The organism is Pseudobutyrivibrio sp. ACV-2 (assembly GCF_900107545.1).
Taxonomy (GTDB): domain Bacteria; phylum Bacillota; class Clostridia; order Lachnospirales; family Lachnospiraceae; genus Pseudobutyrivibrio.
The window spans coordinates 1-57,671 of record NZ_FNQZ01000010.1; the positions used below are offsets into that span (position 1 = coordinate 1).

The window sequence follows — 57,671 nt, forward strand, 5'->3', positions numbered from 1 at the left end:
TGGGCCGTTACCTCACCAACTAGCTAATCAGACGCGGGTCCATCTTGTACCGATAAATCTTTTCACACTTTGTCATGCGACATCGTGCGCTTATGCGGTATTAGCAGTCGTTTCCAACTGTTGTCCCCCTGTACAAGGCAGGTTACCCACGCGTTACTCACCCGTCCGCCACTCAGTCAGTAAATCGTCACCCCGAAGGGATCGTAATAAACTGCTTCGTTCGACTTGCATGTGTTAAGCACGCCGCCAGCGTTCATCCTGAGCCAGGATCAAACTCTCATGTTAAAAAGTTTAATTCCGAATCAGTATAAAACTGACTTGTTTACTAATAAAGGTTTGTATTGTTTCGTCTAGAAACTAAATGAATTTCAAGGATACATGTTTTAAAAACTTGTATTAATTCAAGGTTTGTTTCACTGTTCAGTTATCAATCTTCTTATTTGTTGCTTTCAGCAGCAACTCGTTTATATTACCACGATGCTAGCTGTTTGTCAACAATTTTATTTAACTTCTTTTGAAATCATTCTGCCAACCTAGAAGAGTTAGCTTGTAAATAGTATCATTTGCCCAACTTTTTGTCAAGCGCTTTTTCTATTTTGTGCGTTTGTCATGAGATAACATAAACTTCACTTAAAGGCTTTAATCTCTCGCGACAGCTTGTTTATAATAGCATCCAGCTGATATCGTGTCAACAAGTTTTTTAGATATTTTAAACATTTTTCACAGTATAGCCATAAGAGCCTCAACTGAATCGTCAGATGTAGCCCAGCTAGTAGCAATTCTGACTACAGTATGACTTTCATCGTACTTCTCCCAGAACCCATATACAACTTTCTGACCAAATTCTTTGAGGGATTCATTATCCATCACTACAAATATTTGATTGGTTGGATTTTCCATGAACAGAGTATACCCTTTAGTTTTGAGACATTCTCTAATTTTATTAGCTTGTTCTATGGCATGACTTCCCATTTCCATATACAGGTCATCAGTAAACATTTCCGCAAACTGAACTCCAAGAAGTCGGCCTTTCGCTAATAGCGCACCGTGCTGTTTTATTTGAGTAATCATGTGTTTTGGTGTGTTTCCTTTAGTGAATACCACCGCTTCTCCGAATAACGCACCTACTTTTGTTCCGCCAATATAGAACACATCTGCATACGATGCTATATCAGCCATTGAAAGATCATCCTGTGCAGCAAGACCATAAGCAAGGCGCGCACCATCTATAAACAGTGGGATGTTATACTGTGCACATACAGATGATACAGCCTCTAACTCTGTTCGTGAATAGAGTGTTCCGTATTCAGTAGGATATGAAATGTAAACCATGCCAGGATTTACCATGTGCTCAGAACTGTCATCAGCGTAATGGTCTACAAGCATTTGTTTAAGTTCATCTGCGTCAAGCTTGCCCTGGTGAGCTGGTAATGTGATGACCTTATGGCCACTGTATTCTATAGCTCCTGCCTCATGAACAGCTACGTGTCCAGTGGCTGCAGCAACTACACCGTCATAATTAGATAACATTGAATCTATGACAACCTGATTAGTCTGTGTTCCACCTACGAGAAAATAAATATCGGCATTAGGACAATTAATATATTCTTTTATTTTAGTTTTCGCTGCTCTGCAAAAATCATCCTCGCCGTAACCTGGTGTTGAAATCATATTTGAATCACTTAAAGCCTTCAAAACTCTAGAGTGACATCCCTCTGCATAATCACATGAAAAGTATAACATCGCGGCAATCTCCATACATCTAAAGCTGTGCATTTCTATATACGTCTAAAACAAAAGGCAACCGCTTTCGCGATTGCCTATACTTAACGGAGAGGGTGGGATTCGAACCCACGCGCCCTTGCGGACAAACGGTTTTCAAGACCGCCTCGTTATGACCACTTCGATACCTCTCCATGTGTTTTTGATTGTGTATCTCTCGAACACGATTAGAATGATATCATCCGTTCAACCATATGTCAACATAATTTGAGAAGTTTTTTATTAAAATTTAAAATTCAGAAAATTACGACATTTTATGTCTTTTCTTGTCTTTTGAAGCTTAAAATAGCCTCTCCGAACGCCACATCTTCAGGTGTTGTAACTTTGATATTTGTGTAGGAGCCTTCTATCATGTGTACATCATGATTAGTTGCTTTTTCCACTATCATAGCATCATCAGTAATAGATGTATCTGCGTCAGCTATTACCTTATCGTAGGCAGATTTTATCAGCGTATACTCAAAACATTGGGGCGTTTGCACAATCCATACATTTTTTCTCTCTGGGGTATCCAGTACTTTACGGCTGTCATCCGTGAGTTTTACTGTATCTTTTGTAGGCATTCCTACCACACATGATTCATATAGAGTTACTGCAGACATACATCTGTGGATAATATCTGTAGTTACAAATGCTCTGGCACAATCGTGAATCAGAACATAACCATCATCTATAGCCTGAAGTCCTGAGTAAACAGAATTATATCGCTCTTCTCCTCCTTCAACTATAGCTATGCATTTATCAATGTGATATTTTTCAATTATTTCTGTACGACATTTTTCGATATCACCAGGAGCTACTACGAGAACAATCTGGGTACATTTGCTCTGCTGAAAGGTACGAAGACAGTGAACCATTAATGGAACACCGCCTAGTTTCATATATTGTTTTGGAATGTCCTGTTCCATGCGTTTGCCACTTCCGGCCGCAAGAACTATGGCTGTAAATTTGTTCATTTTATACCTCTTGAGTTACATACGGCGACATCCCGTCTATAAGTAAAGTCTAACGCTCCCCTAATTTAAGATTAGGGATAGCATTTAAATCCCAACCATCACGACGTCCTGCTAAAAACTCATAGTAAGCTGCTGCGCCAATCATAGCTGCATTATCTGTGCACAGTATAGGTGAAGGATGATAAAATTCAACACCTTTTTCTTTGCACATCTGTACCATTGCTGCGCGAAGTGTTTGATTTGAGGCAACACCGCCTGCTATGGCGAATTTGGTCATACCAAATTCATCGATAGCTAAAGCTGCATGCTCACAAAGAGTGTCAATTACCGTCTGTTGGAATGATGCTGCGACGTCCGCTTCGTTGATGGTCTCTCCCTTCATTTGGGCTCCGTTTATATAATTTAGAACCTGAGATTTAAGACCACTAAAGGAGAAATCGTAAACTCCATCAGTAACTTTTGGTCGTGTAAACTGAATGGCAAAAGGATCTCCCTCATGGGCCGCCTTTTCGATTTTAGGCCCGCCTGGGTACCCCAAGCCTATGGCACGAGCCACTTTGTCAAAAGCTTCTCCAGCCGCATCATCTCTGGTGCGACCTAATATTTCGTATTTACCATAGTCTGCAACCCTGACAAGATGGGTGTGACCACCTGAGACAACAAGGCACAGAAATGGTGGCTTTAATTCTTTATTTTCGATATAGTTTGCACTGATGTGGCCTTCGATGTGGTGAACACCAATAAGAGGCTTACCTGTTGCAAATGCAATAGCCTTTGCTTCAGCTACGCCTACAAGAAGAGCTCCAACAAGGCCCGGTCCATAGGTGACTGCTATGGCATCCATGTCATCAAGCCCCATATCAGCATCATCGAGCGCTTGCTCGATAACTTGATTAATTCGTTCAATATGTTTGCGGGAAGCGATTTCAGGAACAACTCCTCCGTATAGTGTATGAAGTGGTATCTGTGTGGATATCACATTACTTTTAACATCTCGTCCGTTGATAACTACCGCCGCCGCTGTTTCATCGCAGGAGCTTTCTATAGCGAGTATTTTTATTTCTTTAGTATCCATTTATTTCATCCTCTGTAGACAGTCTCCAGGTGAGAATCTTCCAGCGTCCTTTTGAATCTTTTCTTAGGCAGAAATCCTCATAGGTTCTGTCATAGGAACTGCCCTCTCTAATAAAATAATAGGCATGAACAAATGCGCACTCATATCCGTTGATAGTTTTGAATTGAACTTCCTTTGAATCACTGACAGTGGAAGATACTATCGTTCTGGATCTATTATGATAATCCTCAATCTCCAGATTCAGAGATGCCACATAGGTATCCCTTGGATTGTATTGAAGAAGTTCATCATCCATAAGAGTACGAGCCTGGTCTACCATTTGTTCTAGCTGATTTTGATTGAATTCTTCACCGTAGTAGGCTGTAATTATTCGATTGTACCATTTGACAACTGCTCTAGGAGTGGCAGGATAATCCGTACTAAAGTTTTTGGAAATAATAGCTTGAACCTCGGAAAGTTCAACGTTTTCATCAGCACGGGCTGTATCATTTCGATGTGACAGATAGGCATAGTAACCCACTATCAAAGAAACCATACAGATAACCGCTATTCCTATTCGCAGTACCTTTTTCATGCTTATTCCTCCGCAAAATCGAGCTCTAGAAACTTACCGTCCTCCCCAAGTTTTGCCTGTGGGAAAATATCACAAACCGCTTTCATGTATCTTTTATGACCTGTCATGGATGGCGAGAAGTGGGTGAGCCAAAGTTCGTTGACACCTGCCTCCTTTGCCACTTGGGCCGCTTCATAGAAAGTCATATGTTTATTCTGCTTTGCTTTTGCAAGCTTGTCCTCTTCGGCATACATACCTTCACATATCAAAAGATCTGAAGAGTCTGCTGCTTCTACTAAAGATTTTGTAGGTCTTGTATCAGTACAATATGTAACTTTGATTCCCTTTCTGGCCTGACCCATCACCATGTCTGGGGTGTAGGTTTTACCTTCAAATTCTACGGAACTGCCTTTTTGAAGTGGGTTCCATAGAGTAACAGGCAAGCCTAGAGATCTGGCTGCTTCTACGTCAAAACGGCCTTTTCTAGGGATATCTATAGTGTAGCCGTAACACAGCACATTGTGGTTGACTTTAAAAGCATGTATGTGATAGCCAAGAATTTCAATACGTTCGTCTGGCTGTGTCAACTCGTGAAAATTAATTTCAAATGGTAATTCAGGTGCGATAACTCTAAGAGAATTTACCACACGCTCAAGCCCTTTAGGGCCAATGATTGTAATGGGCTCTGTTCTGTCTGAGTTGCCCATGGAAAGCAATAGGCCTGGTAAACCGCTGACATGGTCAGCATGATAATGAGTAAGGCATATTACTGAAATGGGGTTTGGGGAGAAGCCTGCCTCACGCAGGGCAACTTGAGTACCCTCGCCGCAATCTATAAGAAGGCCTTCGCCGTTGAATCTGAATAAGCATGAGGTAAGCCACCTGTTTGGGAGAGGCATCATGCCGGCGGTGCCTAGTAAGCATATGTCTAGCATTTTTTGTAGGGTCCTTTCTAAAAAGGGTGTTGGATGATTGGTAAAGATGGAAGTTTGTTTAAGGCGGTAGGTACTCCCTCATCCGTCAGCTGGCGCTGACACCTTCCCCCAGAGGGGGAAGGCTTTCCACCTCATCCGGCCCTGGCGGGCCACCTTCCCCTCTGAGGGGAAGGCTTTAATATTTCTATATGTCTATGCGCATGCATAGGGCGTCTTCGGTTGGGTTGGAATAGAAGTATTTGCGGGTGCCGATGGATTCAAAGCCTAGGTGCTCGTAGAGTGCTCGGGCTGGGGCGTTTGAAACTCTTACCTCCAGGAAAATAGTTTCGATGGATTTTGCACGAAGTTCCTCAAAGCAATGGGTAAGCAGCATCCTGCCAAGGCCCTGGCCTCTGTATTCCTGTGAAACTACGATATCGGGAAGTTCTGACTCTGGTGGAGTCAAGTAAAAAACTGCAAAGCCCGCTATTTTCCCACCCTGCTCTGCCACCATGACAAAGGCATGGTCTGAACCTACAGCTTCCTGATAGGCATCTGCTTTCCATGGATTGCTCATGGAGGCAAGCTCTATAGCTGCAATACTTTCTATGTCATCTATCGTGGCATATCTAAAATCAAAAGCCATTAAGCTTTTCCTTCCTTTTCCATGCGTTCGCGCTCAGCCTGAGATAATCTAAGGTATTCAGGTCTATGGTCTGCTGCTGGTTCGCAGTCACCATTTTCGTAGTAAAGCTTTCCAAGAGTTGCTACAGAAGAAGCATGCTGACGATTAAGGTGAGCTGGTGCAAATCTGTAAGGAACTGTGATAAGTTCTGATATTTTATCTGTGAAAACTGACACACCATCCCCAAGGAATGTGACTGGCTGCCCGGTTTTATTAATTTGGTCTGCTATTTCAGCGAAGTCCACTGCGCACTGTGGTTTAACAACTGTAAACTGGCCATCTGCCTCAAAACTGTATAGACCGGTGTAAACTTGTCCTCGTCTGGCATCCATGATTGGGCAAATCAAAGTGTCACTGCCCCAAAGATTAAACGCTATGGCATCCACTGTGGGAACTGATACAATAGGGCATCCTAGTGAAAGACCTAATCCCTTGGCTGTGGCTGAAGCGATTCTAAGACCTGTAAATGAGCCTGGGCCTGCTGCAACAGCAATGGCATCAAGAGTGTTCAAATCAAGTTCTACCATCTTTGAAAGCTCATCCAGCATAGGAAGCAGCGTCTGAGAGTGAGTCTTTTTGTATCCTGTAGTGTACTCACCGATTAAATTGTCATCTTCTACAATGGCTACTGAGGCAACAAGGCCTGAGCCATCTATTCCTAATATTTTCATTGTTCTATATATGCTCTATCGTGATTTTACGATAGTCGAATCCTTTTTCTAGATTTTTCTCTATTGTGATCTGGATGTAGTGCTCTGGAAGGATTTCCTGGATGAGGTTTGCCCATTCAATAAGACATACTCCATCTCCATAAACATAATCCTCGTAGCCGATTTCATCCATCTCCTCTACGTCACCGATGCGGTAAACATCGAAGTGATAGAAAGGAAGCCTGCCTGTGTCGTATTCCTGCACTATAGTGAAGGTTGGACTGCAAATGGCTTCATCGATATTGAGGCCTGTTGCAAAGCCTTGGGTGAATACTGTTTTACCAACGCCAAGGTCACCTATAAGGGTGAAAACCTGACCAGGAGTTGATTCTTCCGCAAGCTTACGGCCTACCTCTTCTGTTTCTTCTGGTGTATTTGTTTCAAAAACTTCTATCATTTTATCTGTAGTTTATAATCCTCTACGTGTTTTTTGATGTAATCGATTGTCGGGCTATACACATCCTTTATATCTTCCTTTGGGATGATGTATGCATTGACACGATTGCTGTAAATAAGCAGGTATTCTTTCCAGGTGGAAATCTTGTAGATGTATTCCCATGGAAGCTCTGCAGGATCCTCTGAAGCTGGTGAAGAAACCATAATGCCTGATTCTGTCAGCTCATAAGTAAGGGGATGCTTGAACACCTCCTGAGTCATTTGATTTTTAACCCTGAGCTTTAGACTGCCAGGGATGTAGACAAGAAATATGATGGCTACCAGAGGATAAAACAGGCGATATATTGGAGAAAGCATTGAAAAACGCATAATCCAAACTGCTATTAAAAGAACAAATAGCACCACCGAAAGAATCCCTTGAGTGGAGGTATATGTGTGAAATAAATTAAATCTGTATAAATCCTGCTCATTAATCCTAACGCTAAACTTGATGTTGTTCATAATCAGAATCTCCCTATTTTTTATTAGTTTACCATAAATGCCGTTAAAAAAATAGCAACCACAAAAAAGTTGCCATTTGTCCAAATTTTATACACAAAAAAAGTGAGCCGAAACCCCTAACGACTCACTCAAACCATATCTCCTAAAAAGCACACTCACTGTTACTTTTCTATATTGAAAAGTATAGGTATTATGTCTAATAATGTCAACAGAAGCGGCCTTTTAGGGTATTATTTTGTAAAATTATAACAATTTTCAAACCAGAAAACTGTGTATGATTACAAGACTTAAACCTTTAAGTTTTCTTAGTTCTTCTTTTCTTTATTAAGCTTCATAGTCAGCGCTATACGTCCTTTTTTCTCATCAACTGACAAAACTTCTACATCTACAATGTCACCAACTGAAACAACCTCTAGTGGGTGCTTGATATAGCGGTCTGTCATCTGCGAAATGTGCACAAGACCATCCTGGTGTACACCGATGTCTATGAATGCACCAAAGTCGATTACATTTCTAACTGTACCTTTAAGCTGCATTCCAGGCTTAAGATCCTTCATTTCAAGGACGTCACTTTTTAGGATTGGCTTTGGCATGTCCTCACGTGGATCACGTCCCGGTTTTTCAAGTTCTTTAACGATATCCTCTAAAGTCATCTCACCAACACCAAGTTCTGTGGATAAAGCCTTGATATCAGAGATACTTTTGTGGATATCCTTAAGTGTACCTGCAGCTATATCTTTGGTGTTAAAGCCTAATTTTTCAAGAAGGGCTTTTGCAGCATCGTAGCTCTCTGGGTGTACCGCTGTGGCATCAAGAGGATTCTTTCCACCGATGATGCGCATAAAGCCTGCGCACTGTTCGAAGGCTTTGGGTCCAAGCTTTGGTACCTTTTTAAGCTCCGCTCTTGAATTGAAACGGCCATTAGCTTCACGGTACTCTACGATATTTTTCGCAATGGTCTTATTGATACCAGACACATATTCTAAGAGAGATGCAGATGCTGTGTTAAGATCCACACCAACTGCGTTAACGCAATCCTCAACTACACCTGCTAATGTTTCGTCCAATTTCTTTTGATTCATGTCGTGCTGATATTGTCCTACACCAACTGACTTTGGATCGATTTTAACAAGCTCTGCAAGTGGGTCCTGAAGACGGCGTGCCATTGATGTGGCACTACGCTGTCCTACATCGAAATTAGGAAATTCCTCCGTAGCAAGCTTGCTGGCTGAATATACAGATGCACCGGCTTCGTTAACGATGATATATTCTACCTTTTCAGGTATCTCTTTTAACATGTCTACAATAATCTGCTCTGACTCACGGCTGGCCGTTCCATTCCCCAGAGAAATAAGGGATACATTGTATTTTTTAATAAGGGCTTTGATAACTTTTTTAGTTTCTTCCACCTTATTCTGAGGAGCTGCTGGGTAAACAACAGTGGTATCCAACACCTTTCCTGTAGCATCGACTACTGCAATCTTGCAACCTGTTCTGAAGGCTGGATCCCAACCCAGTACATTTCGTCCTGCGATTGGAGGCTGCATAAGAAGCTGTGTAAGGTTTTTACCGAATACCTTGATAGCTCCATCCTCTGCAACCTCTGTAAGATTGTTTCTGATTTCATTTTCTATTGATGGCGCAATAAGTCTTGTGTAGGCATCTTCGATAGTAGTGATAAGAGCCTGATTCGTATTTACGTTATCCTTTGTGATAATCTTTTTTTCTAAATATCTAAGTATATCCTCTACTGGGGCTTCTATAGATACCTTTAGAATCTTTTCCTTTTCACCACGATTGAGAGCAAGGATACGATGTCCAGGAAGCTTTGCAATAGCTTCATCATAATCGTAGTAATTTTCGTAAACGGATTCTGCCTCTGCATCCTTTGCTTTAGATACGATGCGACCATTTTTAAAAGTCTTTTCGCGAATCCATGTACGATAATCTGCGTCATCTGAAATGCTTTCAGCAATGATGTCGCATGCTCCTGCGATAGCATCCTCTGCAGTGGTCACCTCTTTTTCCGGATTAATGAAGGCTTTAGCTTCTTCCTCAAGTGATTTATTTGTCATCTGGAGAATGATGATATTGGCAAGTGGCTCTAAGCCCTTTTCCTTTGCGATGGTTGCGCGGGTACGACGCTTTGGTCTGTATGGACGATATAAATCGTCAACTGCAACCTGAGTAGTTGCCTCTAAGATAGCTTTTTTAAGCTCCTCTGTGAGAAGTCCCTGTTCCTCAATTGAAGCAAGACAAGTAGCCTTTTTATCTTCAAGATTACGTAAATACGTAAGACGTTCTGAAAGGGCACGAAGTTGCTCGTCGTTTAAGCCCCCTGTTACTTCCTTACGATATCTTGAAATAAAAGGGACTGTGTTTCCTTCGTCCAAAAGCTGTACTGCTGCATCTACCTGAGCCTGTCTTACCTGAAGCTCGGATGCTATTTGTTTAGTAATATCCATACTTTAACTCTCTTTTCTATTAATTATTTGTTAAACGCGTTTTTCTTTATCCAATTGGATGTACGCATTACTATTTCTGCTGCAAGGGTGCTAAGTATAACGAAAAGCATAAACAGCACCACAAAGTCTTTATTACCATAGTCTGTCACGTCACGATAATAGAAGAATAATATCATGATTGCATGATGTGTAAGTATAACATACCAGCTGATTTTGGATATGTATGCTATCACTTTATAGAATGTTTTTTCTGGGGAAACATCAACATCCCTCAAGAGTACAAACAGTGTGATAGCCATGGCTGCATAGAATATTTCTTTGATTTCCAACGAAAAATCAACAGGCATCATTTGTGGCATATAGCCTGCAATCATAAAATAAACAAGTGCTGCTATGAATATAATCAGGCTGATAGTCCTGGCTGGAGGCGAGAATGTTTTGTCGCCAAAATATTTGTACAGGAACATGCCAAGATAAAAATATACCACTACAAAAAGCGGATTTTTAAATACCTCAAGTGGGAATGGATTTCGTACGTAAAGGACAAATGCCGACCAGATAACTAACGCTGCCAAAGTGATTTTATCAAACCTGTGAAGCAGTCTGGACAAAAGAGGGAACAGCAAATAGCATATGACAATGCAGGACATAAACCACTCTCCTATCATGTAGAAATTGGAATGGAGCTGGTTCATAACACCATCAATACCCAGAATAGTATCTATAAATGTATAGGTTCTGGAATAGTAGCCAGGGGTCTTGTTATTCACAAAGAAATATAAGAAAAACATCATGAAATATGCTACATAAAAAGGTATGTAAATACCCTTGAAGCGCCTGATAAAATAATCCTTTAGAGGGATGTTTTCCTCATGGTTGTGCATCAGGGCGTAGCCTGAAATCAGAAACAGAGAAATGCTGGCCGGTCTGGCCATGATATTGAAAAAATAATTCATGTCGGCCATGATTTTCTCCTGGCCGCCTGCTGTAAGCAGATAGCTTATGGTGTAGTGATAGGCAAAAATAAACAATACCCCTATTACTCTAAGTATATCTAAACCGAATATTCGCTTCTTCATTAGGAAAGCTCCTTTAAAAAATTTCTTTAATAAGTATAGTAAAACAGGGCATAAAAAAGCAAGCAGAAACCAATACAGATGGTTTCTACTTGCTTTTAATTGCATGATTCATCCGTCACCTAAAAGGCGACACTTTTCACTTATCGCTGAAGGCTAAATGGCTAGATGGTTTCTACGTTTCGTGTAGCTACTACATCTACCCCTGTTCCGCAGACATCTTTTACTACCACGTCTCCAATATGAATTGGAGCCTTCATAACTGCTGCATCAATCTCTTTCATTACATCAGCTATTTTGTCCTTTGGAATGTTGGACTTTGTTTTGACTGATACACGAGGCTTGTCGCCGCCTAGGATAACAGCTGTAGATGTAACTGTTCTCTCTGGATGAGTTACCTCGTTTTTAGCGTAATTCTCTCCACTTTTGCAGGTGTTACCTGTTACAGATGTAACCTCACCATTTTCTAATTCTACTGTAATCGCACAACCCATTGGGCAGCCGATACATGTTAACTCTCTTTTTTCCATTTTATCTTCTGCCTCCTACTTACTCTGCTTCGATTTTAACTGTAATTTTCTTAAGCTCTGGTTTTGCTGAAAGCTTATCTTTAAGAAGAATAACCTGTTCCATTTCACCTGGAGCCATAATACGTTTTTTGTTGTGCATTACACGCTCATCATCAAAGTAAACGCTGACATATGAATCCTTGTATACTGCACCAACTCTGAAACGAACTGTGAGCTTGTCGTCCATTCTGTCTACATTGATTGTAGATGGAACTGTATATCTGGCGCCATCTGTGGCAACGATTTCGATGTCTGCCGCGCCATCTGAGAGCTCACCTTTTACAAATTTTGCTGCGTTTTGGCCAGCTCTATCTGCTTCCTCGGAAACATAGTCAACAAGATCATGTACATGAAGGACATTTCCGCAGGCGAATACGCCAGGGATGTTGGTCTCAAGTGACTCATTTACGATAGGGCCGCTTGTGATAGGACTCATCTCTACACCAGCAGTTCTTGAAAGCTCATTTTCTGGAATAAGTCCGCAAGAAAGAAGCAGTGTATCACAGGTATATCTTTCCTCTGTGCCAGGAATTGGCTTGCCCTTATTATCAACTGCTGCAATTGTAACGGCTGTAAGGTGTTCCTTGCCTTCGATATCTACAACTGTGTGTGAAAGCTTAAGAGGAATACCAAAATCATCAAGACACTGAACTATATTTCTTTTTAAGCCGCCTGAATATGGCATAAGCTCAGCAACCACTTTAACCTTGGCGCCTTCGAGTGTCATACGACGAGCCATGATAAGTCCGATATCGCCTGAACCAAGGATTACTACCTCACGGCCTGGCATATATCCCTCAATATTCACAAGGCGCTGAGCTGTACCTGCAGAGAAAATACCTGCCGGTCTGTAGCCTGGAATATTTAAAGCTCCTCTTGGACGCTCTCTACATCCCATGGCAAGGATAACTGCACCAGCCTTAATCTGATACATTCCATCCTCACGGCTCATGGCAGTAACAACTCTGTCGCTTGAGATATCCATAACCATGGTGTTGAGCTTGTACTCAATTTTTGCATCGAGAACCTTTTCAATAAAACGGTATGCATATTCAGGGCCTGTGAGCTCCTCTTTAAAAGTATGAAGTCCAAAACCATTGTGGATGCACTGGTTAAGGATTCCACCCAACTCTTTATCACGTTCTAATATAAGAATTTTATCTACACCAGCGTTTCTGGCTGCAACAGCTGCTGCAAGTCCTGCTGGGCCACCGCCAACAATAACAATATCATAATTCAACATTATTGCTCGCCTCCCTTCTGATTCTTGGTGCGCTCAATTACGATGTTTGAACGTCCACCGCTCTTTGTGATTTCTTCGTAGTTAAGGCCGAGCTCTCTATGAAGAATTTCCATTGTTTTAGGAGAACAGAAACCTGCCTGGCATCTTCCCATTCCAGCACGTGTTCTTCTCTTAACTCCGTCTAATGAACGAGCGCCAAGTGGTCTGTGGATTGCATCAAGGATTTCTCCCTCAGATATAGATTCGCAACGACAAATAATATTGCCATATGCTGGATTTTTCTTGATTAATTCGTTTCTTTCTTCAATTGTTAATTCTGATGGGTTCATGACATCTTTTCTGGTGCTAATCCAGTTTGCCTTTGGTGTAAGTCCCATCATATCCTTTAACATATTTCCTACCATCTCGCCTATAGCTGGGCTTGATGTAAGACCTGGGGATTCAATTGCAGCTACATCGATAAAGTGTGGTGCACCATCTACTTCGCCTATGATAAACTCGTGGCGTGCCTCGTGGGCACGAAGACCAGCAAAGGATGTGATAACCTTTCTCATTGGAAGGTTCTTTACATGGTCATTTGCCTTTGCAATAAGATCATTGATACCAGCTGCTGTAGTATTTGTTCCCTCTTTATCCTCGATATCGATGGCAGTAGGGCCAACGATAAGATTTCCATGAACAGTAGGTGAAACCAAAACACCTTTACCAAGATTGGTAGGCTGTGGGAAGATAGTATGAGAAACATGTGTACCTACTTCCTTGTCTAATAGACAATAGTCACCACGTCTTGGGATGATTTCGATTTTATCATCTGGTTTACTTACCATGTTGTGGATTACACCAGAATGAACACCTGCTGCATTTACAACATATTTTGAAACATACTCACCGTTGTTGGTGCGAATGTGCCATAGTCCATCTTCATCTTTTTTAATATCTTCTACCTTTGTATTAAATCTAAAGTCTACTCCATTTACATTTGCATTTTCTGCCATTGCAATACATAGCTTGAATGGGCAGATAATACCGCCAGTTGGTGCATATAATGCTCCTTCTACATTGTCAGAAAGGTTTGGCTCCATCTCAAGGGCTTCCTCACGGGTGAGAATTTTAAGGCCCTTAACCCCATTTTTAACGCCCCTATCATAGAGGTCCTGTAGGCCTGGAAGAGCCTCCTTGTGGATACAAACAACCATAGAACCGTTTCTTTTGAACGGAATGTCCAAATCACGGCAGAGGTCGTCCATCATCTCATTTCCGCGTACGTTTAATTTTGCCATCAGTGAACCGGCTGCAGCATCAAAGCCTGCGTGCACAATTGCAGAATTTGCTTTCGATGTACCCTCACAAACATCTTCACACTTTTCAAGAACACAGACGCCCACTTCAAAACGTGAGAGTTCTCTTGCAATTGCGCTACCAGAAACGCCTGCGCCTATGATTATGACATCATACAACATATTATCTTCTCCTATTTTCTAATTTTTTTGAAAAAAGGAGTCGGTGATTAAACGCACGTACAAATGCGTTCAATACCGACTCCAATCCTCAGCGTATCAATAATTTAGTTATAAATGGCTTCAGTATTGACTACTGAAATTCTTATATGTTTATTCTAGCCGAACATCTGGGCAGCTGCAAGTACATTATAAAGAAGAGATGCAACAACACCACCACAGATAGGAGCTACTAGAGGAATCCAACCATATCCCCAGTTAGCGTTCTTCTTGCCAAAGCTTGGAGCAAGGAGCTGATAAGCTAAACGAGGAGCTGAATCTCTTGCTGCATTCATAGCGTATCCTGTAAGGCCACCAAATGAAGCACCACAAGCAACGATTACACCGTATACAAGTACCCAAACAACACGGTCAGCGCCTGCTGGAATAAGAGCAAGTGTGAATACAAGTACGAATGTAGCTACAAACTCTGAAAGGAAATTAAGTACTGTGTTTGGTATAGAAGGTCCAGTACAGAAGCATCCTCTAACTACATCATCATTAGCTGTTGCTCTGATGTGATCACCATAGAGGCAAATAAGGATAGCTGCGCCAACGAAACCACCAAGCATCTGTGCAACAATCTGTCCTGGAACTGTGCTCCAGTCACCGCTTCTGATAGCGATGCCGATTGTAACTGCAGGGTTGAATGCTGATGGACATCCTGTAAAGTTGCTCATTGCAAATGCAGGAACCATAACTGCCATTCCCCAACCGATGAGGATGTGAACTACTCCGCCACCCTTGAAGCCTGATTTCTCAAGTGATGTGTTACAGCAAACACCATCGCCTAGTAAAACCAGCAAGATAGTACCAATAAACTCACCTACGTAAACTGACATAATAATTTCCCCCTTTATTTAATTTTTATTCCTTAGCCCAACCACGTGTTGCTGCTACAGCCTTTGACCAGCCCTTGATAGCCGCTGTTCTGTCAGCATTTGTCATCTCTGGCTTGAACTCGCGGTCAACAGACCAGTTCTTGATAACATCTTCCTTGCTCTTCCAGTAACCAACCGCAAGACCTGCAAGGTAAGCTGCACCCATAGCTGTTGTCTCAACACAGCTTGGACGAAGTACATCAGTGTTGATGATATCAGACTGGAACTGCATCAAGAAGTTGTTGTTTGATGCACCACCATCGACCTTTAATGCTGTAAGGTGCTTGCCTGAATCAAGCTCCATAGCATGTAAAACATCGTATGTCTGATATGCTAATGACTCAAGTGTTGCTCTGATGAGGTGATATTTGTTAACACCACGTGTAAGGCCTGTGATAGCTCCACGTGCGTATGGATCCCAGTATGGTGCACCAAGTCCTGTAAATGCAGGTACAACATAGCAACCATTTGTATCCTTTACGCGAGTAGCGAAGTACTCTGAATCTGGTGAAGAATCAACAATCTTTAATTCATCACGGAGCCACTGGATAGCAGCACCAGCTACATATACAGAACCTTCAAGAGCATATGTAACCTTGCCATCAAGTCCCCAAGCGATAGTAGTAAGAAGGTCATTCTTAGAGAAGATTGGCTTTTCACCTGTGTTCATAAGCATGAAGCAACCTGTACCATAGGTGTTCTTTGCTTCACCTTCTTTGTAGCAGGTCTGTCCAAAAAGAGCTGCCTGCTGGTCACCTGCAGCACCTGCGATACGAATAGGGCCGCCAAAGAATTCTGGATCTGTCTCACCATAGATAAAGCTTGAAGGCTTAGCCTCTGGAAGCATACTCTTTGGAATCTCAAGAATCTGGCAAAGCTCGTCATCCCACTCAAGTGTATTGATATTGAATAACAATGTACGAGATGCATTTGAGTAATCTGTAACGTGTACTTTGCCCTTTGTAAGCTTGTAGATTAACCAAGAATCTACAGTACCAAAGGCAAGCTCGCCCTTTTCTGCTCTTTCACGAGCACCTTCAACATTGTCAAGAATCCAACGGATTTTTGTACCAGAGAAATAAGGGTCAAATTTAAGACCTGTCTTCTGCTGGAATTTTTCAACGATACCAGGAATTTTGCCCTTCATCTGCTCTGCAAAATCTGCAGTACGACGGCACTGCCATACGATAGCGTGTGTGATAGGCTGTCCTGTTGCTCTATCCCAAACGATAACGGTTTCACGCTGGTTTGTGATACCGATAGCTGCAATATCTTCTGATTTTGCTCCAACTTTTCTCATAGCTTCACGTGCTACTGAAAGCTGTGTCTGCCAGATTTCGTTTGCGTCGTGTTCAACCCAACCTGGCTGTGGAAAATACTGTGTAAATTCCTTTTGTGCAACAGAACACATCTCACCTTTTTCATTGAAAAGAATACATCTGTTGCTAGTTGTTCCTGCGTCGAGAGCCATTACATATTTTGCCATTATTACTCCTCCTTTTTCCTCGCCTTTTGGCATTGGCCTAAAAATTTCGGAGCGGCTATCAAATACACTTAAAGCTTCCATACCTCTTGGTTTGTGGTTGATACGGCAAGCACCCCATTATTAAGTGCATTCATTACGTCATCTCGGTCGCTAATAAGTCCCCCTGCTAGAACTGGGACTCTGCTGACATCCTTTACTCTTTTAATAATCTTAGGTAAGACTATACCTGGGAGTATTTCGATGACATCTGGCTGAGATATTCCGTGGCGGTCCTGCTTTTCGATATTAACAAGAGCCATGCTGTCGATTACGAAATATCTGAGCACTGTATATAAGCCCAACTCCTTTGCCCTTCCGATAAGGTTACCCTTTGTGGTGATAATTCCATCTGCCTGGGTATTATTTTTGATAAAGTCGACTGAGATTTCTTTGGTGTTATTAAGACCTGTTATCAGGTCTAGATGCACCATAGCAATTTTGCCTGCAGACTTAACACGATTTACGATTTGCGGTATCGTGCAGACATCTCCATATAAAATGAAAATGATTTCGCATTCAGTCTCAAGGGCTTCGGTTAAACCTGAGTCGTCTTTTATGGCTGCTATAACTGGATTTGCTTCCAATTTTTGAATGAACTCTCTATGCATTATTTACACTCCATACTACCCTCATGCATTTAGGCACAAAAAAAGAACATGCCTAATGATGCAAGAGCTCATCTCTTGAAACAGCCACATTCTCATCTCTCACGGGCATTTATTAACTTTTATAAGTTAATGATACACGACAGCAGGGTAAAATTCAACATAATTTTTTCACGATTTCTACATTAATTGTACATAATTGATAAATATTGCTATTGTATACAGTGATTTAAGAAGTAAATATAGATAATTAGAAGATTATATTGTCTGTTTTCATTAGAGATATTAGCTATTATATGTACAATTGGTACATTTAAGGGCAAAACAAAAGCAAGTTTTGATAACAAAACTTGCTTTTAAATCCTTTTAGTTTTGTGCCTTTACTATGGCATCATATAAATCATCGTACTCTTCAAATGCTGGATATTGCGGATAATCCTTTTTAATAGCATCTGTGGTACGGAATAAAAAGCCTGCTTTTGATGTTTCAATCATGGCAAGATCATTGAAGCTATCACCACTGGCAATGGTCTCAAAACCACATGACTGTAATGCTCTTACAGTAGTAAGCTTACTCTTATCGCAGCGCATCTTGTAGCCTGTAATTTCACCATTATCTGCAACAATAAGTTCATTACAGAAAATAGTAGGCATACCAAGTTTTTCCATAAGAGGCCCTGCAAACTGTGAAAATGTATCACTGATAATAATAACCTGTCCCTGTGCTCTGAGCTTGTCTAAGAATTCTTTGGCACCTGGTAGTGGATCGATAGTTGCAATGGTTTCCTGGATTTCTTTTAAACCAAGGCTATGCTCCTTTAGGATTGCAATTCTGTAATTCATAAGCTTGTCGTAGTCTGGCTCGTCGCGAGTAGTTTTCTTAAGCTCTGGGATACCTGATGCTTCTGCAAATGCAATCCAAATTTCTGGGACTAAAACACCTTCTAAATCTAAACATGTAACGTACATAGCATATTCTCCTAATGTGGTAAGATTCTAAATAAGAAGATTACATTCAATAATTTACACACTGACACCTCATCCGCCCCTCGCCGGGGTGGCAGATAATGCTAAAGCATTATCTCTTCCCTTCGGGCACCTTCCCACTCGCCGTGGTGGCAGATAACGCTAAAGCATTATCTCTTCCCTCAAGGGGAAGGCATATTAATACAAACGAATTACCGAAATAATTCCACCTAATGCTGCTTTGCGCTCTGCAAATTCAGCCTCGGTCATTTCTGCTGTGACGAAGCCTACTTCTTCGTCTAAATCTAATGTAGAGTACTCTACCTCTTCGAATTCGTTTTCAATATTTGACTGAAGTGCAGATGTTCTGACAAAGAATCTATGCTTTTCTTCGTTTGTATTTGCAAGAGAAAGCTTTTCATCTGTCCAGCCGATTTTAACGTGCTTATCTGTATTTCTGGCAAGGAATACCATATCTCCAACTACTGCTGATGCTGTAGGAAGCGCGCCTGCTCCTGCACCATAGTACATTGACTCGCCAAGCATATTTCCTTTTACTGATACAGCATTCATAACTCCTGCCACATGGTGAAGCATGTTATCAGGTTTTACCAAAAATGGAGCAACACGGCAGCAATATGTATTTCCCACCTTTTCACTGTGAGCGATAAGCTTGATGCTTCTTCCCATAGCCTTAGCGTATTTGAAATCTGTTGATGAGATTTTGCTGATACCTTCTGTTGGGATATCGTTGAAATCAACATTTTTGCCTGAAATCAAAGATGTCAAAATAGCTATCTTGCGACAGCTGTCATATCCTTCAACGTCTGCTGTTGGATCCTTTTCTGCATAACCAAGGCGCTGTGCTTCAGCAAGGATTTCAGCGTAGTCGCTTCCAAACTGCTCCATGTTGGTGAGCATGTAGTTAGTAGTTCCGTTGCAGATAGCAGATATTTCCTCAATCACATCACCTGTAAGGCATGCAGTAAGAGTACGGATAATAGGAATACCGCCACCTACTGCTGCTTCGAAAACAAAGTTTGTATTGTTCTCTTCAGCGATTTTCATGAGCTCTGCACCCTTGTCTGCTACAAGGGCTTTATTTGAAGTCGCAACAGACTTTCCTGACTCAAGCATTGCCTTAACAAATGTGAAGGCTGGCTCAACTCCACCCATGGTCTCGACAACGATTTTTACCTCTTTATCTTTTGCGATTTCCTTGTAATCCTTTACAAAACAATCTGCATGAGGATCATCCGGAAACTCTCTGAGATCAAGAATGTATTTAAGCTCGATAGACTCGCCCAGGCGCTTTTCTATCACGTCTTTATTAGTGTCTAAAACTTTTGCTACTCCGGAACCTATTGTTCCGTAACCCATAATTGCTGCTTTCATCTTGTCTGTCACTCCCTTGCTAATATTTTTACATAGTGAACTCCGCTAACGTTTTCAATAGCACTGACAAGATCTGAAAAATCTCCAGAATCCTCCAGCACGTCCACCGAGATGGTAAGTGTAGCGAAGCCGTTGACTGGAATACTTTGATGGATGGTTAATATGTTTACGTGGAAATGAGCTATTTCTTCCAAAACACTGGATAGAATTCCAGGCTCATCCTCAAGTTGGATAACCATATTTATCGTCTTTCCTTTTGTATCCTCATGAAATGGGAAAATATCGTCTTTGTATTTGTAGAAAGAACTGCGGCTGATTCCGACCTGCTCTGTAGCTTCCTGAACAGAATCGCATTTGCCTGTATCAATGAGCTTTTTAGCGGCAACAACTTTAAGTAATACCTCTGGCACCGCTTTTTCCTTTAAAACAAAATAGGTAGTCTTCTCTGCCATATCTCCTCCATGAGTGTCTTTTGTACAAAAACATTTGTACACGCTCAGAAGATAATAACATTAAATACTACCTAAAATCAAGCACTTTATCGTAATAAAGTAAATTGTCTATGTTAAATTTTTGTGTTTCTGATTTTTATGACTTTTTTTGATATTATTTATCAATTATCAGCCTTATGAAGCTTGATGAGAACGCACTCTCTAGGATTATTCCATCTAGGTATTCTAGCGTCTCCAAGACCAGAGCTTGCAATCATAGTGGAGTTCTTTTCATGAAATTCTCCATAGTCGTATTTAGGAAATAGAGAATAATCAGTTCCAATGAGACCACCTAAAAAAGGAAGTCTTATCAATCCACCATGACCATGTCCACTAAGCACCAGGTCATATCCATATTCAGATAAAAATTCAAATTTGGATGAATCGTGATATAGAAGAAGGTTGAAATAGCTGGCATCTGCATAGCCCACTTTATCCTTCATATTGTATGTGGATGACACAAAATCTAATCCAGAAATAAGAATTTTCTCACCATCTTTTTTTATTTCTGTCGTCTCGTTAACCAGCTGCTCAACTCCATATTTATCACAATAGTATCTAAAATCCTGATATGGAGCACCCTCTACAAATTCATGATTGCCAGTAACGTAATATACTGGAGCGATTTTAGTCAGTCCCTCCAAAAGATAAACCGCATTGTCTATGGGATGTTTCTCATCAACAATATCACCAGTGAGAACTATGATATCAGGCTTTGCCTTTTTTACCATATTGATAAGGGGTTCTTCCTGATAACCAAATTCTTTGCAATGAAAATCTGTAATCTGTAATATTTTATAACCGTCAAAAGCTTCAGGTAAATTACTGTATGTTAAATTGTATTTCACCATTCTAAGAGGACTAGCAAAAGCAATTAAGATAAATGCTATAATTAAAAGAAGCACCTTTGCAATTAGCCTCCTCTTGTTTATTTTCATAGATATAACCTTTTCTAAGCACTCTTTGTATATTTCTTGCCCAAGAATTTTGCTTCAAGGAACCAAAAGCCCTTCTTGAACCAGTTGATTTTTTCAGAGTACGCTGCTGTTACTTCCGTAACCTTAACACCTTCAGATTGGATTTTAAGGAGCCAAACGTTCATGAGTATTTCACTTACACGCCCAAAAAGTCGGGCCTGGAAGTCGGAAAGCCCTGACACATCAACCCTTTCTTCAACTCCAGCAAGTAAAGTGAATAGCCACTCGCTGTATTTATCGAATAGTTCCTTTTTCATGATGCACATGTTGTACATACTTCCATTGGTTCTGGAATAAATGGCATCCATGTATTTGAGGTCTTCAGGATAAGCTTCAGCCATAACCTCACGAGCCACATCTAAATGCATTCCATCCATAGTATGGGAATAGTGGCTATAAAGGGTTTCGATAAAATACTTGTTTCGTTTTGGAACTACTACATCCGAATTCAACATTATATTTTGGATTTCGTCTTCGGTCAATACATTCTTAAATGGCTGTTCCTCGTCTCCTAAACCCTTTTTATTTGTGAAGAAACGTCTGTAGTGACATAATCCAACTACGTCTGCAGTGACATTTTTCCAGATATAATATGTGGCTGTAAGCTCACAGTAGTATGGATTTTTTGCTGAAATATTATCACCACTATCATCTCGGATAATATTTCCAGATCTATCATTTATTCCAAGAACGCTGTATGCAATTGAGTCCTTGCCGGCGGAGCCTACCTGTATGGGTACATAGCAGCTCTGGGTCGGCAATTGGCATGGCTTATGGGTTGCCACAAATATTTTGATATCCAAACTCTAGTCTCCATAAAAAGAGACGTCTATGTATAATAGACGCCTCAAGTAATCATGATTTCAGGATTTGCTAATCCTCTTCGCCGTCTTCTTCGTCAACAATTGCTGCTGTGGCGCCTGAAACTGCAGACACTACTGCAATAACTGCAACAATGACAACTAGTAATATTAATGCAAAAAAGAAAATTAAAAAACCGCCTTCAGTCATATTAAACCCTCCTTCTCACGTAATCTATTATATATCTTTCCCATTGTAAAAGCAAATCTGTATTGTGGCTCGATACAGACTTTAGGTTGTGGCTTGCCTGTTACAGAAATCTAGGTTGCGGCTCGCTGGTTACGGTTACAATCATTACCCCTATTTTTCTCATCGTTTTCACTATACTCTCGAAAAATAGGGGTAATAATTGTTACCTACCAGCTATCTATAGGTTGTGCTCATATGCAACAGCGCTACACTCTCAAAAGATAAAGATAATTATTGATACCTACCAGCTATCTATAGTCTATAAATAGAAGTCCGTTTTATTGTGACGCATAAAAATGGGCGTTAGCGGATTTGTTTAGCGCGGTTGAATACGGCTGGGAAATGTTGGCGGGTGTATTTCATCAGGCGGGCCCGGTGGAGAGCTGTGCCAAACATTCCATCTGCGATTGGCTTGTAGAGTAATTTTATTGTGCGGGAATTATCTGGTAAGTATTTGCGTAATTCCTGAAAAGCCTCTGTTTCTGCTTCGTTTTTGCACCAGGATAGTATTTCATCTGTTTTAAGACCTGTTTCAAGCTGGCGTACCATGGCGGATTGAAAGCTTCTAAAGTATATTTTGGCTAGTATACCCAGCGCTTCGAAATCGCAGGTCTTCCAGCTCTGTTGCTGGTCATAAATACGTTTTACACGCTTCTTTTGTAGTTCAAAGTAATCATCTATATCGCCACCTGTCAGGCGCACCTGTCCCTGATTGCGATAGTGATAGAGTACATCATTAAGGATAGTAAGTGAATTAGTATAATCCAGGAAATCGCAATTGAAAAGTATGTCCTCAACATGTTTAATCTTTTGAAAACGAAGATTATTTTCCTTAATCAAGCTAGTCTTGTAGCATTTATTCCATGGATAACCAAGCATGGTGATTTCTTCCATCTGCATGGCCAGCTTATGGATGATAACAGGATCATTTGTGGAAAGTATATCATCATCAAAATCCATCTGCTCCAGATTGATACGCTTTGTGTATTCGATTTTGCCTGACTGGTTGTTGCGGTAGTCTTCTGTGAAGCTGTACACCAGCAAATCTACAGGATTCCGCTCAAGTGTGGCTGCACATACCCTTAATAGATTTCTCTCGTATAGATCGTCCGGGTCTAAGAATAAAATGTAGTCACCTGTGGCGTGCTCGATACCGGTATTTCTCGCTGCAGAAACGCCCTGATTAATTTCGTGCTTATAATAGAAAAATCTATCATCCCTGCTAACATAGCTTCGAGCTATATCTCCTGAATTATCAGGAGAACAATCATCCACTATGATAACCTCAAAATTATCATAGGTCTGAGTCATTAAACCACCTAAAGCATCACCTATATAGTCACCCACTCCGTATGTGGGAATTATTACGGAAAATTTTATTATCTCACTCATAATCTCATAATATACAAAAAGCCTTGGACTGTCAAAAGTCTAAGGCTCTTTTAATTAATGAATTATAAAATGTATTACACAGAATGAGAACAATGTCCACAGCTGCCACAGTCACCGCCACATCCAGGATGCTCTCCGCGCTTATGTGCTTTTACAATTGAACGTATAATCGCTGCCACGATTGCAGCTAAGATTAAAACAACTATTAATGTTCCCATATTATTGCCCTCATTCTACTAACAATTACTTATTATATTTATCCTTACGAATGATACCATATACAAGGCAGCAGATTGCTGCGATGCCAAATATAGTACCGATTCCGAAGCCTTCGCCTGTGAATACACGACCTACCTGATAGATGATAAGACCGATTACCCATGCAAAACCGCACTGATATCCGATTGCAGTCCAGAACCACTTAGTGTTGTTCATCTCACGCTTGATTGCACCCATAGCTGCGAAGCAAGGAGCGCAAAGAAGGTTGAATGCAAGGAATGCCATACCTGATGCATCTGTAAATGCTGCACGCATTGTCTCGTAAACATCACCAGAAGCGCCATAGATGATAGCAAGTGTACCAACGATGTTTTCCTTAGCAACAAGACCTGTGATTGAAGCAACTGTTGCTTCCCAATCGCCAAAGCCAAGTGGAAGGAAGATCCATGCGAGGCACTTACCAAGACCAGCGAGGATTGAATGATCAATCTGGTCTTCCTCAAGCATTGTAAATGCACCATCAACAAAACCAAAGAATGTTGCAAACCAAACAATGATTGTTGAAAGAAGGATGATAGTACCAGCCTTTTTAATGAATGACCAGCCTCGCTCCCACATGCTGCGAAGAACGTTTGAAGCTGTTGGCCAGTGGTATGCTGGAAGTTCCATAACGAATGGTGCTGGATCGCCTGCGAAGAGCTTTGTCTTCTTGAGCATGATACCTGAAACAATGATTGAGAAAATTCCGAGGAAGTAAGCTGTTGGTGCAACCCAAGCTGCACCACCGAAGATAGCGCCTGCTACCATTGCGATGAATGGAAGCTTAGCTCCACAAGGAATAAATGTTGTAGTCATGATTGTCATCTTGCGATCTCTATCATTTTCGATAGTACGTGATGCCATGATACCAGGAACACCACAACCTGTACCGATAAGCATTGGAATGAATGACTTACCTGAAAGACCAAACTTTCTGAAGATACGGTCCATGATGAAGGCAACACGTGCCATGTAACCGCAAGCCTCAAGGAATGCAAGGAAGATGAAAAGTACAAGCATCTGTGGTACGAAACCAAGAACTGCACCAACACCAGCTACGATACCGTCAAGGATAAGTCCTTTAACAACATCGTTACAATTGATAGCATCAAGACCAGCCTCAACGAATACTGGAACACCAGGAATCCAGATACCATAATCTGCCGGGTCTGGCTCCTCATTAGCCTCTACGTAAGCTGCAGCTGCTTCGTAGTCAACAAGAGTAGCTGTTTCGTATTCAACAGCAGCTGTTTCCTCATCCTCTACAGGATATTCGAAATCGCCTGTAGGCTCTGAGCCGTTTTCTTCGACATATAAATCATATCCATCTACGATAAGCTGATTAGCTGTGAACTCCTCAGCTGCGTCGTTGTATTGGCTTGAACCTATTGCAAATAAATGCCATCCATCTCCGAACACACCATCATTTGCCCAATCTGTAGCCCATGTACCTACTGTTGTAACTGAAACAAAGTAAACAAGGAACATAACTACCGCGAAAATAGGAAGGGCAAGGAAACGGTTTGTAACCACCTGATCGATCTTGTCAGATGTAGTCATGCCTCTGCTGGCTTTCTTTACACAGCCGTTGATGATAGTTCCGATATAGTTATATCTTTCACCTGTGATGATTGATTCTGAATCATCATCAAGCTCCTTCTCACATGAAACAATGTCCTTTTCAATATGAGAGATAACATCCTCTGAAAGGCCAAGCTTTTCCTGGATTTTCTCATCGCGCTCAAAGAGTTTGATTGAGTACCATCTCTGAACATTTTCATCGTCAATACTGTGAAGGCAAAGCTCTTCGATGTGAGCAAGTGCATGCTCAACAGAGCCCTCAAATCTATGCTTAGGAGACTGTGGTTTAGCTTCCTTAGCAGCCTTAACTGCCGCTTCAACAATATCCTTGAGACCTCTGTTTTTAAGAGCGGAAATCTCGATGGCTGGAACGCCAATCTCCTCTGAAAGCTTCTTTGTGTTAATCTTATCGCCGTTTTTCTCAACAACATCCATCATGTTGATAGCGATAACAACTGGAATACCAAGCTCAACAATCTGAGTGGTAAGATAAAGGTTTCTTTCAAGGTTTGTACCATCGATAACATTGATGATTGCCTCTGGCTTTTCATCAATAAGATAGTTACGAGATACTACCTCTTCTAATGTGTATGGAGAAAGTGAGTAAATACCTGGAAGGTCAACTATGGTAACTTCCTTATCTCCTTTGAATTTACCTTCCTTGTACTCTACAGTAACACCTGGCCAGTTTCCTACGAACTGGTTAGAACCTGTAAGAGCATTGAATAATGTAGTCTTTCCGCAGTTTGGATTACCTGCTAACGCAATACGAATTCCCATGATTTTCTCCTATTCTTCAACTAAGATCATCTCAGCATCAGCCTTACGCACTGAGAGCTCATAGCCTCTTACTGTAATTTCTACCGGGTCTCCAAGTGGAGCAATCTTGCGAACGTAAACTTCTACGCCCTTTGTGATTCCCATATCCATTATTCTGCGCTTAACCGCGCCTTCGCCATCGATTTTTTTTACCTTGGCAGTCTGACCAACCTGTACGTCTCTAAGTGTCATGGTTACTCTCTCCTTTTACTTTGTTTAAACAAATATTTTTTGAGCCAAAGACTTATCTACAGCCACCCTTGACTCCTTGACATTGACAATAAGATTACCGCCAATCTCATTGACAACTGTAATATATCCGCCAGGCACAAAACCCAGCTCCTGCAAATGGCGCTTAACTTCCTCGTTACCGCCAATTCGCTTAATCATTTGTTCCTCGCCTGTTGGCGCTACTAATAGTGGCATCATATTTCCTTCCTTTTACATGTAAAATGAATTGTTACCAATTTAAGCAACAAGTTTTTAGACAATTCTAACAAAATACGCAAATTGTAAGTTATATTTGTATAATCATTGTTAGCCTCATCTAACAGCCGTAGTAAATATAGCATTTTTATAGGATGGTTTCAAGTGACTAACTAAAGTTTTTATTAAAAAATCACAAAAAAAAAGCAGCGTATGAACGCTGCTTAAAAAATATTATTTACCTATCATAGTACCGGTCTGGCCACCTACGGCATTTCCGGCATCAGATAATTTTGTGATTAAAACCTTGCGTATTGCAGAATCACCAATGTAGTCGATAGCTGCCTGAATCTTTGGTGCCATATCTGTTGCGCCAAACTCGCCAGCTTCAAGCATCTTTTTGGCATCTGATACTGAAATGTAATCAAGTGGCTCTTCGTCAGGTGTACCGAAGTTCTTGCATACCTTTGTTACTGATGTAAGGATGACAAGCATATCAGCGTCAACCTCTGCTGCAAGAAGACCTGCTGCTATATCCTTTTCAACTACAGCAGATGCACCCTTTAATTTGTTATCCTGAGTGAGAACAGGAATACCGCCACCGCCACATGCGATAACTACCTGATCAGCCTCGCAAAGAGCTTTAACTGCATCTATTTCAACAATCTCCATTGGCTTTGGAGCTGCAACGATTCTGCGATAGCCGCCTTCTACCTCAACTGTATGATTGCCCTTTGCTTCCTCAGCCTCAGCATCTTCTGCTGTCATTACACGACCGATGATTTTGGTTGGCTTATAAAAGGCCTCATCGTAAGGGTCTACTGTAACCTGTGTAAGGATAGTAGATACTGGCTTGTAAATGCCTCGGCCTACAAGCTCTGAGCGAATAGCCTGCTGCAAGTCATATCCAATATATCCCTGGCTCATTGCGGAGCAAACTGACATAGGAGTAGGTGTGTAATCTGGATGATTCTGATAGAACTCTGATAAAGCTGTGTGAATCATGCCTACCTGAGGACCATTACTGTGAGTGATAACCACCTGATAATCCTGCTGTATAAACTCTGCCACAGCAACAGCTGTGCGCTTTGTAGCGTCCCATTGTTCCTGCACTGTTGTGCCAAGTGCGTCGTGTCCAAGTGCGATAACTATTCTTTTTTTGCCCATACGATGCCTCCCTTATTAGCATTCACATTTAAGATAGAATTATTCTACCATAATGAAACTGTCCATGATAGCACTTTAATTAGTAATTCCTGCCATGGGCGCGGCCCTTATTATTAACAATTGCAAGAATAACTAATATCCCTAAACATACACCTGCAAAGTCAATCCACATATCGCTAACCTGGCCTGAGCGTCCTTCGACAAATAGCTGAATTGTTTCATCCACAAATGAAACTGCCAGACCTGCAAAGGCGGGATGGAAAAATCTATTGACAAATCCACGAACATAAAGAATTGCATTTCCTGTCAGAAGAGCACCCAAAACTGTATATTCTGTAAAATGAGCAGCCTTTCTGATAATGAACATTCCGTCTTCAGCATTTTTTAAGGCCGGAATGAACTTTGAGAAAAATTCCAAAAAAACTCCACTTTCTCCATCGGATACTACTGCCGGTTGGAGGCTGTGTCCCCATATGAAGCAAAGCCAAGCTACGATGAGAATACCTAAGATGATTTTTTTCTTGTTCATTTTAATAACACCTTCCCAAAATAAATCAGATGCTATTGTAACACAAAAATACCCCTAGGATAAACCTAGGGGTAAAAATATCAGATAGAAAATCCACCTATTTTATTGAACTTTTTCGATACGACGTGTAAGAGTTACTTTAAGTGTTTCCTCTTCGTAGTTTTTGTCGTGACGGGCTACAGTGATATCTACTGTGGTACCTGCTTTGATGTACTGCATGATGTTATTCAATGTGTTTACTGATGTGACTTTACGTCCATTAAAGGAAGTAATAACATCTTCTACCTCGATACCAGCTGCTTCTGCGCCTGAGCCTTCAACTACCTGGGCTACATAAACACCAACTGGGATGTTGTACTGCTCTGACATAGATGCTGTGATGTCCTTGCCTGCGATGCCGATGTATGAAGCATCAAGCTCAGATACAACATCATTATCAATCATCTGCTGAATTATGTTCCAAGCGTATGAGATAGGGATAGCATAGCCCATACCCTCTACCTCCTCATTGGAAAGTTTTGCTGAAACAATACCGATCACTTCACCCTTGGCATTTAAAAGTGCTCCGCCTGAGTTACCAGGGTTGACTGCTGCATTTGTCTGAAGAAGTGAATTGGTAACTGTATTTCCGTCATCATCCTGAATAGAGACCTCGCGGTCCTTTGCTGAGATGATACCGTTTGTTACTGATGTACCATATCCCATGGCATTACCGATAACGATAGCAGCCTCGCCTACTACTGTAGAATCTGAATCGCCTAAGGTAGCAACCTTGATTTCTGATAGTGTGTCTTCCTTAATGTCCTTGACTGCTACAGCTACTACTGCCAAATCACATGATGAATCAGTGCCTTTAATTGTACCTTCTACTGCCTCGCCATCGTTGAATGTGATAGTAAGAGTCTCAGCGCCACTAACAACGTGGTTGTTGGATGCAATGTAGATATACTCATCATCCTGTGAAACTATGATACCTGAACCTGCTGATGTGCTCTGCTGCTGCATTGTTCCAAAGAAGGTCTGGTATTCTCTGATTCCTACATTTGTAACTTGAACTATTGCCGGAAGAACATTTTCTGCTATCTCAGATACGTCTGTTGTGATCTGTGTGCTGGCTGTTGTGCCGGTCGCTGTCTTAGTGGAATTAATCTCACTATTTGATGAGGATTTAGTCTGTTCCTCTGTGACAGTTTTTTCTGTTGCCGTATTATTTGTGATTAATTTGTTTGATACTACAACTACTGACTGGAAGGCAAGACCTGCAACAAGTCCAAAAACAAGTGCTATGGCTGCTGCATTGCCCAGTTTCTTGCCAAGAGAGCTTTTCTTTTTATTGCGGGCTCTGTTACCATCATCGTAAGGTGTCCATTGATAATAGGACTCGCCCTGATTTATTTCATCTCTTTTGTATGAGTATGTAGTTTGTTCTTTTGAATCGTTATTGTCATTGTTAAAAAAATCGCTCATAAACTCGCCTCCATTTCTTGATTACATTCAGTAGTGTAAAACCCTAATGTGATGACTAAGTGAAAGGTACTTGATTTCCATGAGAAAACAAGTACCTTTTTGAAAATCTTTTATTCTACTGTAACGGATTTAGCTAAGTTTCTTGGATGATCTACATCATAGCCTTTTCCGACTGATACATAGTAACCAAAAAGCTGGAGTGGGATGATAGCAAGTGAGTTAGTGAAGTATTTGTTAGTCTTTGGAATGTACATAACGTAATCTGCTATATCCTCAATATCCTCATGACCTACTGTTGTAACAGCAAGAATGAATGCTCCACGTGTCTTGCATTCAACTACATTAGAAACGGTCTTTGCATAGATGTTTTCCTGTGTAGCAACTGCAGCTACAAGTGTACCATCCTCAATAAGGGAAATAGTACCATGCTTAAGCTCTCCAGCTGCGTATGCTTCTGAGTGAATGTAAGAGATTTCCTTAAGCTTAAGGGATCCTTCAAGTGCGATAGCGTAATCGATGCCACGTCCGATGAAGAATACATCCTTTGCAGCAACAAATCGATTAGCGAATTTCTGGATGCGCTCTTTGTTGCCAAGAAGCATTTCAATCTGCTCTGGAAGCATCTTAAGGTCAGTGATAAGTTCTTTCTGTTCCTCTGCTGTAAGAAGTCCTCGTACATCTGCAAACTTCATAGCAAGAAGGTAAAGGGCGATAAGCTGTGCTGAATACGCCTTTGTTGTAGCAACTGAAATCTCAGGGCCTGCCCATGTGTACATAACCTTTTCTGATTCGCGGGCGATAGATGAACCTACTACGTTTACGATAGCAAGAGTCATGTTGCCCATAGCGCGAGCCATTCGAACAGCTTCCTTAGTGTCAGCTGTTTCACCAGACTGGCTGATAGCAATAACAAGCTCGTTGTCCTGAAGGATAGGATTGCGATATCTAAACTCTGAGGCGATATCCACCTCTACAGGGATACGAGCCATCTCCTCGAAAACGTATTTAGCTGTAACGCCAGTGTGATAAGCAGAACCGCAGGCGACGATGCGGATGCGGGAGATTGTTTTAATCTCTTCATCTGTCATGCCAAGCTCTTCTATTTCTACTTTGTTATTTTTGATACGTGGATTAAGAGTATCACGAACAGTCTTTGGCTCCTCGTGGATTTCCTTAATCATGAAGTGATCATAACCACCCTTTTCTGCTGCATCAACATCCCAATCGATTGTCTTTGACTTTTTCTCGATTGGCTGACCATCTACGTCGTAGAATTCAATAGCTTCACATGTAAGCTTTGCGATTTCCTCGTTTTCGATGAAGTAAACTTCGCGAGTGTACTTAAGAACTGCTGGTACATCAGATGCGATGAGATTTCCATCCTTGCCCTTTCCAACAATAAGTGGGCTGTCCTTACGAACTGAATAAATCTCATCTGGATAATCAGCAAAGATGATACCAAGAGCATATGCGCCCTCTACACGGTGCATAACCTTTGTAACACAGGTAAGTGGGTCATTGCCCTGATTGTAATAATAATCAAGAAGGTGAGCTACAACCTCTGTGTCTGTCTCTGACTTGAATGAATAGCCACGTCCAATAAGCTTTTCCTTAAGCTTTGCGTAGTTTTCAATAATACCATTGTGAACTACAGCAATAGTTTCTGACTCATTGAGATGTGGATGAGCATTTGCTTCGCTAGGCTCACCGTGTGTAGCCCAACGTGTATGACCGATACCGATTGTACCCTGCATGCTCTCTCCATCGTGAGTCTTTTCTGAAAGAAGGCGAAGTCGTCCCTTTGCCTTTTCAAATTCTATCTTCTGTCCATCATAAACAGCCATACCTGCTGAATCGTATCCGCGGTATTCAAGCTTGCTAAGTCCATCAAGCAAGATTGGAGCTGCTTGTGATTTACCTACATATCCAACTATTCCACACATAAAAATGTTCCTTTCTTGTGCCGTTTCTTATAACAAAATACTGTGAAATTTGCTACAGATGCCTAATTTTACCACTAAACAATTAAAATGTAAAACTAGAGCTCTTATCCGAAGATAAGAGCTCTGAATATTTTATGAAATTACTGAGCCTGTTGAGTGATTTCCGCACTGGATTCGCTGTAACCAGTTTCAGATTTGATGTGGTCGCTGATAACATCAACCATATCGTCTGTAGGGTCGTAATCCTGTTGATCAAATAGGAAGCTATGAAGCTGAACTACATTTGATGTAAGTGTACATGGTACTACGACGCTACCTGTCTTTTTGCTGACTGTAGTAGTCTTAAGTGCAAATGGGAAGCCTGAAGACTCTGCCATGTTGTAATCACCTACAGATGCTGCCATGGAGATGCACTGTGAAAGTGAAAGGCTGGTAGAAATCTTAGGGAATACATCATCAGCAATTTTGTTGAGCTGTGATACATTTGCGCTCTTTGCTTTTTCAACAATAAGCTTTACAACCTTACGCTGATTATCTGCACGACCATAGTCGTTATTAACTGCATATCTGTTTCGACAGTAGCCAACTACCTGGGCACCGTTTAGGTGATATGTGCCTGGCTTGTCGAAATAGCAATCGCTCATCTTCCATCCATCTTTTTCATCTGGATAGTAGTTGAGGACGTTTTCTACCTCTGCGATATAGCCTGCCAAAGCGTTCTGACCAGTCTCTGGGTTGTTAGTGTCGATCATCTTTTGAGTGATGTCTAGGTCAAGTCCACCAAGGTCATCTACGATTTTAGCAAGCGCGTAGAAGTCAACTGATACATAGCCATCAATCTTTAAGTCAAGGTTAGTATTGAGCATCTCAAGTGCTTTTTCAACACCACCGTGGTTGTATGCGTAGTTACATTTACGATAAAGGTCCTTGTCAACTCGGAGATATGTATCACGCTGAACTGATACCATCTTGACATCCTTGGTGTCGTTGTTGATAGAAACAAGGATGATAGCGTCAGAGTTACCACTGTCAAGATTTCCATTGGAACGGTTATCAACACCGAATAAAGCAAGTGTGGTGTAGTTGCTAAGGACTTCTGTTGTGCCCTCATCAAGATTATTGACTTCGATTTCGTCCATCTGGATGTTGTCCCAGTTAACCTTGCCGAATTTGCTCCAGAGGAAGAATACCAAGGCAAGTATGATTACGATTACTATCTCAACCACAAGTATGGTGCGGCGTGCCTGCTTTTTCTTTTGAGCCTTGCTGCTTCGTCTAGGCCCTGATGATGGGCGGCGGTGCTGTGAAGACGACCTAGAGCTTGAAGGGCGCTGGCCTGATGGTCTGGAGCCCGATGGTCTTGAGCTGCCGGATCTGGATCCTGAAGGTCTTGAACCTGCTGGTCTTGAGGTTGAACGTCTTCTAGGTGGTTCATCTGAAGAACGTCTCCTAGGTGCGTAGTCCTCCTCGTCGTCGTAATAGCGGCCTCTCGGCATGTCATCTAAATCGTAGAACTCAACGTTTAACTCTGAGCCTCTGCTATTATAGTTTCGGCTATTGCTATGGCCACTGCGTGTATTACGACCACTTCCAGTGCCACGAGTACCGCGGCTACCGCGATTTCTATATTCATCCATTATTAATATTACTCCATTCTCAAAGTAAAATTATTGCCTTAAAGGTTTTAGGCAATAGCTAGTGATTAGTCTACTCTAAGGGTTCTATAATTGTCAAGAAATCGTAAAAATTTCTTCATATATTTTTTACAATTTCATGACTGAAAATCAACTATCACTTTCCGTTCCTGGCAGGATATAGTTTTCATTTCCCATAGGAAGATTTCTATTATAAAAACCATCACCTTTTTTTATTATTGCACCATGTTTTTCCAAGAGAGTATTGTTAGCTGATACTTGCTCTTCTTCATTTTCTGCATTTGCTGTTGGTCCATTTCTATCTATAGCTATACATTGAGGCAGCACAACTGTGCGATAACCTCTTTTTCTGGCTCGAATGCAAAAGTCAAACATGGCGTCATTACCAGATAGTCTTGTATCAAATCCGTGAAGTATCCTATAAACCTTTGCATCAATCATGCAGCATCCTGCGTCAACAAAAGCCACATCTCTTGGCATACTTCCAAGCCCCTCATAGGTATCTCTGAAAATTCTCTGACCATGAAATGCCGGGTAGGTGTTACCATTTTCATCAAAAATATATCCTGCGTTATCATAGGTGAAGCCACGTCCTAAAAAGCGTACACCAACTACCGCAACATCAGGCTGACTTAGGACAGCATACATTTTCTTTGCATTGTTTCTGGTGAAAAGTCGCACCTTTTCATCTCTCAAGAACATGTAGTCACCACCGAAGCGTCGGAAAGAACTTTCATCATAATCAATGTGCCATTTTTTCAGAGACTGATCCACTCGTCCCTCGCAAATTACACCTGATTGTCTCAGGTAATGAATTGCAAGCGCGAGATGTTCCTTACATGAAAAATTGGCTGCTGCGCGCTGCTCCTTATTCATAGGTTTATCTATCACACGCTTATGATATAAAAGTGATGGAATATGATAGATTTTTTCCTTTTTAAACGCCGCGCGCAGAATATATTCATAAATGTATGCATTCTGAGCTTTTTCCTGAAATGTTCCAAGTCTTTTGTATAAAGATTTGCTAATGCAAATAAAATCTCCTATGTAGTTTGTCTGTAGGAACAATTCTTTATTAAAGTCAGGTTTAAAGTGAGGATTACGCCTATCAAGACCAATAAGCTCATCGTGGTCTGAATAAATAATGCAAGATGCTTCTTCACTATCCCCATTTTCTTCTTGAATTTCCGTCAGCTTATCATTCAGCGCACTAAGGGTACTGAAGCTTAGACGATCATGCTGTCCTACATATACCAGCTGATTTCCTTCTGCAAAATGGGCGCCGATATTGTAGGCGTAGGCTGCTCCCTGTTTCTTTTTTAACCTGCGATAGTGAACCTTATCCACAATATCAGGGAAAAATTCTTTTATTACCACCTGGATATCATTGGTTGGATTGTTGTCTAAAATATATAACTCAAAGTCGCGATATTCCTGCTCGTCAATGGACTCAAGCATATCCTTGAACTGATCCATGTCAGTGTCAATAGCCCAGACAATCAGGGTAAAATAAGCCTGTCCCATTTATTTCGACCCCTTTCCGCCAAAAACTACAGCAACCGTTTTCAGAAGAATCTTTAGATCCAATAAAAGTGACCAGTCCTGAATATACTCTGTGTCGAGTGCAACAACATCCTCAAAATCGGTTATATCACTGCGACCACTGACCTGCCACATGCCGGTAAGCCCTGGTTTGATTGAAAGTCTGGCCTTATGATGAAGTGCATAATTTTCATATTCGTCAGGTAAAGGTGGGCGGGTACCAACAAGTGACATATCCCCCTTCAACACGTTCCAGAACTGAGGAAGCTCATCAATGGAATATTTTCTAAGGAAGTGACCAATAGGAATAATTCTTGGGTCGTTTTCCATTTTGAACATATTTCCTTTGATTTCATTTTGAGCCATAAGTTCTTTCTTACGCTCTTCTGCATCAATGTACATAGTTCTGAACTTATAGAACTTGAACTCTCTACCGTTTCTACCAATCCTGGTTTGGCTGAAAAAAACCGGTCCCTTGGACTGCATTTTGATAATTGGCGCAAAAATAATAAATGCAATGAATGCTATTACAAGCCCTACGATAGAGCCAATGATATCTATTACTCTTTTGATGAAGGCCTGGCGGTTGCTGGCGATATGCATACTTGTAGTAAGAACGATATAGCGGCCGTAAGTCTCCATTATTCTGTTTGGCATGAGATTGTCTGTGTGAATTAGGGATACATGAACTGTAAGCCCCTGCTCGACCAGTCGCCCTGCTAAAGTTTCCTCGCTGGCTCTGGTATTGCCATCGAGAAATACTTCATCAACAACGTTGGTTCTAAGATATTCAAATAAAGTATCAGAAGAAGCCACTACAGGAACTCCGCCTATCTCCTGGCCTGTCATATCCACATCTACCACACAAACGCCCTTAACCTTGAATTCCATGTAAGGGCTATGTGCAATTTCAGAAAGGCAGGTCTCAACAGTGCCTGATTCAGCCACAACAATAAGGGATGTCTTATTGACATCCTTAAGCATTCTTTGACGAATAACCCTCTTCCATCCACATCTGATTATGTAGGATACAACTACCATGAAAAATGCAAACAGACCAATGGCAAGTCTTGAATAGAGGAATGAAGTCCTCATTAAATACATGTAAATCAAGACTCCCAAAAAATTCAAAAGGGAATGCCAAATGGTAGCAGGTATCTCCTGATATTTTGTTCTTCGTAAAATACCCGTGTAGGTTTCTGTAAAAAGTACACCAGTTAAATCCAGAAATGGCAAAATAAATGCTAAATTCTGATATAGAGTGTAATGCTCAAATCTGCTGATGAAAATGATGGCTCCTTCATATCTGACAAAGATAGCCAAAAAGAGTGCCAGCTCTGCTGCAAGCATATCAAGCAGAATAAAATCAAGGTGCTTTACCCACGAGCGTTTCTTCTTCTTGTACAACTGGATTCTCCCTATACATTATATAGTGTGTATTTACTCTATTATAAATTACTTTTGTTTCATTTGCTATGGATAAAACTGACCTCAATGTTCTTGAAACAAATATTATTCCCTTCCAAAACTGTAATCAAATTTCTTCAGTGAGAGATTAGGATTGTAATATGGGTCGCCTGCCTCATAATAATCCTTCCATTTAGACATAAAATATTCTGTCTCTTCATCCATTCTGCGTTTTTTTGATGGATCCTCGTGGTCAAGTCCACGGCTTTTTGACTCCAAATGATACCACTCTGAAAATGGAGTATACACCACTAGCTTGTCCTTGCTTCTAAGCTTGAGACAATAATCCACATCGTTAAAAGCCACAGCAAGCTGTTCATCAAAGCCTCCCACTTCATCCCATACTGATTTTTTGGTGAGTAGGCAGGCTCCGGTAACTGCCGACAAATCCTGAACACAGGTGCTACGATAAAAATATCCCACCTGCTCACGGCCACTGCCAAGGAACTGAGAATTGGCTACTCCTCCTAAACCTATGATGAGGCCTGCATGTTGAACAGTGTTGTTTCCATAGTAGAGTCTGGCCCCGACTGCGCCAACATCTTCTCTTCGAATAAAGCCCATCATCTCTGTGATAGCTTTGTCGTTAATCATTCTGGTATCGTTGTTGAGAAGAAGGATATACTCTCCCTTTGCCTGGCTCACTCCATAATTTACCAGCGCTGAAAAGTTGAAGCTGCCCTTAGACTCTGGAAACGCTTTTGTGAAATCAACAATGCGAACATTGATATCATTTCTTAATTCAAGCTCTCTGTAGTAATCAAATAAAGCCTTGTCCGTTGAATTATTTTCTACAATAACAAATTCTAAATTCGTATATACGTTTATATCTGTGATGCTGTCGATGCAATCTCTTATATCCGATAAATGATTCATATTTGGAATTACAACAGATAAAAGTGGAGTGTCTGGCCACTCATATACTGTGCGGTAATATCCCAAATGTGTATCAAGTTCAACTCTGGCTGGTATACCGATTCTCCTGTAGTGCTCCTCAACAGCTCGACGACCGTTTTCGTATGCGTACATCTTTGCCTCTGGATGATCTGCAGTAGATGCAGGGTGTGTGCGCCAATGATAGAGTACTCTTGGAATATGGTAAATATTGGTGCACTGCTCTAATATTCTTAAGTCAAAGTCGTGATCCTGTGCCCCGTCGAATTCAGATTTGATTCCACCTGAAGCCTTTACCAAATCTGCTCTTGCCACAAAAAGGTGTGTGATGTAATTGTGAGAACAAAGTAAATCTATATTAAAATCTGACTTGAAATGAGGTAGAAAATATTCTTTGGAGTCCATGTCAATTTTATCCTCGTCAGAGTACAGCGCCTCGATGGTGTTGTCCTCATTTAAGGCCTTTGCTATGTAGAACATGGCATCCTCAGTGATTAAGTCATCATGGTCTGTGAAGCCGATAAAATCACCTGTTGCAAGTTTCATTGCCTCATTAGTGTTGCCTGCAATGCCTGTGTTTCCTTCAAGCTTTTTATAGACGATTCTGTCATCCCATTTTCCATCTGTGGCATTCAGGATAATGTCCTTTAAACCTTCCTTAGGACTGCCATCACCAAGGCAAAGCTGCCAGTGAGTATAAGTCTGTTTCTCGAAGGACTGAATCAGCTCTGTCAAAAAACGTTCAGGTGTATTGTACAAGGGAATAACTATGCTTATGACAGGATTGTACGTAAATACGGTATGACGCTGCTTATCTAATTCCTCTGCTGTAGTAGGATGTGCCTTAAGGAATTTGCGATAACTGTAGTGCTCTTGGTCATGGCCGATGGCTTTTCTGAAGGATTTGGCAACAGTCTGCTTAATTCCGTAATGCTGCAGGTACATAAGACCCTTTTCTATTTTATTGGTAGGTTCTTTATATTCTTTGATTTCGCTCATTTTTACTCCGCCTGGAAATTATTTTAATTTAAGTATATGCTTTTCAAAGCAATGCCAGCTGATAAATGCAAGTGGTATAACTATCGCTGTGGAAATAATAAAGTTGATGTAGGAGTTCATATTTGGTGCCCGATATCCGTAAGGCACAACGCCAAGCCAATCAAGCACAAGCTGCTGCACCAAAAATGAAAGGACGTAAACTCCATAAGAAATATCCCCCACTTTGTTGTAAAGCCTTGATGCTCCGTAATAATTGAAGCCCAGATACAAAACTATATAGGAACCAAAGGCAGCAAAGGCTATTTCATAATCAATAAAATAGGATGCTGCAACAATCCCAATAACCGCTGCAGAAAACCATTTCCAGGACAATATAATTTTGTCTCTGAATATATAAAACAGGATACCCATCTCAAATTGTAAGGAGAGGCGTCCTAAATTTACCAAAATAATTGTAGATAAAATGAAAAATCTTTCCTCTGTCCATGCGTATGTGAAAAACAAATAAACCGCTGCAGATAAGGCTATTAGCGGAAAAATCATTTTTTTATATTTTCTGAGAATTGGAACCAAAAAAAGTACCAATATGTAACACAGAACTTCGTATTGTAATGTCCATATACTTCCGTTTACGCTGTGATTGATATGATGTTCAAAAACCCCTGGAAGTGTGGTGTTGTTATGGTAAAAAACAAGGTTTAAAAGATACCCTTTTATATCCTGTGAAAAATATTCTTTAGGTGAAAGTGTGCTTATGGCAGGTCCGATTACAAAGGCTGTCGATAAGATGAACAATGCCAAAAGTGGCCAGATTCTAAGGAATCGCGCTCTAAGATATTTTCCTATATTATTGCTTCTGTCATAGCTTCTATAAATCAAAAATCCACTTATAACAAAAAAAATGTCCACCCCTACCTGGCCTGATAATGCCTTGTGGAAAGTCAGGGTGTACATCAAATCCGACTCAAGCTTGCCCTCGCATAATGCAAATGAATGCATATAGACAACCATCAATGCTGCGAATAATCTCACCAGATTAAGATTGTTGTCCTTCCCCTGTGACATGAAGTCCAACGTATTTTTATTCTCCATTTATCAATGTCCTTATATATCAAGTATTAACGGTGTAATTTTAACATATCCCCATAACACATACAAATTAATGTATAATTCGAGGTTTTATGTTAATATAGTCACTATGATTTAAAAAGGAGTAGTAATATTGAGTTCTAAAATAAAGGATAAATCCTTCAGATATATGATTTACACCATTATAAAATTTGTGCTGGCAGCTGTTATCACTGTATTGACATACTCTACCACTAAAAATGGCACCTACATAACAGTTGGACTTATAGAGCTATTAAGTGTTTTTCTAATATATAATTTTCTGGTTGATAAAAATAAACCTCTTGGTATTGTCAGCAACATTCTTTACTTTATCTATACCGGGCAGATGACTGTGCTTTACTTTGGTAACAGCTTTACCACATTAACGATGCTAAAAAATGTTAAATTCCTGGCTGATTTGGGTGGCAAAGCTATCACTTATGCTTTAGGCAGCTTCATTGTTCTTGCTGTAGTATTTCTCCCTGGATGTAACATGATAAAAAAGGTAAATAAAAAATATTTATTTGCAGTTTTAGCTCTTCTATTTATCTCAGAAATTTTTATTTACAGAGATTACAAGCGTTTTAGTCCAGTTCAAAGCTTTGCTACTATTTTTGCAGATGAAATCAGATATCAACAGGTTAAGCGTGCAGCTGATAATCCAGAAGTAGCACTCTCCGCCTTTTACCAGGATGAGTTATCCGATGGGTTTTCAAAAGCTGACGCATTACCTGAAAATCCAAATATCATTTTGATTTTTACAGAAGGGCTTTCCTACAACATCATCAGTGATGAAAGAAAAGTGATGTCAAACCTTCAGGAATTTGAAAAAGAATGTATATCCTTTGATAATTATTACAACCACACATTCCCAACCCTTCGTGGTGTGCAGGGTCAGCTTTTCAGTGGATTTAAACTCAATGACGATGCTCAGGGGAATAATCTGGTTTCCCTTCATGGTACTCTCAAAGAACATGGATATTCTACAAACTTCATTAATGTAGAGCCTTTCAACGATGATTTCGTTGCTTATTGCGATAATTTGGGTTTTGATCAGGTTATTATGGATAAAGACCATGTATCTGGTTTTGCTGAAGGCATGACTGATGTGGAAGCCTACGACCTTTTGATGGATTCAGCCAATAATCTTCATGAACAGGAATCACCATTTTTGCTTTGCATCTACACCTTTGGCACTCACGTATCCTTTGACTCTACTGATGATGTGTTTGGTGACGGTTCTGACCAGGAGCTGAACAAATTTTATAATCTTGATAGACAGTTTGGTGAATTTTTAAAGGAATTTAAGGCGTCACCGATGGCTGAGGATACAATCCTTATTTTCACCACTGACCATGCCACTTACGCAGATCAGGATTTTACAGACGCTTTTCCTAATCACAAAAGAGAATGTACAGATTTGGATGCTATTCCACTTTTCATTTACTATGATGGAATTGAAGCTGAAAAAATCGATGCAAACGGTCGCAATTCCCTTTGCATGACACCTACACTTCTTGATTTTTTAGATATTAACACTGAAAACTATTTCCTCGGAAGCAGTCTTTTTGATAAAGATGCATCCACAGAATATGATAACATTTTTTATGATGCTTCTTATTTGATAAGCACAGAGGATGGTGAAATAAGATATCTTGAGGATTTAGAAATAGATTCATTTTTAAGTTCTGTTTTATCTTACTTTAGTGCTCTGGAAGCACAGCGTTAAGCAAAAGAATATTAACGTACGAGGGATTTTGAGTTATGCAGCATTTAGGATTAGTGTTAATTTTGTGTTTTATTGCTTTGGCAATTATCACATTCTATTTTGGGATACACATAAAGGGGCGTCTTACATATATAAACGTCCTTTATGTAGTCTCCCTTATATACTCAATATTTGTCAGTGCGCTTTTCATATCTCACACTTCTGATTTACAGGTCTCTCTTCCCGAAGCCTATTTTAATATGTCCATCTATCTATTAGGGCTAATAGTCATGCAATACATGGGCTGGTCCAGAATCACTAAACTAAGGCCTTGGTTGCACCTTTTGTATCTTGCTTCTCTCACTGGTTTTCCCCTTATTACATACACATTGTCCATTCAAAGGACTGAATCTATTGCAGCATTTTCAAGCACAATTGTATTTCTGAGCCTGGCAAGATATTGTGAAGGTAAAAGAGATATTCTAACTTTTATACTACTGGCAATTGGCATCACTGGCACCATAATGACAAAGCCTACTTCAGCCATTATGTGTGTTAGTATGTTTTTGATTATACTGATTTCCACAATTATAAAGGAACAATCAGTAAAATCCGCCATTCCAAAACAATTCATCGTTTCCCTTCCTATTTATATTTTAGCAGTTTATTTTGCCCCACATCATACACTGCAACATTCTGTAGAACTCTTAAATGCTGAGCTAGTTGAACATATGACAATCACAATTGTAGCTTTTGAAATACTATGGTGCGTACCAGTATTGTTTATTTTCCCTTCGGTCAGAAAGTTTGCCAAATCATTGGCTTTACATACTGTCGCTGGATGGATGGCAGTTTGTATAGCATTCATCTATCAAATGACCAACGGAATAGATATACATTTAGTCACATTACATTTTGGTCTTTTTATTGCAGGTCATTACATACCATTCATCGCTGTATTTAGCTTTGCTGCTGTCAATGTATCCGAAGGACTTATTACTGAAGCAGGATTTAATCCTGAAAATGGCGAAATAACAATCAAATATGACTTAGCTACCTATGGACGCAGACTTATTTATAATCAGCTGATATATTTAATAGTACTTTCTTTTTCATTCGTATTGTTCTTTAGTAATTTTCCGTTTTACTTATTACGGATTTCATAAAAATATCCTTCCCCGATTCGGGGAAGGATACACCTCATCAGTCACCTCTACGGTGACAGCTTCCCCTCAAGGGGAAGCCCTTTTATTCTTCTTTTAGTCTGTACCAACCATCAAGAATTGATAGGTTTGGATTGTAGTATGGATCACCTTTTTCTAAAATATCTGGCCATCTCTTTTCAAGCTTTTCTACTTCGGAATTGAAGCGAGCTACCTTTTCTCCTGTGTCCTCATAGCCACGGGATTTGGACTCGTAATGGTAAAGCTCTGCGTGTGGATTGTAGACTATAAGGTAGCCTGCATCGCGAACCTTCATGCAGAAATCTACATCGTTGAAGGCTACTGCCAGGTCTTCTGTAAGACCACCCACCTGCTCAAATACGTCTTTACGAACCATGAGACATGCTGCTGTAACGGCAGATAAATCCTGAGTGGTAACAGCTCTGAACATGTAGCCTGGTTCACTGCGCTCAAGACCAACAAAGGTATGACCTGCGATACCACCGATTCCCATTACAACACCTGCATGCTGCACTGTGTTGTCTGGATAATAGAGAAGTGCTCCACAGATACCTACTTCTGGACGTAGGCACACATCCACTAATTCCTTGATACAGTCCTCGTTGATGATTTCTGTATCATTGTTAAGTAGAAGGAACATATCACCTGTAGCATATTTTGCTCCAAGGTTGTTAATGGCTGAGAAGTTAAAGCCTGGGGTCTCATATCTTACAATCTTTACATCCTCACGGCCTTCGATTGATTTGTAGTACTCAAAAGTTTCTGGCTCTGTTGAATTGTTTTCAACGATAACAAACTCAATATTTTTATAGGATGATTTGGTGTCTATTGATTTAATACATTTATCCAAATCATCTGTGTGATCCTTGTTAGGGATGATGATGGAGACCTTTGGCTGTTTGCCCCAATTATAAATGGTGCGGTAACAACCATAGAAAGTGTCCTGCTCAACCTTTGCAGGGATGCCAAGTCTGTCATAATGTGCCTGAACTGCACGAGCTCCTGCATCAAATGCATAGAGCTTGCTTTCTGCTGACATGGCAGTTGAAGCAGCATGGCTTCTCCAGTGATATAAAGCCTTTGGTACATGATACACATTGCCTGCAGCCTCGCAGCAGCGAAGAATGAAATCATGATCCTGGGCTCCGTCGTATTCTTTGTTGAAGGCACCTACCTTTTCGTAGATGTCTCTTCTGAATATGAAAAGATGACAGATATAGTTAACTGAACAAAGTAAGTCTAAGTTGTAATCTGGCTTGAATACTGGCTCAAAGTATTCCTTTGAGTCCATGGAAATCTTGTCCTCGTCAGTATAGATAACATCTATGCTGCGGTCCTTATTTATAGCAGCAACACACTCGTACATAGCGTTTGGTGCGAGAGTGTCATCATGGTCTGAAAGAACTATGAAATCACCTTTGGCTAATGCTATTGCAGCGTTGGTGTTATCTGAAATACCAAGGTTAGCCTCAAGATGAGTATATTTCACACGACTATCATTTCCATATTTATTTAAAATGAATGTACCAAGGCTGTCATCAGGGCTACCATCTGCAAGACAAAGCTCCCAGTTGGTGTAGGTCTGAGCGATGATAGAATCAATAAGCTCAACAAGGAATTTCTCAGGAGTCTGATACATTGGAACTACTATACTCATGAGAGGATTGTAGTCGAACTGCTCATCCCTCTGACGCTGTAGCTCTACCTCTGTAGGACCAAAGCTGGTGAGGAAGTCCATGTAGGTGTACTTTGGTGCTTCTGAATCCTTTAGCTTGTCGATGGCATGCTTGATAGTTGAGCTAAGTCCGTTGTCCTGTCTGTAAAGCTCGATACGCTCCCACAGGCTCTTCTTAGGAAGAAGATTTCCACCTGTAAGCACATGGGCTGTATCTACCTTGCAGTCGTAGGTCTGACCTTCTGCTGTGATAGTAAGTCTGAGCTTTTTGTAGTTTCCTTTAGGGAAAACAATCTCAAGTCCTGAATCACATTTTTCTGTAAGTTCTGGATAAACTCCATATACGTCTTTACGGAACATACGCTTTACAGTAATAGGGATTTCGGTATTGCCATCGTAAAGGTGAAATTCCTCCGGCACATTGCCTATAGCCCAGCCTAAAATCTGAATCTTGTCGTCAGATACTGCTGCACGCTCAAGGTTGTACTCGTATTCCTTTTTAAGCTTCTGAAGGTCTTTACCTGATGCTTTGTATACTACTGAGCGCACCTGATTTGAAGTACCATTTTCGCCTAAGACACAGATAAGCTTTAGGCTTTTAACCTTTGATAAATCTGTTGGTAAATCTATCTCACCAACATATTCTTTTGAAACACTTTTGTGGGCTGCGATATATCTGCGTCGAACCTCATTGCCTTCATTGATGGTGATGCGCATATCATAAGGCTGACCGTTTAATTCTGCTACAAGTTCGTAGCCTTTTGGGTTATCAAAGGGATAGAATCCCTGGAACAAAAGCGTATTTTTTTTAGTTAGATGGTATCGAATGAATACCACATTAAATGTATCTCTCAAACTAATCTACCTTCCATGTACCGGTTGTAATATCAAATTTCTGAACGCCGTCTCGGCAGTAACTATCCTCAACTACAAGAGCAGTAGCGATGTCCTCTGTCAAAGTGTGATTTGCAATGATGTCGTGGAATATATCTTCCACAACCACTGGCTCCACACGAACATCATCACTAAGATATTTTGATACACTGGCATAATGAGCTGTGTAGTCAAGAATTCCTCGCTGGAGACGTTTGACATCATCGCTGAGGTAATCGTCATCCTTGAAGTGTGGCATTGGCTTACCATCCTCCATGGTGAAGTGTGTCAGCTGTCCGTAAGGCGCTGCCAACGCATTTTCAAGGAACAACTGATATTTTAAAATCTTGCTCTTTGGAATAAGAGTAGGATCTGTAATTTCAAAAATGGCATCTGCCTTACCGCCGATTCTAACCGGCTTGTTGGAATGAAGGGCAAGGTAATGACCCTCGATGTCACGGCCTGTGAGCTTCATAAGGAAATACTGAATGGTTCCAGAGAAACCTACATCTACAACAGCTACATCGCTGGCACCAACTAAAGCTTCACGGATGTAAACCATGTATGCATTCTTTTCCTGCTTTGCACGGGCTAGAATCTCGTCCTTGTATTCTAAGAGCTTTTCAAAGAACTCTTCTGGAAGATCATCATAATCCAAGTGGATGTCCTCATCGTTTGGATGAAGGGCTACGCCAAAACGCTCACTTAGAAAATTGCTGAAGGTTCCGCGGTATTTCTGTGATGCAAGCTCCCTGATATCCTCTTCATTTTCAAGAGCTGCCACGGTGCAGGCACGGCGTGAGGTAAGGAAGTAAACCATATCCGGCTCTTGTATTTCCATCCCTGCACAGTAGGTCTTGATAAGCTTTTCAAGCATGTAGCCTTCTCTTGCAAGAAGTAAAAGTCTCTGGTGATTCTTTTTGTTTTCATCCACAATCCACTCGGTAAATCTGGTAAGAAGTGGACCCAGCACTGTGTAGCCAAAATCGTAAATATTTCTGAAGGTCAGACTGCTATCCTCTTTGAAGGCAAATGGTGTATTGAAAAGTGCACCAGATAAAGCCTGTCCAATCATTATAGAATTGGCTAAGGATTTGCCTGCCTCCTGCTTGAAGTAAGGGAAATCTGAAAGCTCAAGCAATGTATTGGCATTTAAAATAATGTGGTTTGGTATGTATCTTTCCATTGGAAGCTGTGAATCGCTTCGGAAATTGTCTCCCACGTGGATGAAGGTGTTAGGGTTATATTTGGTCATGAGCATATCCCACATCGAACCATCATCCTTGCGAAGTCCAACCTCGCAGGAAATAAGGAGCTCGTCATAGCCGGAAATACCGCATTTACGAAGTAAGCCAACAATCTGAACTCGGTTGAGATACATATCACTGACAAGGATAATACGCTTGCCCATGGCCTTAAGCTGATTGTAGACATCTACCATATCCTGTCTAGGGATGCAAAGTGCTGTCTCTAAATCGCCCTCAAGCTTTTTGATGTCCTGAGCGAAATCTCCGATAAGCTTATCATTGGAGATTTCAACATAAATCTTGTCAATAGTTGTCAAAGCACCGTATTTAGCAAAGGCTGCAGCCTCAGCATCCTTACGAAGCTGTAAGAAATCAACTGATACATTGTACTTTGATTTAATAATATCGCCCATCATGGTAAATACATCATCTGGATTGAAGATGGTACGGGCAATAAGTGTGTCAAATATATCAAAGGAAATGGTCTCATAGGTACCAAGCATCGGGATAATATTTTCCTTATCAAAATGAATGGTATTCATGAACGGCATAAGACTCTTGTTCTTGAAGGTCTGGCCTCCATCAGCATTTAAAATAAATGAATCAAAGCCCTGCTTTTTAGCGATGAAAGGAACTATTCTTTCGAGAGCATGGGCAAGAGTTCCATCTGTCTGACCAGCTTCCTCAGGAAAATCCTCGTAGGTGTAGCCGTGTTCAAAGAGTGGGCTAAAGGCCTTGGTTGAAGCCCAGAAGAATGAACCTGCAGGATAATTAAATACTGTAGGCATATCTCCTAAATCGTATTGCTTGAACAGCTCTCTTCCCTGGGCTGTATTTGCAAGCCATGAATAGGCAATATCCGGAATCTCCACATAGTAGTCAGGGTAAATAAGACCTGCATTTTGATTTTCAAACAAATCAAAGATGTAGTTCACCTGCTCCTCTGAACCTGTCAAAAGATTAAGGCAATACTGTCTCCACCCCATCTTTTCAGAGCCTGAATATAAAGACTTTTTAGTGTGAACATGAAGGAAATAATCATGCTTCATAATCTCTGAAGCAAACTCCACATAAAGAGGTGCCAGGTCGCGTCCTCTGTTTTGAAGCTTTCTCACATCAACAACATCCACCTGCTTAAGCTCGCGAACCTTTGCCTTTACTGCGGCAACATCTGTAGTCTCAGTAGTAGAGATATATAAATCAAATTTGTATGGAATATGTGAAAAGTATTCAACAAACTCATCCAGCAAATCCATGTAAAACAGGTGCAAATGAACGGCAACCTTTGGGCCCTCGTCATTTGCTGCAAGCTTTCTTTGCTTTGCTGCAAGCTTAGCCTCTTTGATAGCCTCCTTGCGGGCACGCCTGGCTTGGCGTACAGGAGTATCCTCGCCCTTTAAGAAAGACCTGAAGGCTCTAAAATCCTCGATTGCCTTGTAAGCCTTGGAATTAACGATTTCATCGTATTTTGCTGTCTGCATAGCATTTAAAGCTTCGATATTTCGGATATGAACATCCTTTTTTGCCACCAGCTCCTCAAGCTTTTGGATTTGGTAATCACGGCTTGCGATAGTAAAATCAGCGGCAGTTTTATTATTTTTTGCCACATGAGCCTGTAGCTCACTTAAGTTTTTAACGCCCTTATAGCAATATTTGCTTTGGAAGTGCTCTTCCATCTGCTGGTAAACCTGCTCTTCCTCGTAAGGAACTTTTGCAAAAGATGCTACCATTCCGCCAAAGATTCTGGCTCTGTAGAGCAGATAGTTGATAGGGATTGGGAAATCGAAGGTCCACTCGTAGTCGATAATCTCCCAGCCCTTATTTGTTTTGATGATATTTTCAAAAATAAGATCAATGTCGATGTATTTTGCTGCAAGAACTCCCTGTGGAAGGCTTACCTCGCCAAATACTTCTACAAATTCTGGAGTGCACTCAAACTGCATAGCATGAGGCATGTAGGCTTTGCGGATTGCCTCGGCATATTCTGCTGAATCCTTGCTTGTAAGGCAGTCTCCCTGAATGAATTCGCACTCGATGGTATCCCCTACAAGTTTTGTCTCATTTACGCAAAAATCAGAGCCCTGCAATGTTTCCTGCAAGCCCCTGTAGTTGTCGTAGGTCTTATGAATATGTGCTGTGGCCTCTGAGCTGTATGGTCTTTTGATGACCACCTTTGTGCCGTCCCGGTCCACAATATCTGTGATTATGTTAAAGCGCGGATTGCGCTGATTAGAAAGCTTTTCGTATAATAATCTATCCATTATCTGTTATCTTGCTATGAGCAGGTAATCACCTGCGCCTCCTCCTATATAGTCCTCTGCGTAAATCTCTGTAGTGTACAGATAATCAGGGTGGAGTCTAAATGTTTTGATATCTTTAAACCCTGCTTCATCAAGAAGTTTTTTAGCAAATGAAGAAAGACGCTCCTTTTCAGAAAGGGCATAAACCAGGCGTCCATCCTCAGCCAAAAGCTTTTTAAGGGTAGCCGGAGTCTCTGAAAGATTTCCAATGTTTAAAATAATGTTAAAGGTCTTTTTGATTTCCTCTATGGCCTTTTTTTCTACTGATTCTGGCAATAGAGACACGATGTTTTCCATGCTGTTTTTGTAGGAATCTGTCAAAAGCACAGTGGTATCACTAGCCTGTTCATCGACCCACTCAACCAGTGAAACACTGTCTGGATCAACCACAAGCACCTTGTCATTTGATGTAATATTGACCGGTGAAAGAGCATTACTTCTGAGATGCGAATATAATTGAATCGCTTCTGCAGTTCCTTCATCGAAAATTCGATTGTTATACTTTTCCTGTATCATCTGCCCCTCCGTTATTATTTAACTCGCTCTACACTGACCTGTGAATTCATATCATAAAAACCTACGGTGTTCTTCGAGCTGACCACCGTAATATTCATTATATCGTAAAGCCTGTTGTAGGCCACAAAATCAACTCCATCATAGCCAGTGCAGCTAATTGACATAAGATATTCGCCGCCCTGCATATCCATCTTTTGTGTAAAGGTAGCAACGTATTCCTCGCCCTCTTTACACAGACCAACATCACATTTTTCGTACATGGTATTAGTGCCCGTGACATCGATACCTTTGATGGTCTTGAAAGTAAGTGTGAATATCGGGTTGTTAATGTCTGTGTTAAAATGCACCTTTGATTTAACTGTAAAGGTGCTACCCTTTAAAATGGCGTTTGTGTAGTTACCATTTTCATCTATTATGGCAAAATCTACGATTTTGGCTCTGCCATCACCGTATTCATTGACATTTGGATTCAGCTGATAATGGGACTTCCAAAGAGTGCCATCATCTGAAGGCTGCGCCGCAGACTTTACAGACTGCTCATTAGCTTCCATTGCCTGGCTAGCCTTGCTGCCAAGATGTGGCTCCTGGCCAACTAAAATCTTTTTATAGATATCAATCATATCCTTTGGAGTGCCTTCGGCTACTTTATCACCCTTATTAATAAGGATGGCTCTATCGCAATACTTGCTGATAGCACCAAGGTCGTGGGAAACGAAAAGAATGGTCTTTCCTGCTTCCTTGAACTCCTCGAATTTTTTGTAGCACTTTGCCTGGAAGAATACGTCACCTACAGAAAGGGCCTCGTCAACAATTAAAATCTCAGGGTCGATATTGATTGCCACTGCAAATGCAAGTCTGACAAACATACCTGAAGAATAAGTCTTGACCGGTTGAAAGACGAAATCTCCAATATCTGCAAAAGCTAGAATCTCGTCAAGCTTTTCGTCTATTTCCTCGTTGGAATAACCTAACATGGTACCGTTTAAGTATATATTTTCGATGCCGGTGTACTCCATATTGAAACCAGCTCCAAGCTCTAGAAGAGCTGATATTCTGCCATCTACTGTGACTTCACCATGGGTAGGTGAAAGAACACCTGTGATAATCTTTAATATAGTGGACTTTCCAGAGCCATTGGTACCGATAAGTCCTACGCATTCACCTTTTTTAACATCAAAGGACATGTCCTTCAGTGCAAAATGCTCCTTGTAATGCTTCTTTTTGGTGAGACCCAAAGTATCAGCTACTCTGGCCTTATTACTATCAAAAAGCTTGTAGACTTTGTCCACATGCTTTACTTCTATAACACTCATAAATTCTCCTAATGACCAAATTAGTCCTATTCTGAAACATTTTACCATATTTGCTTATAAAATGAAAATCTGACTAATTTGTATCGAATTACTATTAAAAAGAGAGTTTTGTCATCTATAAGCATACGCTATAAATGACAAAACTCTCTTTAATTTTTCTAAACTCGCTTGAAAACCAAAATCACAACTTAATGCTTCCCCAAGAGTTTGCTCGCCACTTAAGCTCTCCAGGAATATGATTACGTTCTATTGTAAGTTCAAGACCTCGTACACAATCCAAATCCACACCTTCATCATAAGGATTGAGAACGTATACTGTGTAGAAGGTTTTATAGGTTCCCGGCTGAATCATTGATAAATCCACAGTTACTTCAAATTCGCCTTCCTCTCCTGCAATTCCACCTATTACATTTTCAAAAATCTGTGTTGCAAATGGGTGGTCACTGTCAGACATAAACTCAACTCGTATACCTGCATTTTGAACATTGTTTATATTTTTATATTTAAATAATAGACGCATCTTATCATCAGAAAATACGTTATTATCCTTGTCAATATATTCAGCCCAAGTAAGTCTCACATCATCTCTTTGAAGCCAACCTGGTCTCATATATTTAGTGTAATCTGAGGTGGTTTCTGTTTTGTACTTTACACCATTATACAGTTTAACAGCTTCATCTACTGAACCGTCAAATGCAAGTCTGCCATGCTGCAAAACTATACATCTATCACAAAGATTATGTACTGTATCCATATTGTGGCTGACGTACAGGATTGTTCTTCCCTCGGTCTTTGCTATTTCACGCATTTTGTCTAAGCATTTATGCTGAAACTTGATATCTCCAACTGCCAGTACCTCATCCATTATCATAATATCGGAGTCAAGATGAGCCGCCACCGAAAAAGCCAGTTTTACATACATTCCAGATGAATATCTTTTAACAGGAGTATCAATGAATTCAATGCACTCAGAAAAATCGATAATAGAAGCAAGTTTTTCATCTATTTCCTGTCGACGCATTCCCAAAATTGATCCGTTGAGATAAATGTTTTCTCTTCCGGTCAGTTCGGGATGAAAACCGGTTCCAACCTCTAGCATACTTGATACTTTTCCATCGATATATATATTTCCTCTTGTTGGAGATGTGATACGTGATATTAACTTTAACAGTGTAGATTTACCAGCGCCATTTGAACCGATGATTCCTACACATTCACCACGATGTATTTCCAGTGAAACATCATCCAGCGCAGTAAACACTTTATTATGTCCCTGTAATGTATCATCAACACCTTTGCTTTTTAATTTTCGCCGGCGCAGAGCATCCTTAAATGTTTCTCCAGTAACAGTTCCTAAAATATAGTCTTTACCTACATTTTCTATTTTTAAAACTACATCATTGTTCATCAAAATCGTTTCCTCTAATTCCAATATCGGCCCACTTTTTGGCATACTTGGTGTTTCTCAAGTAATCCAACTGCTTACCTAAATCCTCTGCACTTAAATCTCTAAGCTTATATTCGATATGAAATCCTATGAGATTGCTAAAAAATACCTTGAAATCTTTTACCAATGGCTTGTTATAGGATTTGCATTTTTCATAGAAATACTCGCTCAATTTATACAATTTTATCAACATAGTATCCAACGACGCTTTGTTGACTAGTGATCCAGGTGTAATTCTATAAAAATAAAGCATATTGCATAGCTTGAATATGGTCTTAACATGAAGCAAATATTCAAGAGTAAAGCATAAATCTTCTGCAAAAATTATCTTAGTATCTACAAAACGAATATTATATTCATCAATAATGCTTTTCTTATATATTCTTCCACAAGCTTCCCAACCATCTCTATACAAACTTAAATGATTACAAATATAGTCACTCAAATCTTTATCCTTTGGAAAGCTTTGTCCGTGATTTTCAACAGAATAAATTACCTTATCACCTATATTTCCTTCTACATCAACTCGTCTAAAGTTGTATGTATACATTTGCGCATCACATTCACTTTTAGCATCCTCAAGCAAAGTAAAAAAATCCTCTGAAATCATATCATCGCTATCTACAAAGACAATCCATTTTCCCTTAGCAACTTCAAGCCCTGCGTTTCTTGCAGAAGAAAGGCCACCGTTTTCTTTATGAATAACCCTGCACCCTCCCTCATACTCTGCTGCAAATTCATCGCATATTTTTCCTGAATTATCAGTACTTCCATCATCAACTAAGATGATTTCATAATCCCTAAAATTCTGTTTTGAAACAGAGCTTAGACAAGCTTTCAAATAAGATTCTGTATTATAAACCGGAATTATAACACTATATTCCATTAACTCACTCTCTTTAAACTAATTAAAAAGCTTTTCAATTTCTGAGACTCTCTTATCAAAATCTATAATCTTTTTTCTCTCAGAAATTTTTTCTTTGTAGTAACTATGAAGTTCTGGGTTATCCAGTACTCTTTTCATATTTTGGTAAATTCCGTCCACCCCTATCGGCATAACAATACCGTATTCGCTGTCACCTAAAAGTTCTCTAGCACCAGAGCAGTCAGTTAAAAGCATAGGCACATCTAGAATTGCAGCTTCTTGACTTACCAACGAATACCCTTCGAATATAGAGCTTGAGATAAACCAATCCGCGATAGCCATGTATTTATATGGATTTTTTCTTCCACCTATAAATTTACAGCTCTTCGCACCTGTTTCTCTAAGGGTCTTCTGAATTCTTTCATATTCATCTCCACCCCATTTCCCTTTAGAGCCAATAACTATAATTTCAAAGTTATAACCCTCATCTTCAAGCATTTTAGCCGCCTGTATAAGAAGAGTGTATCCTTTCTGCTCATTCAATCTACCTACAGAAATAAATCTTACCGGACGCTTTTCTTCAGGAAGATTCATTGAGTCAATATCTGTTACCAGTTCCTTGGATCTTTTTATTATATGATCCACATTTATTGGATTATATCTAACAATAAGATTTCCAGGGTTACCTATCACATCACTGACACCCTTTTTAACATCCTTGGCCACGCAGACAATATTGTCGTACTTCTGCATAACCTTAACTTCGTTTTCTTCATTTCCAAATATATATTTTGAATCATAATGACTATTGTAATCAGTATGATTCCATGCAAATTTTTTAGGGATATTGTATCTGGTACCTCTCCAAAGAGGCCAACCATCCTTCATGCACAGCAGGACATCAAATCCCATGACATTTACCATATGCTCAACTATGGCTCTGTATGGTTTTCTCAACCAAAACCAAAAACCTTTCTCAGCGTCAGGATCTTTTATCCATTTTGAAAGACTTAGGTACGCTACATCACTAGGATAATAATCATAAAAACGTTTATCATAATCAAAGGTCATAATGGTAATATCATACTTTTTATGCCATGCCCACACTAAATCGTACATGAGCTTTTCTACCCCTCCGCCCACGACAATATCATTTGTAAACAGAATTTTTTTCTTCATAGCACTCCTTATTTTTTATACTCCTAGATAATATCTATGAAATCCTTTTCAGTCTGATTAAACAATACTACTGCTGCCATTGTTAGCACCAATGTAAAAATAGTACTGTACAACAGAGCCAACACATTAATCTCTCCTGTACCTAACACGCAATAACGAAATGCCTCTACAAAAGACGAAATTGGATTAATATATACCACTCCCTGAATAAATTCTGGCAACTGACTAGAAGAATATATAACAGGTGAAACATACATCATCACTGTAGTAAGTAACCCCACCATATGCGAAAAATCTCTATATTTTATAGTTATACATGAAACAATCAGTCCCATCGCTGTTCCCATCATGGACATTAAAAATGCTATAGGTATAACAAACAGGATTTTTGCTCCTATCATCTGAGCATCTCCAGCCAAATAAAAGAATAGCCATGCAACCATAGTCACTATAAACTTGATTCCTACTCTTATAGCATTAAATAGGATATTTGCGATTGGCATTATAAGTCTTGGGAAATATACCTTGCCAAAAAGATAACTGTTTTCCAGCAGAACTCCTGTATTGCTTCCAAAACAGCTAATAAAGAAATCCCATACCACACTTCCCGTCATGTAAAAAAGAAAATACGGTGTTCCATCCGATGAAAATTTACCTACATATCCAAATACAAAGGAAAAAATTCCTGAATTGATAATTAAACTAAAAATCAACCATAATGGACCTAATATTGTCTGTTTATACTGAACCTCATAGTTTCTTTTAACTAAAGTCCACACTAATTCTCTGTATTTAATAATTTCCTTTACCGGCACCCTAAACAATGGAACCTTTGGCTCTATAACCGTTGTCCAATTCTTATTCATTTTCATCCTCAATCAACTTTTCAATTTCTCTAATACGTTCCTGATAAGTAATGATTTTCTTTCGCTCCATAATCTTGTTTTTGTAATATTCATGAAGACTCGGGTCATCCATTACTCTCTTCATAGCTTTATAGATTCCTACAACATGTATTGGAGTAACAATTCCATACTCGCTGTCACCAAGCAGCTCTCTAACTCCTGAGCAGTCTGTAAGAATCATTGGAATATCAAGCAGTGCTGCTTCCTGGCTCACAAGAGAATATCCCTCATAAATAGAACTTGAAATAAACCAATCTGCAGCTGCAATATATTTGTATGAGTTTTGACGTGGTCCTATAAACTTACAACTGGTAACACCTGTTTTATATAATCTTTCCTGAATCTTCTCATATTCATTGCCCCATGGTTCTCTTCCACCAATAACAATTACTTCGAAATTGTATCCTTCATCTTCCAGTGCTCTACAAGCTTCAATCAAAAGAGGATACCCCTTTTGATCATTAATTCTGCCTACACTGACAAATCTAAATGGTTGTTTATCCTTTGGTAATTCCAACGAATCAATATCCACTACCGGTTCCTTGGCCTTTTTTAATACATTCTCAATATTGATTGGATTGTATTTAACAATAAGATTCCCTGGGTCACCTATAACATCACATACACCTTTTTTTATATCCTGGGACACACATATTATATTTTTAAACTGCTGCATGGCTTTGACTTCATTTTCTTTACTGCCAAAAATGTGCTCAGTGTAATAATGATTATTGTAATCTGTATGGTTCCATGCATATTTCAAAGGAATATCGTATTTTAATGCACTTAATAGCGTTCCACCATCTTTCATACAAAGCAAAACATCAAAATTCATCTTTTTGATTTTGCCCATAAAAGTACGCTCATATATTTTACGATTGATATAGCTATAGACATGAACAACGAAATTTGATTTATACTCCTTTGGAACGCTTTCAGAGATATATCTAACATCCGTAGGATACTGGTCGTAGAATGACTCATCATATTTATAGGTCATGACAGTGATGTCGTATTTTTCGTGCCATGCCCATACTAAATCATACATAAGTTTTTCCACGCCACCACCATAGGCTAAATCATTCATTATAAGAATTCTCTTTTTCATTGATGGTTCCTTCTTTTATTCCTATAAAAATAACTAATCCATTTTGCTCTCAGTTGTTTGAATGAGATCAGCAATGTTTCTTATTTTTGATAAATCATCAGACGAAAACTTAATTCCGTATTTCGCTTCAATATCTCCAATGATCGTCATTATCTCAATCGATGAAAGACACAAGTCGTCTATCATCGCACTATCTAATGTAACTTCATCCTCTGGTATATCTGCTATATCAATTATTATTCCCTTAATTGATTCAAATAATTCATTCATTTTCTAATTCCTCCAACTATATAACTATCGTTTAATCTTTCCACTTGCTGTTTTTTCGAACTCCGTTTCTCTAAATTCTATAAAGTATATCTTTCTATATGCAGGCTGAGTTTGATTGAGGTTACTTATGTATTCCCTAATGTTCTGCTCATCCTGGTTATTTGCATACACCTCAATAGCAATTCGATCTTTTTTTTCGAAAACTTTACACTCTTTCACTAAAGGATTTTCGTATACCTTAGACTCGATTTCTTCTGGACTGACATTTTCCCCGCCAGAAAGAATGATTAAATTCTTTTTTCTTCCAGTAAGGTAAACATACCCATCCTCATCGATATAGCCCAAATCACCAGTATAAATTACTCCATCATTCAAACAGGCTTTTGTCTCTTTAGGGTTATTATAATACCCCAACATGTTGCTCTGTGATTTAACACATATTTCACCATCTATACAAAATATTTCTGTTCCATCTACTGCTTTGCCTATTGAATCAACATGTTTTCCCATATCATAATTTATTGCTGAAGCATTACCGCTTTCCGTCATACCATAAAATTGGCAAACCGTAATATCGTTTTCCTTAAAAAGCTTCACGATATGTGGATCTATGCTTGCGCCACCTGAGCCAATATGTTTCGGGTTACCAATACGTTTTTTTTGTCCTCGTTTGATAAAATTAGCCCACATTTTCATCATGGCGGGTGTTATAGTTGCATAATCCACTGTAATATTTTCTAAATCTGCTAAAATATGTTTAACATCTTTGCTCATGCACATTGTGCAACCATACGAAGTCCAACTAAGCCAAAAACTAAGTCCCCCAATGTGGTATAGAGGGAAATTAGTATATGCCTTCAAATTCACCTCATTTCCTGCATTATTCACATATTCAAAAGGTAACAATGTTCTTATGCTTCCAAACAAGCTCATGGCTGATAGTGCTACACCTTTCGAAAAACTAGTTGTACCAGATGTAAACAGTATAAGAGAAAGTTTTTCACCCTCGTCATCTACAAAATCATGTAATTCTTTTTCAGCAACAGAGTCAAAAATGTCATCAAATAACTGCTCTTCAATAATAATAGGCAAGTCTCTAAACGCTTTTTTCTCAGCCTGTTCTGAACAAATTACCAAATCACCATCAGCCTTTTTTACTGCGAACTTCAAATTTTCAGAGTTTTCATAATTATTCAAAGGAACAGCCACGGCACGAGAAAAAATAATCGCACTAAGAAGAACTATATATCTATAATCGCTATCTGCTAAAAGGCATATATGTTTTCCTTCAATACGGCCAAGCTTTTCCTCTAACTGATATGCACATCTTCTAATGTCACGAAGATAATCTGAATATGTCCAATTGTCCACATTCGAGCCATCTAGCATCTTTACGGCTGTTACATCGTTATGGTTTTCTAGTAATTTTAAATATTGAAGCACTCCTATCACCCCCCCTTCTGCCTATTCGGCTTTTATATATTTCTATAAATTTTATCAACATCCTCAAAGCTATTGCTA

At 40.1% G+C, this 57,671-nt stretch carries 50 protein-coding genes, 1 tRNA gene and 1 rRNA gene; 2 read left to right on the plus strand and 50 right to left on the minus strand.

Annotated elements, in window-relative coordinates:
* The 39 genes from BLV53_RS11205 to BLV53_RS11390 all read right to left on the minus strand — a co-directional run.
* Positions 1 to 285 (minus strand): 16S ribosomal RNA (locus tag BLV53_RS11205); the annotation flags it as partial.
* Positions 286 to 720: 435 nt separating this feature from the next.
* Positions 721 to 1,743, minus strand: a complete 1,023-nt coding sequence (locus BLV53_RS11210) for a threonine aldolase family protein (protein WP_090300872.1) — start codon at positions 1,741 to 1,743, stop codon at positions 721 to 723.
* A gap of 87 nt (positions 1,744 to 1,830) precedes the next feature.
* A tRNA-Ser gene (locus BLV53_RS11215) sits at positions 1,831 to 1,916 on the minus strand.
* A 120-nt stretch (positions 1,917 to 2,036) separates the two neighbouring features.
* Positions 2,037 to 2,738 carry a 2-C-methyl-D-erythritol 4-phosphate cytidylyltransferase gene (gene ispD, locus BLV53_RS11220; RefSeq protein ID WP_090300874.1) on the minus strand — a complete coding sequence of 234 codons (702 nt, stop codon included), beginning with the start codon at positions 2,736 to 2,738 and terminating at the stop codon, positions 2,037 to 2,039.
* 49 nt (positions 2,739 to 2,787) lie between these two features.
* On the minus strand, positions 2,788 to 3,813 hold the full coding sequence (gene tsaD / locus BLV53_RS11225) for a tRNA (adenosine(37)-N6)-threonylcarbamoyltransferase complex transferase subunit TsaD (RefSeq protein WP_090300876.1): 1,026 nt from the start codon (positions 3,811 to 3,813) through the stop codon (positions 2,788 to 2,790).
* A complete protein-coding gene (locus tag BLV53_RS11230) occupies positions 3,803 to 4,387 on the minus strand; it encodes a DUF6715 family protein (RefSeq protein ID WP_090300879.1) in 585 nt (194 codons plus the stop codon). The genes tsaD and BLV53_RS11230 overlap by 11 nt, the downstream gene beginning before the upstream one ends.
* Positions 4,388 to 4,389: 2 nt before the next feature.
* Positions 4,390 to 5,301, minus strand: coding sequence for a ribonuclease Z (locus tag BLV53_RS11235; RefSeq protein WP_090300881.1), 912 nt, complete (start codon positions 5,299 to 5,301; stop codon positions 4,390 to 4,392).
* A 184-nt stretch (positions 5,302 to 5,485) separates the two neighbouring features.
* The gene (rimI, locus tag BLV53_RS11240; RefSeq protein ID WP_090300883.1) at positions 5,486 to 5,926 is read right to left on the minus strand and encodes a ribosomal protein S18-alanine N-acetyltransferase; all 441 of its coding nucleotides are present in this window, start codon (positions 5,924 to 5,926) and stop codon (positions 5,486 to 5,488) included.
* Complete coding sequence (gene tsaB, locus BLV53_RS11245; protein WP_090300885.1) at positions 5,926 to 6,636, minus strand: tRNA (adenosine(37)-N6)-threonylcarbamoyltransferase complex dimerization subunit type 1 TsaB; 711 nt, start codon at positions 6,634 to 6,636, stop codon at positions 5,926 to 5,928. The genes rimI and tsaB overlap by 1 nt, the downstream gene beginning before the upstream one ends.
* A gap of 4 nt (positions 6,637 to 6,640) precedes the next feature.
* Positions 6,641 to 7,072 carry a tRNA (adenosine(37)-N6)-threonylcarbamoyltransferase complex ATPase subunit type 1 TsaE gene (gene tsaE / locus BLV53_RS11250; RefSeq protein ID WP_090300887.1) on the minus strand — a complete coding sequence of 144 codons (432 nt, stop codon included), beginning with the start codon at positions 7,070 to 7,072 and terminating at the stop codon, positions 6,641 to 6,643.
* A complete protein-coding gene (locus BLV53_RS11255) occupies positions 7,069 to 7,572 on the minus strand; it encodes a YcxB family protein (protein ID WP_090300889.1) in 504 nt (167 codons plus the stop codon). Before BLV53_RS11255 ends, tsaE begins: the two co-directional genes overlap by 4 nt.
* A 305-nt stretch (positions 7,573 to 7,877) precedes the next feature.
* Complete coding sequence (locus tag BLV53_RS11260) at positions 7,878 to 10,037, minus strand: Tex family protein (protein WP_090300893.1); 2,160 nt, start codon at positions 10,035 to 10,037, stop codon at positions 7,878 to 7,880.
* Positions 10,038 to 10,060: 23 nt separating this feature from the next.
* Entirely contained in the window at positions 10,061 to 11,116 is a 1,056-nt protein-coding gene (locus BLV53_RS11265; RefSeq protein WP_170830834.1) for an acyltransferase family protein, read from the minus strand.
* Between the two features lie 161 nt (positions 11,117 to 11,277).
* Positions 11,278 to 11,643, minus strand: coding sequence for a DUF1667 domain-containing protein (locus BLV53_RS11270; RefSeq protein WP_090300897.1), 366 nt, complete (start codon positions 11,641 to 11,643; stop codon positions 11,278 to 11,280).
* Positions 11,644 to 11,662: 19 nt separating this feature from the next.
* Positions 11,663 to 12,925 carry an NAD(P)/FAD-dependent oxidoreductase gene (locus tag BLV53_RS11275; protein WP_090300899.1) on the minus strand — a complete coding sequence of 421 codons (1,263 nt, stop codon included), beginning with the start codon at positions 12,923 to 12,925 and terminating at the stop codon, positions 11,663 to 11,665.
* A complete protein-coding gene (locus tag BLV53_RS11280; RefSeq protein WP_090301070.1) occupies positions 12,925 to 14,382 on the minus strand; it encodes an NAD(P)/FAD-dependent oxidoreductase in 1,458 nt (485 codons plus the stop codon). The genes BLV53_RS11275 and BLV53_RS11280 overlap by 1 nt, the downstream gene beginning before the upstream one ends.
* Before the next feature lie 158 nt (positions 14,383 to 14,540).
* The gene (locus BLV53_RS11285; RefSeq protein ID WP_090300901.1) at positions 14,541 to 15,263 is read right to left on the minus strand and encodes an MIP/aquaporin family protein; all 723 of its coding nucleotides are present in this window, start codon (positions 15,261 to 15,263) and stop codon (positions 14,541 to 14,543) included.
* A 25-nt stretch (positions 15,264 to 15,288) separates the two neighbouring features.
* A complete protein-coding gene (gene glpK, locus BLV53_RS11290; RefSeq protein WP_090301072.1) occupies positions 15,289 to 16,788 on the minus strand; it encodes a glycerol kinase GlpK in 1,500 nt (499 codons plus the stop codon).
* A gap of 68 nt (positions 16,789 to 16,856) precedes the next feature.
* The gene (locus BLV53_RS11295; RefSeq protein ID WP_090300902.1) at positions 16,857 to 17,435 is read right to left on the minus strand and encodes a glycerol-3-phosphate responsive antiterminator; all 579 of its coding nucleotides are present in this window, start codon (positions 17,433 to 17,435) and stop codon (positions 16,857 to 16,859) included.
* Between the two features lie 363 nt (positions 17,436 to 17,798).
* Positions 17,799 to 18,401 (minus strand): bifunctional phosphoserine phosphatase/homoserine phosphotransferase ThrH, encoded by a 603-nt coding sequence (thrH, locus tag BLV53_RS11300; RefSeq protein ID WP_090300904.1) that lies wholly within the window; start codon positions 18,399 to 18,401, stop codon positions 17,799 to 17,801.
* Positions 18,402 to 18,596: 195 nt separating this feature from the next.
* The gene (locus tag BLV53_RS11305; protein ID WP_090300906.1) at positions 18,597 to 19,793 is read right to left on the minus strand and encodes a homoserine dehydrogenase; all 1,197 of its coding nucleotides are present in this window, start codon (positions 19,791 to 19,793) and stop codon (positions 18,597 to 18,599) included.
* A gap of 8 nt (positions 19,794 to 19,801) precedes the next feature.
* The gene (locus BLV53_RS11310) at positions 19,802 to 20,245 is read right to left on the minus strand and encodes an ACT domain-containing protein (RefSeq protein WP_090300908.1); all 444 of its coding nucleotides are present in this window, start codon (positions 20,243 to 20,245) and stop codon (positions 19,802 to 19,804) included.
* A 161-nt stretch (positions 20,246 to 20,406) separates the two neighbouring features.
* Positions 20,407 to 21,222 carry a metallophosphoesterase gene (locus BLV53_RS11315; protein ID WP_090300910.1) on the minus strand — a complete coding sequence of 272 codons (816 nt, stop codon included), beginning with the start codon at positions 21,220 to 21,222 and terminating at the stop codon, positions 20,407 to 20,409.
* Between the two features lie 14 nt (positions 21,223 to 21,236).
* Positions 21,237 to 22,064 (minus strand): DUF4422 domain-containing protein, encoded by an 828-nt coding sequence (locus tag BLV53_RS11320; RefSeq protein WP_090300912.1) that lies wholly within the window; start codon positions 22,062 to 22,064, stop codon positions 21,237 to 21,239.
* 70 nt (positions 22,065 to 22,134) lie between these two features.
* Positions 22,135 to 22,272: a hypothetical protein gene (locus BLV53_RS17060; RefSeq protein ID WP_170830835.1), complete on the minus strand. Its 138-nt coding sequence runs from the start codon at positions 22,270 to 22,272 to the stop codon at positions 22,135 to 22,137.
* 342 nt (positions 22,273 to 22,614) lie between these two features.
* On the minus strand, positions 22,615 to 23,703 hold the full coding sequence (locus tag BLV53_RS11325; protein ID WP_090300914.1) for a glycosyltransferase family 2 protein: 1,089 nt from the start codon (positions 23,701 to 23,703) through the stop codon (positions 22,615 to 22,617).
* Positions 23,704 to 23,777: 74 nt separating this feature from the next.
* The gene (locus BLV53_RS11330; protein WP_090300916.1) at positions 23,778 to 23,921 is read right to left on the minus strand and encodes a FeoB-associated Cys-rich membrane protein; all 144 of its coding nucleotides are present in this window, start codon (positions 23,919 to 23,921) and stop codon (positions 23,778 to 23,780) included.
* Positions 23,922 to 23,946: 25 nt separating this feature from the next.
* Entirely contained in the window at positions 23,947 to 26,322 is a 2,376-nt protein-coding gene (gene feoB, locus BLV53_RS11335) for a ferrous iron transporter B (protein WP_090300917.1), read from the minus strand.
* A gap of 9 nt (positions 26,323 to 26,331) precedes the next feature.
* The gene (locus tag BLV53_RS11340) at positions 26,332 to 26,553 is read right to left on the minus strand and encodes a FeoA family protein (RefSeq protein WP_090300919.1); all 222 of its coding nucleotides are present in this window, start codon (positions 26,551 to 26,553) and stop codon (positions 26,332 to 26,334) included.
* 24 nt (positions 26,554 to 26,577) lie between these two features.
* Positions 26,578 to 26,790, minus strand: a complete 213-nt coding sequence (locus BLV53_RS11345; protein ID WP_090300921.1) for a FeoA family protein — start codon at positions 26,788 to 26,790, stop codon at positions 26,578 to 26,580.
* A gap of 231 nt (positions 26,791 to 27,021) precedes the next feature.
* Positions 27,022 to 27,954, minus strand: a complete 933-nt coding sequence (arcC, locus tag BLV53_RS11350) for a carbamate kinase (RefSeq protein ID WP_090300923.1) — start codon at positions 27,952 to 27,954, stop codon at positions 27,022 to 27,024.
* A 79-nt stretch (positions 27,955 to 28,033) separates the two neighbouring features.
* Positions 28,034 to 28,483, minus strand: coding sequence for a VanZ family protein (locus BLV53_RS11355; protein WP_090300924.1), 450 nt, complete (start codon positions 28,481 to 28,483; stop codon positions 28,034 to 28,036).
* 102 nt (positions 28,484 to 28,585) lie between these two features.
* The gene (locus BLV53_RS11360; RefSeq protein ID WP_090300926.1) at positions 28,586 to 29,950 is read right to left on the minus strand and encodes a S1C family serine protease; all 1,365 of its coding nucleotides are present in this window, start codon (positions 29,948 to 29,950) and stop codon (positions 28,586 to 28,588) included.
* A 110-nt stretch (positions 29,951 to 30,060) separates the two neighbouring features.
* Positions 30,061 to 31,893 carry a glutamine--fructose-6-phosphate transaminase (isomerizing) gene (glmS, locus tag BLV53_RS11365; RefSeq protein ID WP_090300929.1) on the minus strand — a complete coding sequence of 611 codons (1,833 nt, stop codon included), beginning with the start codon at positions 31,891 to 31,893 and terminating at the stop codon, positions 30,061 to 30,063.
* Between the two features lie 140 nt (positions 31,894 to 32,033).
* Positions 32,034 to 33,530 (minus strand): LCP family protein, encoded by a 1,497-nt coding sequence (locus BLV53_RS11370; protein ID WP_090300932.1) that lies wholly within the window; start codon positions 33,528 to 33,530, stop codon positions 32,034 to 32,036.
* Between the two features lie 147 nt (positions 33,531 to 33,677).
* Positions 33,678 to 35,072, minus strand: a complete 1,395-nt coding sequence (locus BLV53_RS11375) for a glycosyltransferase family 2 protein (protein ID WP_090300934.1) — start codon at positions 35,070 to 35,072, stop codon at positions 33,678 to 33,680.
* The gene (locus tag BLV53_RS11380; RefSeq protein ID WP_090300936.1) at positions 35,073 to 36,497 is read right to left on the minus strand and encodes a sugar transferase; all 1,425 of its coding nucleotides are present in this window, start codon (positions 36,495 to 36,497) and stop codon (positions 35,073 to 35,075) included.
* 105 nt (positions 36,498 to 36,602) lie between these two features.
* Entirely contained in the window at positions 36,603 to 38,450 is a 1,848-nt protein-coding gene (locus BLV53_RS11385) for a glycosyltransferase family 2 protein (protein ID WP_090300938.1), read from the minus strand.
* Positions 38,451 to 38,468: 18 nt separating this feature from the next.
* Entirely contained in the window at positions 38,469 to 39,542 is a 1,074-nt protein-coding gene (locus BLV53_RS11390) for an acyltransferase family protein (protein ID WP_090300940.1), read from the minus strand.
* A gap of 130 nt (positions 39,543 to 39,672) precedes the next feature.
* On the opposite strand from BLV53_RS11390, the gene BLV53_RS11395 reads away from it, so the two are divergent.
* Both BLV53_RS11395 and BLV53_RS11400 read left to right on the plus strand, forming a co-directional pair.
* A complete protein-coding gene (locus BLV53_RS11395; protein WP_090300942.1) occupies positions 39,673 to 41,289 on the plus strand; it encodes an LTA synthase family protein in 1,617 nt (538 codons plus the stop codon).
* Positions 41,290 to 41,324: 35 nt separating this feature from the next.
* Positions 41,325 to 42,434 (plus strand): hypothetical protein, encoded by a 1,110-nt coding sequence (locus tag BLV53_RS11400; protein WP_090300944.1) that lies wholly within the window; start codon positions 41,325 to 41,327, stop codon positions 42,432 to 42,434.
* A gap of 82 nt (positions 42,435 to 42,516) precedes the next feature.
* Here the strand turns inward: BLV53_RS11400 and BLV53_RS11405 are convergent, their stop codons facing one another.
* The 11 genes from BLV53_RS11405 to BLV53_RS11455 form a co-directional block, all read right to left on the minus strand.
* The gene (locus tag BLV53_RS11405; RefSeq protein ID WP_090300946.1) at positions 42,517 to 44,982 is read right to left on the minus strand and encodes a glycosyltransferase family 2 protein; all 2,466 of its coding nucleotides are present in this window, start codon (positions 44,980 to 44,982) and stop codon (positions 42,517 to 42,519) included.
* A 1-nt stretch (position 44,983) separates the two neighbouring features.
* Positions 44,984 to 48,508 carry a rhamnan synthesis F family protein gene (locus BLV53_RS11410; protein WP_090300948.1) on the minus strand — a complete coding sequence of 1,175 codons (3,525 nt, stop codon included), beginning with the start codon at positions 48,506 to 48,508 and terminating at the stop codon, positions 44,984 to 44,986.
* Positions 48,509 to 48,514: 6 nt separating this feature from the next.
* Positions 48,515 to 49,063 (minus strand): hypothetical protein, encoded by a 549-nt coding sequence (locus BLV53_RS11415; RefSeq protein WP_090300951.1) that lies wholly within the window; start codon positions 49,061 to 49,063, stop codon positions 48,515 to 48,517.
* 14 nt (positions 49,064 to 49,077) lie between these two features.
* Complete coding sequence (locus BLV53_RS11420) at positions 49,078 to 50,376, minus strand: ABC transporter ATP-binding protein (RefSeq protein WP_090300953.1); 1,299 nt, start codon at positions 50,374 to 50,376, stop codon at positions 49,078 to 49,080.
* A gap of 181 nt (positions 50,377 to 50,557) precedes the next feature.
* Entirely contained in the window at positions 50,558 to 51,784 is a 1,227-nt protein-coding gene (locus BLV53_RS11425; RefSeq protein ID WP_090300955.1) for an ABC transporter ATP-binding protein, read from the minus strand.
* Entirely contained in the window at positions 51,774 to 52,709 is a 936-nt protein-coding gene (locus BLV53_RS11430; protein WP_090300957.1) for a glycosyltransferase family 2 protein, read from the minus strand. The genes BLV53_RS11425 and BLV53_RS11430 overlap by 11 nt, the downstream gene beginning before the upstream one ends.
* An 18-nt stretch (positions 52,710 to 52,727) precedes the next feature.
* A complete protein-coding gene (locus BLV53_RS11435; RefSeq protein ID WP_090300959.1) occupies positions 52,728 to 53,867 on the minus strand; it encodes a glycosyltransferase in 1,140 nt (379 codons plus the stop codon).
* A gap of 23 nt (positions 53,868 to 53,890) precedes the next feature.
* Positions 53,891 to 54,733: an ABC transporter permease gene (locus BLV53_RS11440; RefSeq protein WP_170830836.1), complete on the minus strand. Its 843-nt coding sequence runs from the start codon at positions 54,731 to 54,733 to the stop codon at positions 53,891 to 53,893.
* Complete coding sequence (locus BLV53_RS11445; RefSeq protein WP_090300963.1) at positions 54,726 to 55,880, minus strand: glycosyltransferase; 1,155 nt, start codon at positions 55,878 to 55,880, stop codon at positions 54,726 to 54,728. Before BLV53_RS11445 ends, BLV53_RS11440 begins: the two co-directional genes overlap by 8 nt.
* Before the next feature lie 33 nt (positions 55,881 to 55,913).
* On the minus strand, positions 55,914 to 56,150 hold the full coding sequence (locus BLV53_RS11450) for an acyl carrier protein (RefSeq protein WP_090300965.1): 237 nt from the start codon (positions 56,148 to 56,150) through the stop codon (positions 55,914 to 55,916).
* Positions 56,151 to 56,174: 24 nt separating this feature from the next.
* A complete protein-coding gene (locus tag BLV53_RS11455; RefSeq protein WP_090300966.1) occupies positions 56,175 to 57,593 on the minus strand; it encodes a class I adenylate-forming enzyme family protein in 1,419 nt (472 codons plus the stop codon).
* Positions 57,594 to 57,671 lie beyond the last annotated feature (78 nt).

Bases quoted from the DNA above. Each gene is read 5' to 3' on its own strand.
- BLV53_RS11270 (WP_090300897.1), bottom strand. From the start codon at position 11,643: ATGGAAAAAAGAGAGTTAACATGTATCGGCTGCCCAATGGGTTGTGCG.
- BLV53_RS11255 (WP_090300889.1), bottom strand. From the start codon at position 7,572: ATGAACAACATCAAGTTTAGCGTTAGGATTAATGAGCAGGATTTATAC.
- BLV53_RS11235 (WP_090300881.1), bottom strand. From the start codon at position 5,301: ATGCTAGACATATGCTTACTAGGCACCGCCGGCATGATGCCTCTCCCA.
- BLV53_RS11400 (WP_090300944.1), top strand. From the start codon at position 41,325: ATGCAGCATTTAGGATTAGTGTTAATTTTGTGTTTTATTGCTTTGGCA.
- feoB (WP_090300917.1), bottom strand. From the start codon at position 26,322: ATGGGAATTCGTATTGCGTTAGCAGGTAATCCAAACTGCGGAAAGACT.
- tsaE (WP_090300887.1), bottom strand. From the start codon at position 7,072: ATGATAGAAGTTTTTGAAACAAATACACCAGAAGAAACAGAAGAGGTA.
- BLV53_RS11345 (WP_090300921.1), bottom strand. From the start codon at position 26,790: ATGATGCCACTATTAGTAGCGCCAACAGGCGAGGAACAAATGATTAAG.
- BLV53_RS11360 (WP_090300926.1), bottom strand. From the start codon at position 29,950: ATGAGCGATTTTTTTAACAATGACAATAACGATTCAAAAGAACAAACT.
- BLV53_RS11450 (WP_090300965.1), bottom strand. From the start codon at position 56,150: ATGAATGAATTATTTGAATCAATTAAGGGAATAATAATTGATATAGCA.
- BLV53_RS11410 (WP_090300948.1), bottom strand. From the start codon at position 48,508: ATGGATAGATTATTATACGAAAAGCTTTCTAATCAGCGCAATCCGCGC.
- tsaD (WP_090300876.1), bottom strand. From the start codon at position 3,813: ATGGATACTAAAGAAATAAAAATACTCGCTATAGAAAGCTCCTGCGAT.
- BLV53_RS11425 (WP_090300955.1), bottom strand. From the start codon at position 51,784: ATGAACAATGATGTAGTTTTAAAAATAGAAAATGTAGGTAAAGACTAT.
- ispD (WP_090300874.1), bottom strand. From the start codon at position 2,738: ATGAACAAATTTACAGCCATAGTTCTTGCGGCCGGAAGTGGCAAACGC.
- BLV53_RS11310 (WP_090300908.1), bottom strand. From the start codon at position 20,245: ATGGCAGAGAAGACTACCTATTTTGTTTTAAAGGAAAAAGCGGTGCCA.
- glmS (WP_090300929.1), bottom strand. From the start codon at position 31,893: ATGTGTGGAATAGTTGGATATGTAGGTAAATCACAAGCAGCTCCAATC.
- BLV53_RS11315 (WP_090300910.1), bottom strand. From the start codon at position 21,222: ATGAAAATAAACAAGAGGAGGCTAATTGCAAAGGTGCTTCTTTTAATT.
- BLV53_RS11390 (WP_090300940.1), bottom strand. From the start codon at position 39,542: ATGGAGAATAAAAATACGTTGGACTTCATGTCACAGGGGAAGGACAAC.
- BLV53_RS11230 (WP_090300879.1), bottom strand. From the start codon at position 4,387: ATGAAAAAGGTACTGCGAATAGGAATAGCGGTTATCTGTATGGTTTCT.
- BLV53_RS11305 (WP_090300906.1), bottom strand. From the start codon at position 19,793: ATGAAAGCAGCAATTATGGGTTACGGAACAATAGGTTCCGGAGTAGCA.
- BLV53_RS11420 (WP_090300953.1), bottom strand. From the start codon at position 50,376: ATGAGTGTTATAGAAGTAAAGCATGTGGACAAAGTCTACAAGCTTTTT.
- BLV53_RS17060 (WP_170830835.1), bottom strand. From the start codon at position 22,272: ATGACTGAAGGCGGTTTTTTAATTTTCTTTTTTGCATTAATATTACTA.
- rimI (WP_090300883.1), bottom strand. From the start codon at position 5,926: ATGGCTTTTGATTTTAGATATGCCACGATAGATGACATAGAAAGTATT.
- glpK (WP_090301072.1), bottom strand. From the start codon at position 16,788: ATGGCAAAATATGTAATGGCTCTCGACGCAGGAACAACTAGCAACAGA.
- BLV53_RS11210 (WP_090300872.1), bottom strand. From the start codon at position 1,743: ATGTTATACTTTTCATGTGATTATGCAGAGGGATGTCACTCTAGAGTT.
- BLV53_RS11260 (WP_090300893.1), bottom strand. From the start codon at position 10,037: ATGGATATTACTAAACAAATAGCATCCGAGCTTCAGGTAAGACAGGCT.
- BLV53_RS11340 (WP_090300919.1), bottom strand. From the start codon at position 26,553: ATGACACTTAGAGACGTACAGGTTGGTCAGACTGCCAAGGTAAAAAAA.
- BLV53_RS11445 (WP_090300963.1), bottom strand. From the start codon at position 55,880: ATGAAAAAGAGAATTCTTATAATGAATGATTTAGCCTATGGTGGTGGC.
- thrH (WP_090300904.1), bottom strand. From the start codon at position 18,401: ATGTACGTTACATGTTTAGATTTAGAAGGTGTTTTAGTCCCAGAAATT.
- BLV53_RS11355 (WP_090300924.1), bottom strand. From the start codon at position 28,483: ATGAACAAGAAAAAAATCATCTTAGGTATTCTCATCGTAGCTTGGCTT.
- BLV53_RS11285 (WP_090300901.1), bottom strand. From the start codon at position 15,263: ATGTCAGTTTACGTAGGTGAGTTTATTGGTACTATCTTGCTGGTTTTA.
- BLV53_RS11265 (WP_170830834.1), bottom strand. From the start codon at position 11,116: ATGAAGAAGCGAATATTCGGTTTAGATATACTTAGAGTAATAGGGGTA.
- BLV53_RS11370 (WP_090300932.1), bottom strand. From the start codon at position 33,530: ATGGATGAATATAGAAATCGCGGTAGCCGCGGTACTCGTGGCACTGGA.
- tsaB (WP_090300885.1), bottom strand. From the start codon at position 6,636: ATGAAAATATTAGGAATAGATGGCTCAGGCCTTGTTGCCTCAGTAGCC.
- arcC (WP_090300923.1), bottom strand. From the start codon at position 27,954: ATGGGCAAAAAAAGAATAGTTATCGCACTTGGACACGACGCACTTGGC.
- BLV53_RS11375 (WP_090300934.1), bottom strand. From the start codon at position 35,072: ATGGGACAGGCTTATTTTACCCTGATTGTCTGGGCTATTGACACTGAC.
- BLV53_RS11430 (WP_090300957.1), bottom strand. From the start codon at position 52,709: ATGGAATATAGTGTTATAATTCCGGTTTATAATACAGAATCTTATTTG.
- BLV53_RS11385 (WP_090300938.1), bottom strand. From the start codon at position 38,450: ATGAGCGAAATCAAAGAATATAAAGAACCTACCAATAAAATAGAAAAG.
- BLV53_RS11440 (WP_170830836.1), bottom strand. From the start codon at position 54,733: ATGAATAAGAATTGGACAACGGTTATAGAGCCAAAGGTTCCATTGTTT.
- BLV53_RS11330 (WP_090300916.1), bottom strand. From the start codon at position 23,921: ATGGGAACATTAATAGTTGTTTTAATCTTAGCTGCAATCGTGGCAGCG.
- BLV53_RS11325 (WP_090300914.1), bottom strand. From the start codon at position 23,703: ATGAGTGAGATAATAAAATTTTCCGTAATAATTCCCACATACGGAGTG.
- BLV53_RS11275 (WP_090300899.1), bottom strand. From the start codon at position 12,925: ATGTTGAATTATGATATTGTTATTGTTGGCGGTGGCCCAGCAGGACTT.
- BLV53_RS11415 (WP_090300951.1), bottom strand. From the start codon at position 49,063: ATGATACAGGAAAAGTATAACAATCGAATTTTCGATGAAGGAACTGCA.
- BLV53_RS11295 (WP_090300902.1), bottom strand. From the start codon at position 17,435: ATGCATAGAGAGTTCATTCAAAAATTGGAAGCAAATCCAGTTATAGCA.
- BLV53_RS11435 (WP_090300959.1), bottom strand. From the start codon at position 53,867: ATGAAGAAAAAAATTCTGTTTACAAATGATATTGTCGTGGGCGGAGGG.